Source organism: Arthrobacter sp. Soil736, assembly GCF_001428005.1.
Taxonomy (GTDB): domain Bacteria; phylum Actinomycetota; class Actinomycetes; order Actinomycetales; family Micrococcaceae; genus Arthrobacter.
Genome location: NZ_LMSB01000001.1, coordinates 340444 through 397468 on the forward strand (window position 1 = coordinate 340444; position 57025 = coordinate 397468).

Below are 57025 nucleotides of genomic sequence, written 5' to 3' on the forward strand. Positions count from 1 at the left end.
CGGCAAGTTCGACGAGTTCCCCGACGGCGTCGAGGTCACCGCGGGCGGCTCGGTCCCGTAGGGCGGCGAGGTCAGAATCGGACATCGTGAGGACCTTCCATGGAGCTAAATGGACATTCTGCGTTCATAACGGGAGCGGGCGAGTTCGTATGCCTTGCGGAGCATATTCCGCGTAGCCTGAGTCGTCGATGGACCCGGGTTTACAACAGCCAGCCACCCCAGGGATCCGTAGACAGGATGGGCAAATACCGTGTCGGTCACGCTCGGGTCAATGTCATCCGGCTCGCCTGGCTGGTGGCCGGTCCACTCAACGAAGGCCGGCTTCCCGGCAGCGACATTGACGCGGAAGGATCCCGGCCGATCAAGGCGTGACCGCTCATCGTCGGGATAGTTCTTGGTCACGATGGTCGCAAACGGTTGAGTTGCCTTGGGCATGGCGCCGTCCGGCGCGTAATAGAAGAAGACATCACCCCACGCAATTTCGGGCGAGCCGTCTCCCGGGCCAGGCATGACCGCGAGTGTGCCGTCGAAGCTTTTCACGAATTCAATAACCTTATCCATGGTCATGCCTCAAGCGTTGCAAACCGGGACCAGCTCCACAATGAGGGCCGGCCGTTTGGTGGGACTTGGAACCTTACGTGTGACTGTTACCCGAGCGCGAGACCGTGTTCCTCCAGCGCATCCTCGATGATACGGAGCGCCTTCGGACCGACGCCGTGCAGTTTGGATAGCTCCGCACGGGGGACACCTGCGAGCCACCTGGAATAGTCGGCCGCCTGAAACATGAACCGCATGCGGATGCCTGCGCTTATGCCGTCGGATTAGGAACTTTCTCCGGTTGGCGCGGGACAGCCGATGCTCCGGGCGGGGCCTTGAGTTCCAGCCGCTGCCCCCACATGGTGCCAGCCAGCACGAGCAGCACACCCAGGATGCCGACAGGGCCCAGGACGTCGCCGGCGAGGGTTACGCCGATGACTGCCGCCCAGACCGGCTCCGTTCCGAGCAGGAGGCTCACCCTGGTCGGAGAAGTCCTGCGTACCGCCCACATCTGGATGAAGAACGGGAACACCGTGCACACGATCACGAGATAGGCCATTTGCAGTACCGCGGGCCAGCTCATGCTTCCGGCATAGGCCGCGACGGGTGCGCCCCAGAGACCCGACAGGATGAGGAAAATCAGCCCGCAGGTCGCCATCTGCACGAAGGTCAGATTCAGCGAATCGATGCGGCGTCCTGCCGAGAGCCGGTGCATCCCCGTCACATGGACCGCCCGAGCGGCTGCGGCCAGCAGGATCAGCAAGTCCCCGAAGCCGAAGGACGCAGAGGCGCCGCCCGTGGCGAGGAAGTACACGCCGGCAACCGCGATAACCGCGGCCAGGTAAAACAGCCCGCTCAGCTTCCGCTTGCCCACCACGGTCTCCAGCACGGGAGTCATCACGATGGTCAGGCTGATGATCAGCCCGGCGTTGGTGGTACTGGTAGCTGCAATGCCGAAGGTTTCGAAGGTAAAGACTGTCGACAAGAGCAGGCCAAGAATGCCGCCGATCACGGCCTCCGTCCTTTTCAGCCGCCTTCGCATTGCGACGAGGATCAGGCCAAGGGCAACGGCAGTCAGCAGCATTCGGACGGCAAGAACCGCCAGCACGGTGTCAGGGCTGACCAGTTCCTTGGCGACCCAGTACGTTGAACCCCATGCCACGGCAACAGCGAGCAGCAACACGTCGACGATCGATGTCCGTGTCGTGGCCCGTGCGGCCATGCGGTCAGGCACTCCGAAGCGCCCCTAGCCCTGCAATCAGTGCCTCAAGCCCGAGGCTGAACGCCACGTCCGCCGGCCGTTCATGCCCCTGCGCAGCGAGGCTGCGCACAGCGCCGGTGAAGCTGGGCGTGACGTCGGCCATGGAACCGGAGTCGAAGATGTCCGCCGGCGCCGTGACGTCGTAGGCCGATCCGAAGATGAACGACTCCAGCGCCACGATGGACGAGACAATCCGCTCTTCCGGGAAGCCGGCGTCGCGGAATCCCGCGCTTACGGTCTCATACATGGCGAGCGTCTGCGGGGCGTCCGTCACCGGCAGCACCGCAATGACCGGGATCAGCGGGGTGTGGCGGGAGAACACGTCCCGGTAGCTCCACGCCCACTTCCGGACCGCTTCCTCCCAAGGCTCGGCGCCGAACGCTGACACGTCAACCAGGGCGGCAAGGTGGTCCTCCACCAGCAGCAGCACGTCGCGTTTGGATTCCATGTGGTTGTAGAGGGCCGACGGCGCCACGTTCAGTGAGCGGGCCAGTGCGGCCATGGTGAGGCCGTCGTAGCCCTTCTTTTCAATGAGCGTCAACGCGGCGGCCGTGATGCCGGCCTTGTCCAGAACCCCGCCCACCGGGCGGCCGGCACGGCGCCGACCGGCCTCGGATCTCGGTTCCCCCAGGGCTGTGCTTCCGGGGGCGGCTGGTGATGCCGGCATGGCTGGCCTTTCTGCGGGCGGTGTCCTCAGCATTATTCCATCAGCCTCTTCCCCGGGCAGGCCAAAGGCGCTATAGTCTTCATAAATGAATGGCATTCATTTAGTGGTCCGCATCACTCGGGCGGCCACAGAGAGAGGACATCATGCTGAATTTTGACCGCGACGTCGTCGTCGTAGGCGCCGGCCCCTCCGGGCTCACCGCGGCCCGTGCACTGAAGAAGGCCGGCCTCACCGTCGCCGTACTGGAAGCCCGCGACCGCGTGGGCGGCCGCACCTGGACCGACACCGTGGACGGGGCCGTGCTGGAAATCGGCGGCCAGTGGGTATCACCGGACCAGACGGCCCTCCTGGCACTCCTGGACGAGCTCGGCCTCGAGACCTATTCCCGCTACCGCGAAGGCGAGTCGGTCTACATCGGCGCGGACGGCACCCCCGTCCACTACACCGGGGAGTCTTTCCCGGTCAGTGCCACCACGGCCGCCGAAATGGACAAGCTCACGGGACTGCTCGACGCCCTGGCTGCTGAAATCGGTCCCACCGAGCCCTGGGCCCACCCTAAGTCGCGTGAGCTGGACACCATTTCGTTCCACCACTGGCTCCGCCAGAACTCCGCCGATGAGGAAGCCTGCAACAACATCGGCCTCTTCATCGCCGGTGGAATGCTGACCAAGCCGGCCCACGCCTTCTCCGCGCTGCAAGCCGTGCTGATGGCCGCCTCCGCCGGCTCCTTTAGCCACCTGACGGACGAGGACTTCATCCTGGACAAGCGGGTGATCGGCGGAATGCAGCAGGTATCCCTGCTGCAGGCAGCGGAACTGGGCGCCGACGTCGTGCTTGACAGCCCGGTGCGCACCATCAGCTGGGAACCGATCGCCGACGGCGGAAACAGCGCCGGTTACCGCGTCACCGCCGTTTCCGAGCGCGCCACCGTCAACGCCCGCTTCGTGATCATGGCCGTGCCGCCCAACCTGTACTCGCGCGTCTCCTTTGACCCGCCGCTGCCGCGCCGCCAGCACCAGATGCACCAGCACCAGTCGCTGGGCCTGGTGATCAAGGTGCACGCCGTCTACAGCACGCCGTTCTGGCGCGAGGACGGGCTGTCCGGCACCGGCTTCGGCGCCGGGTCCCTGGTCCAGGAGGTCTATGACAACACCAACCACGGGGATTCGCGCGGAACCCTCGTCGGCTTCATCTCGGACGAAAAGGCCGACGCCGTGTTCGAACTCAGCGCGGAGGACCGCAAGCGCGCCGTCCTGGAATCCATCGCCGGCTTCCTGGGAGAGAAGGCGCTGCAGCCGGAGGTCTACTACGAATCCGACTGGGGCTCGGAGCAGTGGACCCGCGGCGCGTACGCCTCCAGCTACGACCTCGGCGGCCTGCACCGCTACGGCAAGGACCAGCACGCGCCGGTGGGGCCCATCTACTGGTGCTCCTCGGACCTCGCCGCCGAGGGCTACCAGCACGTGGACGGCGCCGTCCGCATGGGCCAGTTCACGGCGGACCGCATCGCGGCGGCAGCCGGGAAGGCCCCGGCAGCCCAGAACACCGCAGCCCACAGCACCGCAGCGTTCGGCGAGGCAGAGCTGGCCGACGCCGCCGCCGTCGTCGGCTGACACCCCGGCCCCCACCCATTCAACGACGAATGAATTTTCCGGAAAGGCAATCCCATGAGCACCGAAGCCGCTGCCACCCAGGGCACGGACGCATCGCACAAGACGCTGAGTGAAAAGGGCCTGAAAGCCGGGTCCGTGGGGCTGATCGGCGCGGTGGTGATCGGGGTGTCGTGCATCGCTCCGGCCTACACGCTCACCGCGGCGCTCGGTCCCACGGTGTCCGAGGTGGGCGTGCACCTGCCGGCTATTTTCCTCGTGGGGTTCATCCCCATGCTGCTCGTTGCGCTCGGGTATCGCGAACTGAACAACGCAATGCCCGACGCCGGGACTTCCTTCACGTGGGCAACGCGGGCCTTTGGCCCGTGGATCGGCTGGATGGGCGGCTGGGGGCTGATCGCCGCCACCATCATCGTGCTGTCCAACCTGGCGGCTGTCGCCGTCGACTTCTTCTATCTCATGCTCTCGCAGCTGTTCGGCAACCCCGAACTCGCGGAGCTGACCGCCAACCTGCCGCTGAACATCGCCACCACCCTGGTGTTCATCGCCCTGGCGTGCTGGATTTCCTACCGGGGCATGGAAACCACCAAGGGCGTCCAGTACGTGCTGGTGGGCTTCCAGCTGCTGGTGCTCGGGTGGTTTGCGGTGTCCGCGTTCGTTCACGTGGCCAACGGCTCCGCCTTTGACGCCACGGCCATTTCGCCCGACTGGTTCAACCCCTTCGCCGTGGACTCCTTCTCCTCGTTTGCGGCCGGCGTTTCGCTCTCGATCTTCATCTACTGGGGCTGGGACGTGACGCTCACCATGAACGAGGAAACCAGGAATCCCGAAAAGACGCCCGGGCGGGCGGCGACCGTGACCGTCGTCGTCATCATGGCCATCTACATGACGGCCGCCCTGGCCACCCTGTCCTTCGCCGGGGTGGGCGAGACCGGGCTGGGCACCGGGAACCCGGACAACCAGTCCAGCATTTTCGCCGTGCTGTCCGGGCCGGTGATGGGCCCGTTCGCCATCCTGATGTCCCTGGCCATCCTCAGCAGCTCGGCGGCGTCGCTGCAGTCCACGTTTGTCTCCCCGGCCCGGACCCTGCTGTCCATGGGCCACTACAAGGCGCTGCCGCGGACCTTCGGCAGGGTCAGCCCGGCGTTCAAGTCCCCGAGTTATGCCACGATCGCCGCCGCCGTCGCGGCGGCAGCGTTCTATGTCATCACCAGGACCACCTCCGAGAACGCCCTGTGGGACACCATCACGGCGCTGGGCATGATGATCTGCTTCTACTACGGCATCACGGCCGTGGCCTGCGTCTGGTTCTTCCGGGCCGTGGCGTTCAGCAGCGCCCGCGCGTTCTTCTTCAAGTTCCTGGCACCCCTGCTGGGCGGCGTGATCCTGCTGGTCATGTTCTTCAAGACGGCCTACGACTCGATGGACCCCGAATACGGATCAGGATCATCCGTGGGCGGGGTGGGCATGGTGTTCATCCTGGGCATGGGCGTGATCCTGCTGGGCGTGGTGATCATGCTGGTGATGGCCAGGACCCGGCCGGAGTTCTTCAGGGGCCAGGTGCTGGCGCGGGGCTTGTAGCGACTGGTCCGCGCGGGTGCGCGGTGGCGCAGCGCGGATCCGCGGGTCAACGTTGCCTTCGGCAAGAGGACGGAATGGGTGTCCGTGGCCGGAACCGCGGAAGTGGTCCGGGACCGGGCGAAGATCCGCGAACTGTGGACCCAAACCGTGGACGCATGGTTCCCGGACGGGCCCGACACCCCCGAGGCGGTCCTGCTGCACGTCGATTCCGACTCCGCTGAACACTGGACGAGGCGGCACTGCAGCGACCGTGCTGCAGTGGGTCAAGTCCAAGGTCACCCACAGCCGCATGAGCGTCGGCGAAAGCCGGACCGTGGAGCTTTAACCGGCTGGAAATCAGAGCGAGCCGCCGGCGGCATCCGGCGTGCCGGAGTCATGTGTCCCGCCGCCGTGACCGCCGCCATGACCGCCGCCGTGGTGTCGGCGGTGACCGACATGGTGGCCACCGGGAGATCCGTGGTCACCGACGCGTTCACGGGCGAGGAAATTTTCGATGTCGAAGAGGTTGTCCGCGCGGCGGGCGATGTTCAGGAGCGTGGACATGGAAGCGACCTCTTCGACCTGCTCCTTGAGGAACCAGAGCATGAACTGTTCGCCCAGGGGATCGTTTTCCTCCCGCGCGGCGGCGAAGAGCTCCTTGATGCGGTCGGTGACCTCAATCTCCTGGGCGAGGGCCAGGACGAGGGGTTCCTCCGCGGTCGTGAAATCGTTCCGGACGGGCTCGATCCCCGGGATGGTGATTTTGATCCCGCGGTCCAGGATGTACCGGACCATCATCATGGCGTGGTTGCGTTCCTCCAAGGACTGGCGGTAGAAGTGCTTGGCCAACTGGCGCAGGTCCTGCCCGTCAAACCATGCGGCAATGGCGATGTACTGGTGGGACGCGGCGAACTCGTTGCCTACTTGGCGGGCTAGCAGTTCGTTGAATGTTGTGGGGCTCATGAGGCTCCTCCTCAAGTTGGTTCAAGGCAGAGCGCTGGATCACAGGGCCTTGACGGCCCGGCCTGACGGAGGGCCTGAACTGAGATTCCTCCGCCGGCGACTGCGGGTCAAGACCCTCCTGCTACCGTTCCGGCAGCGGGTTTATGCGGGGAGGTTTGGGCCGCCCACCGTCGCCAGATGGGGGCAGCGGTTCTGCCGGTAGTGGGCAGCACGACCCCGGCGGTGCTGGTGCCGGCGACTGGACCGGGGGATCCACGGGCGAGACCTCAGTGGTCGAAGGCGCGGTCTGGCCGCGGCTCAACGCCGTCAAGGGTGGCCAGGCAAAGGCCGTCAACGACGACGTTTGGTTCCTCGGTCTTGGCCCGACAGGCGCACAAGCTCATCCTGAAGGACCTGCGGGCCGTGCTAGTCGACAGCTAAGACCAAAACAAGAACGACGGCGCCAGTCACCCCAAAAGGTGGCGGGCGCGCCGTCGGCATTTATTGCTGCTGGTCGGCGGATCTGGCGGGGCCGCCATCCGGAAGCCCCGGATGGCGGCCTTCGCCTTTGGTGCTTCCTAAAGCCCTGGTCCCGAAGAGGGGCCGCTTCAGGCCGCCGGTGCCGGCTCCGTCACCTTCAAGGGTTCGATCTTGCCCATGACGAACAGGTAGTTGGCGGCACCGATGAGCGAGACGGCGCCGATCACGGCGAGCGGCGCCACGAACGATCCGGTCTGGTCAACAAGTACGCCGATCAGGATCGGGGTGAAGATGCCCGCCAGGTTGGAGGCGAAGTTCTGCAGGCCGCCGATGGAGCCCACATGCCGTGAGCTGGGTGCGACGTCGGCCGGCAGCGACCAGATGCCGGTGGCGGCAACGGTGAGGCTGGAGTACGCGACGGACAGCAGCGCGAGGGCCATCCACGCTTCGGGAACCAGTGCCGCGAACATGATGACGGAGCCGCCTGCGAGGCCGCCGGCAATGGCGGTCTTGCGGACCTTGGTGACGGATGCCCCGGCCCGTACTGCGCGGTCGGCCAGATAGCCGCCGAGCCAGCCGCACAGCACGGCGCAGATGCCGGGGATGGCGCCAAAGAAGCCGAGCTTCAGGAGGTCGAAGCCGCGTTCCTTCACGAGGTAGCTCGGGAAGAAGGTGATGAAGAAGTAGATGGCGCTGTTCAGGCAGAAGAAGCCGAACATCATGCTGAGGACGGTGCGGTACTTGAAGAGTGACCGCCACGGCAGCTTGGCGGCTCCGGCATCATCGCTGGCTTCGCCGCGGGCGCCGCCTTCTTCGATGTAGGCCAGCTCGGCCGCATTGGCTCCGGGGTGTTCCTGCGGGCTGCGGTACACCTTCCACCAGACGGCGGCCCAGATGAGTCCGGCGACGCCGATGATGATGAAGACCGCGTGCCAGGAGGTGAGCGCCACGATCAGGGTGACGATGGGCAGCGCGATGACGGCGCCCACCCGCGATCCGGAGTCCCAGATGCTCGTGGCGAAGGCCCGCTCCCGGACCGGGAACCAGGTGGCCACCACCTTGGCGGCAGTGCTGGGGGCCGGGCTTTCGCCGACGCCGAGGAGGAACCTGGCGGCGAAGAGCGACCAGAAGCTCGTCGCGGCGGCGGTCACCATGGTGAAGACGGACCACCACACCGCCGCCAGCGAGAATGACCGGCGCGGTCCCACCTTGTCCACGTACCAGCCGGCGGCGAGCTGGCAGAAGTCGTAGGCCCAGAAGAAGGCGGCGAAGATGAGTCCCTGCTGCGTGGCGGTGAGCTCGAAGTCCTTGCCCATGAACGGCAGGGCGACGCTCAGGCTTGAGCGGTCAAGGTAGTTGATGCTGAGCCCGATGAAGGCGAGCCAGATGATGACCCAGCGTTTCCGGGTCATCAGGCGCGGTGGTGTGGGGGATGACTTGGTGGCGGTCTTGCTTCCGAGCGCAGTCATGCGGTCTCCTTCGACGTGAACATGGCTTCGGGTGCCTGGGCACCGGCGGGAGGGAAGACGCCGAAGATGTCGGCGCCAAAATCATATAGGAATCTGGTTAATCATATAGATAATGTGATCCGGATCAAGTCCTGCCCGAAAAAAGTTCCGCACCCCGTTCGCGGAGCGCCGTGGCTTATGATTCCCCAAGCGAGTCCCGTCAGACCAGAACCAAGAGGTAAGCACGTGCCACCACGTCAATCAACCGATGCTTCACGAGGCAAAGCCGCTGTCAGCGACGTCTATTCGTCCATGCGCGCCGCCATCCTGGAGGGCGAAATTGCGCCGGGCACGCGCATCAACATCGATGCAGTTGCGCGCAGCCTCGGCGTCTCCCAGACGCCGGTGCGCGAAGTGCTGCAGCGCCTCGAGGGCGACAACCTGGTGGTCTACAGCCCCGGGCGCGGCTACAGCACCACCCCGCTGCTGGGGCTGGCCGAGCTGCGGTCGCTGTTTGAATTCCGGCTCCTCGTGGAGCCCTGGGCGGCGCGCTCGGCCGCGGTGGACCGGCTGGCGAATCCTGCGGCGGCCCTGGGGAAGGAGCTCGCCGGGTTCCGGGAAACCATGGCCGCGACGGGAGACCTGCGGCAGGACCTGGTGGCCCATGACACCCGCTTTCACGACACCATCCTCGCGGCCTCGGGCAATCCGGTGGTCCGCCACGCCTTCGCCCAGACGCACTGCCACCTCCACACCTTCCGCCTGTACCCCGCCGACGTCGACGGCGCCATCACCGTGGCCGAGCATTCGGCCGTCCGGGATGCGATCGAGGCGTGCCTGCCGGAGCAGGCCGAGGCCGCGATGGCGGAACACATCCGCAACTCCTTTGACCGCTTCGCCCAGGCCTTCGAGGGCCATGCAGAACTGTCGCCCCTGGAGGACGGCGGACCGCCCCGGAAGCGGATCATCAGGTAGGCGGTACCCTCGCCGCACCTCAGCCCCGGCCTTTGTGGCCGGGGCATTTTTCTGTCCCGTGGCGCCTATAAAGACGGGATCCGGGCCCAGGGCTTGATCTGGGTCACAGTTCCTATATGATTACCGAAATTCATATAGGAAATCATGCAAACCCCTCCAGCACGGCCACGAGAGAAGAGATCCATGCCTTCCATCACCTCCATCACCACCCAGGACGTCCGCTTCCCGACGTCCCTGGAACTCGACGGCTCCGACGCGGTCAACGTCGATCCCGACTACTCCGCCGCCTATGTAGTGATCCGCACCGACGCGGGCGACGAAGGCCACGGCTTTGTGTTCAGCTGCGGCCGCGGCAACGAGATCCTGACAGCCGCCATCGACGCCTACGCCCGCCTGCTCATGGGCCGGGACATCGATGAGCTGATCTACGACCTGGGCGGCGCGTCCAAGCGCCTCATCCACGATTCGCAGCTGCGCTGGCTGGGACCGGAAAAGGGCGTGACGCAGATGGCCTGCGGCGCCCTCGTCAGCGCCCTGTGGGACATCCGCGCCCGCCGCGAGAACAAGCCCCTGTGGCTCCTGCTGAGCGAAATGTCCCCCGAGGAGATCGTGGACGTGGTGGACTTCACCCACATCCGCGACGCCCTCAACCCCCAGCAGGCGCTGGACATCCTGCGCGCCGGCCAGGACGGCAAGGCAGCCCGCATCGCCGCGCTGCAGGCCGACGGCTACCCCGCCTACACCACCTCGCCGGGCTGGCTGGGCTACAGCGACGAAAAACTGGTCCGGCTGAGCAGGGAAGCGGCCGCAGACGGCTTTTCCATGATCAAGCTCAAAGTGGGCGGCGACATCAACGACGACCGCCGCCGCATGGCGATGGCCCGCCAGGCCGTGGGAGACCTCCCGATCGCGATCGACGCCAACCAGCGCTGGGAAGTGTCCGAGGCCATCGAGTGGGTCAACCAGCTGGCCGAGTTCAACCCGTACTGGATCGAAGAACCCACCAGCACCGACGACATCCTGGGCCACGCCGAGATCCGGAAGGGCATTTCGCCCGTGCGCGTTGCCACCGGTGAGGCCGTGGCCAGCCGGATCGTGTTCAAACAGCTCCTGCAGGCCGGCGCCATCGACGTCCTCCAGCTCGACTCCACCCGCGTGGGCGGCGTCAACGAGAACATCGCCAACCTCCTGCTGGCGGCGAAGTTCGGCGTGCCCGTGTGCCCGCATGCCGGCGGCGTGGGACTCTGCGAACTGGTCCAGCACTTCTCCTTCTTCGATTTCGCCGCCGTCAGCGGCAGCCAGGAAGGCCGCATGATCGAATACGTCGACCACCTGCACGAACACTTCGCGGAGCCCGTCCGGATCGTCAACGCACGCTACGCCGCGCCGAAGCTCCCGGGCACCGGCGCCGAAATGTTCAGCGCCGCACGCACCCGCTGGGAGTTCCCCGCCGGCGCAGGCTGGCAGGAAGTGGGCAACCGGGCAGCCGTCACGGGCGCCTCGCTGGCTCCCGCGGGGGCCGGCCGATGAGCGCGGAGACCGCGGTCCGGAAGTCCGCAGCCGGAGCGGCCGCCGGAACCGACCAGCTCAATGCGGCCGTCGAGGCGGCCCAGGCCGCCTTCGAACAGGGTCGGACGGCGGATCCCGCCACCCGGGCGGCGTGGCTGGAAGCCATCGCGGCCGGTCTGGAACAGGACTCGGCGGCGCTCGTGGAGATCGCCGGCCGGGAGACGCACCTCGGCGCACCGCGGCTGGAAGGCGAGCTCAAACGCACCGTGTTCCAGCTCCGGCTCTTCGCGGCGGAAATCCTGCAGGGTGAACACTTCGACGCCACGATCGACCACGCGGACCCCTCCTGGGGCATGGGACCGCGGCCGGACCTGCGCCGCTACAACGTCCCGCTCGGCGTGGTGGGGGTCTTCGGAGCCTCAAACTTCCCCTTCGCATTCAGCGTGATGGGCGGCGACAGCGCCTCGGCCCTCGCCGCCGGCTGCGCCGTCGTGCACAAGGCCCATGACGGGCACCGCGAGCTCGCGGTCCGCACGGCCCAAACGGTGACGGCAGCGCTCGACGCCGCCGGGGCGCCGTCGGGCCTCTTTGCCCTGGTCACCGGACGGCAGGCCGCCGAAGCGCTGGTGGACCACCCGCTGGTGAAGGCCATCGGTTTCACGGGCTCGACGGCGGGCGGCCGGGCGCTGCTCAACCGCGCCGCGGCGCGGCCGGAACCCATTCCGTTCTTCGGGGAGCTGGGAGGCATCAACGCCGTCTTCGTCACCCGGAACGCCTGGACGGCCCGCCGCGAGGAAATCCTCGCCGGATACGCGGGCTCCTTCACCCTGGGCATGGGCCAGTTCTGCACCAAGCCGGGGCTGCTGTTCGTCCCCGCGGGCACGTCGGCGGAGACGTCAGAAGGCACCTCAGCGGGGGAGAACGCTGACGTCCGTGGCATCCTGGGGGCCGCCCTCGCGCACTTCACGCCGGCACAATTGCTCAGCGAACGCCTCCATCAGGGCTATACGGACGCAGTCCGCCGCCTGCAGGACACAACAGGTGTGGAGCTGCTGGTCGAGGGCGACTTCGCTGCGGCGCCGGCGCCCACCGTCCTGCACACGACGGCCGATGCGGTGCGAAAGGATCCGGAAATCTTGCGGCAGGAGATGTTCGGCCCGGCCAGTCTGGTGGTCGAGTACGGCGACGAGTCCGAACTGGCCGGGCTGGCCGGACTCCTGGAGGGCCAGCTGACCACCACGCTGCAGGCCGAAGAGGACGACGACGTCGCCGGGCTCGCCGCCCGCCTGACCGCCATCAGCGGCCGGGTCCTGTGGAACGGCTGGCCTACCGGCGTCACGGTCAGCTATGCCCAGCACCACGGCGGCCCCTACCCGGCGACGACGTCCGCCACGACGTCCGTGGGGACTGCCGCCATCCGCCGCTTCCTGCGCCCGGTGGCGTACCAGTCGTTCCCAGCCGCCCGCCTGCCGGAACCTCTCCGGGACGGCAATCCGTGGAACGTCCCGCAAAGGGTCGACGGCGTCTGGCACCGGCCGGCTTCGGCTCGCCAGGATGCCAACAACCAGGAGGGTCAGCTGTGAGCGACGCGGAGGACATGGCAGCGTCGGTCCTTCCGGAGGATGCGGGGCAGGCCCTGCTGGTGGGCAGGGTCTGGGACATCGGAACCGGCGGCCCCCGGGTGGTGGCGGTCAGCGGCACCGAGGTTTTTGATCTGCACCGCGTGGCCGGCACAGTTTCGGAACTGCTCGAGCTGCCGGACCCCGCGGCCGCAGTCCGCGCTGCGCTGCTGGACCCGGACCTGGCGGAACCCCGGTGGGTGACGTCCGACGTCGTCAGTGCCTCGCTGGAAGGGGACACCACCCGGCCGCACCTGCTGGCACCTGTTGACCTGCAGGTCATCAAGGCCTGCGGCGTGACGTTCGTGGACAGCATGATCGAGCGCGTGATCGAGGAACGCTGCGCGGGCGATGCCGGGCGTGCCGCGGAGATGCGCGAACTGGTGGGCCGGGCCCTTGGCGGAAGCATCGGTGCCGTGCGTCCGGGGTCCCCGGAAGCGGCAGAGGCCAAGCGGGTCCTGATCGCGGAGGGGCTGTGGTCGCAGTACCTGGAAGTGGGCATCGGCCCGGACCCCGAGGTGTTCACCAAGGCGCCGGTGCTGTCCTCCGTGGGCCTCGGCGCGGGCATCGGCATCCCCGCCTTCTCCTCCTGGAACAACCCGGAACCGGAGCTCGTGCTGATTGTCACCTCCCGGGGTGAGATGGTGGGCGCGACGCTCGGCAACGACGTCAACCTCCGCGACGTGGAAGGGCGCAGCGCCCTGCTGCTGGGCAAGGCGAAGGACAACAACGCGTCCAGCGCCCTCGGCCCGCTGATCCGGCTGTTCGACGGTGCGTTCACCCTGGACACCCTGCGCGAGGAGGAGATCCTGCTGGGCGTGGAGGGTCCGGACGGCTACCGGCTCGAGGGCCGCAACACCGTGGCGCGGATCAGCCGGCCCTTCGAGGAGCTGGTGGCGGCCACCCACGGCAGGCACCATCAGTATCCGGACGGCTTCGCCCTGTTAACCGGGACGCTGTTCGCGCCGACCCAGGACCGGGACGAACCCGGGCAGGGCTTCACGCACAAGCTCGGCGACGTGGTCACCATCCGCAGCCGGCACCTCGGAGCCCTCATCAACACCGTAGGCGCTTCGGAGGAACTGCCCGAGTGGACCTTCGGCCTGCGGCAGCTGTTCGGCTACCTGGAGGCCCAGCGGCTCCAGCCGGCGGGAAGAGCCGGCCGGCGCTAGCGTTTGCGCCGATATTCGTGATCCGGCACGTCCGTTGGGGGCGTGCCGGATCACTTCAGACTTTCCTAGGCCTTGGGCGATGCCGCGGCGGCTCCCAGGGAGGCCAGGCCCTTTTCGAAGTCTCCGCCCACCATCTTGTCCATGTTCATGAACAGGCCGAACACCTTGCCGATGCCCTTGTGCTCGCCGGTCATGGTCCAGGTGACGCGGGTGCCGGTGCCTTCGGGAACGAACGTAAAGGTGGTGGGGTTGACTGCCGGGAACGGTTTGGTGAATTCCAGCCGGATGTTGACGTTCTCCGGTTCCTGCGAGCCGATGATCTCCATGTTGCCTGCGCCGGCCTTGCGGTTTCCGTTCCAGGCGTACTTCGCACCCACGCCTGATTCCGGGCCCGAGTAGGTGCGGTTCAGTGCGGGGTCCACGGCTTCCCACGGCGACCATTTGGTCCATTCACGGAAATTGTTGACCAGCGGGAAAACGTCCTTGGCGGGGGCGGGGATGAGGGCGCTGCGCGTTACCGAATAGGTTGACATGGGCCCATCCTATGGCCGGGCCCGGGCAGGCGGGAGGAGGTCTGGCCGCGCCGTTGTCCGGCATTTACAATCGGGGTGGGCGCACCGGGAAATAGTCACCCCGGTTCTGCCCGACGGGGGGACGTCACCACATTGGAGCGTTGCCGAGACAAAGGATGCGGACCATGCCGGATATCCACGGAATGATCAGTTCACTGCTGCCGGAAGACCTTGCCTTGCTACAGGAACGCGGGCCGGATTTCCCGTTGGACAAGGAACTGATCGATGCCATTGACCGCGCCGCCGGCGGGCCCGGTGAAGGCAGGGGCTATTACGTGGTGCGGGGCAGCCTGCAACCGCTGGAACACCGGAGTTACTTCCTTCGGGAGGACGTGGCCGCCGCCTTGTTCGCTCCCTCGACCCTCGAGGACGCGGCAGGCACCTAGGGTGCGTCGCCCCAGGCATACCCAGTGGTTAAGACTGGTCATTCTTGGATCCGCTGTGGCTTTGGTAACCCTGGCCTGTGCGGGTTCATCCTCTCCCCTCCGGATCGTCACATCTGATATACCGCAGCTGAGCGGCATGGAAGCGCTTCTCCGTGGCACGTTGGCAGCCGACGACGACGGCTGTGTTCAGGCGCAGACGGCCGGAGATCCGGTGACTCTCGTATGGCCCCGGGGATACACCGTCAGTGGCGATTCGAAGTCCTTCGAAGTCCTTGACGCGAGCAAGAAGGTTGTGGCGCGTTCGGGGTCGCCCCTTGCCATCGGCGGGGGCGGTGCTGACTCGTTCAGGGGCACGTGGACCGAACGCGGCTGCGCCAAGGGCAGACTTTGGATGGTCGGCGCAACCCTCGGAGCGGACTGACAGCAAGGTCTGCCACGGGCCGAAATCCCCGGGCAGCTCCGACAGGATCCCGCACCGTAGCCGGCGATTCAGGCTTGTGGCGTGGCTTCGGCGCCGCTGTGCCGTACCTCTGAATGACCTCCGTCGCAGTTCGGGACCCCTGCTGCGGTTTCGGCACGGCCCAGGGCGAGTTCCAGCCTGGCAACGGCCGGCCCGTATCCGGGGTCGGACGAGGCCTTCAACAGCTCCGCCTCCCGCATCGCCTTCACGAACGCGGAGGTTTCCGGCCGGGCAACGTCCGCCATGTCCGGGTAGCCGATGGCCAGCGCGGGATCCAGCTCGTAGCGCCGCCAGCGGCTCAAGACCGCATTGTGGACCTCGACGGCGGCCTCGCGCCGGGGGATGTCCAGGCGCCGCCGGCGCCGGGACGCATACCAGGCCAGGATCCGCGGGCTGCTGCGGTAAGCGGCAACGCCGCTCGCGGCGGTGACCGCCGCCAGCGCCAGTCCGGCCAGCGGGGACGCCACCGCGGGAATGAGGAGCGCCGGGACGATCACGGCTGCGCCGCCGAAGAGGTCCCAGAACAGCGGGTCTGAACCGTCGGCGTCGGGCTTCCCGGCATGATGCCGGACGGCGACAACCATGCAGGCCACGGCGGCCGTCAGCACCGCGCCCCAGATGACAAGCTGCAGCGGCCCCAGCGGGACCGCTTCGGATACGGCGGGCACCACAGCACCTCCAAGCGACGGGCCCTGCCCGGTAATTCGGGCTTCACTTAAATTGCAGCCCCTGCGGCGGCGCAGGTCAATGGGTGCGGGAGCGGCCGGTGTGGGCGGTTTGCAGCCGGCGCCGCGCGGCGTAGCGTTGGCCGCATGCGACTCAAAATGTGCAGCATCCACGTCCAGGACCCGGCCGAGGCCCACTCCTTCTATACGGGGACCCTCGGCTTCGAAACGCTCATGGCCATGCCGGAGTACAACCTGTTCATCGTGAAGGATCCCGGTGCCGACGGCGGCGTGGGGCTCCTTCTGGAACCGAGCGACAATCCGATCGCGGCGGCGTACATGAACGGACTTCACGACGCCGGCCTCCCGGCCATCGTTTTCGGCGTTCCTGACGTGCGGGCCGAGCACCAGCGGCTCACCGCCGCCGGCGTCCAATTCCAGGGCGAGCCGTCCGAGGGTGCCGCCGGTGTCTCTGCCGTGTTCGACGACGGCTGCGGCAACTTCGTCCAGCTGCACCAGGACTGACGCCCGCCGCACTGGACGCCGGACCGGGGAGGGGACTGAATGGACGCCGTAGATGCCCTGAATGAGATCGCATTCTGGCTGGAGCGCGGATCCGCGCCAACCTTCAAGGTCCAGGCCTTCCGGAAAGCGGCCGGCATCATCAGCGACGTGGACCCGGACGAACTCGCGGAACGCGCCCGGGACGGCCGGCTGAAGCGGACGAAGGGGATCGGGGACACTACGTTCCAGGTCATCCGGCAGGCGGTGGACGGCGCCGTGCCCGACTATCTGGAGAAACTGAGGCAGAGCGGCGCGGAACCGCTGGCCGTCGGCGGCAACGGGCTGCGCCCGCTGCTCCGGGGCGATCTGCACAGCCACAGCGACTGGTCCGACGGCGGATCGCCGATTCAGCTGATGGCCGACGCCGCCCGGCTCCTGGGCCGCGACTACCTCGCCCTGACGGATCATTCCCCCAATCTCAAGATTGCGAACGGGCTGAGCGTCGAGCGCCTCAGCGAACAGCTCGACGTCGTGGCCGGGATGAATGAGGCCCGGGTGAATGAGGACGGCGCCGGAGACTTCAGGCTGCTGAGCGGCATCGAGGTGGACATTCTGGAGAACGGTGAGCTGGATCAGACTCCGGAGATGCTGGACAGGCTGGACGTGGTGGTGGCCAGCGTGCACTCCAAACTCCGCTCGGACCGCCGCTCCATGACGGACAGGATGCTCGCCGGCATCGGCGACCCGCACACGAACGTGCTGGGCCACTGCACGGGCCGCCTGCTGCAGGGATCGCGGGGTACCCGTCCCGAGTCTGAGTTCGACGCCGAACGGGTGTTCGCCGCGTGCGCGGAGGCCGGCGTCGCCGTCGAAATCAATTCCCGGCCCGAGCGGCAGGACCCTCCGGACAACCTCATGCAGCTGGCGCTCGACGCCGGCTGCCTGTTCAGCGTGGACAGCGATGCGCATGCCCCCGGCCAGCTCGACTTCCTGCAATACGGGGCGGAGCGCGCGGAACTGAACGGGGTGCCGGCGGAGCGGATCATCACCACCTGGCCCCTGGAGCGGCTGCTGGACTGGCTGAAATCCGGGCTCTGAAACGCCGGAACCGGGCCGTAACCGCGCCGGGACGGCATTTGGTAAGCATGATGACTATTAGGTTGCAGAGTGGTAAACCTTAACTGTTCCGCTGAGGAACCCCGGCGGGCCCGTTTCGTAGAGCGAGGTGCACCATGACTTCCATGAATCCCGCGAACCAGCTGGACGAGCTGGGTCAAAGAACCCTGCGAAAAGTGCGCGGACGCCTCATGCCGCTCATCGTGCTGCTCTACTTCGTTGCCTATCTGGACCGGAACAATGTGGGCTTCGCGAAGCTGACCATGAGTGCGGACATCGGGCTCAGCGCCTCGGCGTACGGACTCGGGGCCGGCATCTTCTTCCTGGGTTACGCGTTGCTGGAAATTCCGAGCAACGCCGGCATGTACAAGTTCGGTGCCCGGAAGTGGATCGCGCGCATCCTCATTTCCTGGGGCATCTTCGCCTCGGCCATGGCCCTGGTTAACGGTGAGACAACTTTCTACATCATCCGGTTCCTGCTGGGTGCGGCCGAAGCGGGGTTCTTTCCCGCTATCCTGTTCTTCCTGACGCTGTGGTTCCCGGCTGCGCAGCGCGTCACGGTGCTGGGTATCTTCATCCTGGCCCAGCCGGTTTCCAACGCCCTGGGTGCTCCGGTGTCCGGCCTGCTCCTCCAGATGGACGGGATCATGGGCCTGCAGGGCTGGCAGTGGCTGTACATCATTGAAGGCGTCCCGGCCATTCTCCTCGGCCTGCTCACCCCGCTCCTGATGACCGACCGCCCGAGCCATGCGCACTGGCTGGCCGACGATGAGCGCGAATGGCTGACCAAGACCATGGACGAGGAACTCGCGCACAAGCAGAAGGGCCAGCCGCACCACTTCCTGGCCGGCCTTAAGGATTCGCGCACCATCGCCTACTCAGCGCTGTACTTCGGGCTGGTCTGCGGCATCTACGGCCTGGGCCTGTGGATGCCGACCATTGTTGCCGCCCTGGGCAAGTTCAGCACCACGGAGGTCGGCTTCATCGTGGCAATCCCGTACACCATCGCGGCCGTCTTCGTGTACTTCTGGGGCCGCCGCTCCGACCGCACCGGCAACCGGGTCATGCATGCCAGCATCAGCATGGTGATGGCGGCCATTGGCCTCCTTGCCGCGGGCTACCTCGTGCAGGTCAACGCAATCCTGGCCCTGATCGCCCTGACGCTGGCGGCCATGGGCATCTACTCGGCCATTGCCCCGTTCCTGGCGATGCCGTCGACGGCCCTGGTGGGCGCTGCTGCGGCCGCCGGCCTGGCCATGGTGAACTCGCTGGGCAACCTGGGCGGCTTCGTGGCTCCGTACGCCGTGGGGCTGTTCAACGACGCCACCGGCGACAACCGTTCGGGCCTTGTGTTCCTTGCGGCCTGCCTCGGCATCACAGCCGTGGCCACCTTCCTCTACGCACGCAAGCGCCCCGAGGGCCATGTGAAGCCGGGCACGCCTTCCACGGTCGGTGAAGAAGCAGTCGCTGCCGACGAGTTCGATATCAAGTAAGACTTCCAGGCGACGAAGGGCTGAGGAACATGACTCATCACGAAACGTTCCCGGCCGAGCGGACCGCGGTGCTGACCGGCGCCGCGTCTCCGCGAGGCATTGGCCGCGCTACGGCGGAAATGCTGGCCAGCCAGGGCTGGTCGGTGGGCATTCTGGACATCGACGGCGATGCGGCGCGGAGGGCGGCGGAGGAAATCACGTCCATCTACGGCGTCCAGGCCCTCGGGGTGGGCGCTGACGTCTCCGACCAGGCAACCGTGAACGCGGCCATCGACGAGGTCGAGTCGACGCTGCCTCCGATTGTGGGCCTGGCCAACCTGGCCGGCATCAGTTCCCCCACGGAGTTCATGGACGAGACGCTCGAAGCGTGGGATCGGGTGTTCAGAATCAACATGACCGGCACGTTCCTGGTCACCCAGCGTGTGCTCAGGGGGATGATCGAACGCAAGCTCGGCAGGATCGTCAGTGTCTCCTCGATTTCGGCGCAGCGCGGCGGCGGCACCTACTCCAAGGTGGCGTACAGCGCCTCGAAGGCCGCCATCATCGGGTTCACGCGCGCGCTGGCCCGGGAAATGGGCCAGCACGGCATCACCGTCAACTGCATCGCCCCCGGCCCGGTGGACACGGACATCATGGGCGGCACCCTGACGGAGGAACGCAAGGCCGCGATGTCGGCGGACATCCTGGTAGGCAGGGTCGGCACCGTCCGCGACATCGCTGCGCTCATGGTGTTCCTGATGGGCGAGGACGCCGGCTATATCACGGCCTCGACGTACGACATCAACGGCGGCCTGCAGATTTCCTGACGGTGCGCTTTTCCTGAAGCTGAAAGGCTAGCCGCGCGCAGGCCGGATCGGCGACGCTGCCGGGCTCGGTGACATTTCCGCGGCCTGGCGCAGCGCCTCGATCATGCTCCCCACTTCAACGATGCCCTTGCCGGCGATGTCGAAGGCCGTGCCGTGGTCCACCGACGTGCGGATGACGGGCAGCCCGACCGTGATGTTGACGCCGGCCTCGATGCCGAGCACCTTGACCGGGCCGTGGCCCTGATCGTGGTACATCGCGACGATGAGGTCGTAGTCGCCGCGGCCGGCGAGGAAGAAGGCGGTGTCGGCCGGGAGCGGGCCGCGGGCGTCGACGCCGTCGGCCTGGAGCTTTTCGATGGCGGGGGTGATCTTCTCCGCTTCTTCGCCGTAGCCGAACAGTCCGTTCTCGCCGGCGTGCGGGTTGATGGCGCAGACGCCGATCTTCGGATTGGCGATGCCGGCGCGCTGCATGGCTTCGTAGCCGCGGCGGACCGTCCGCTCCACCAGGCCGGGCTCGATCTTGTTGATGGCATCGATCAGGCCGATGTGCGTGGTGACGTGGATGACTTTGACCTTCGGGGTGGAAAGCATCATGGACACTTCCTCGATGCCCATGAAGTGGGCCAGCAGTTCCGTGTGCCCGGGGTAGATGTGCCCGGCCTTGTGCAGGGCGGCCTTGTTCAGCGGCGCGGTGCAGATGCCCTGCACCTGGCCGCTCATGCCGAGCTCGCACGCGATCCTGATGTAGTGGTAGGCGGCGTTGCCGGCTTCGGCGGATTCCTGGCCCCAGGGCAGGTCCGCCGGCAGCAGCTTCGGATCGATCACGTTGATGCGGCCCGGCTCAAAGACGGCCTCGCCGACGCTCGCCACCTCCACGATGTCCGCTTCCACGCCAAGCGCCTTGGCACCCAGCTGCAAACGGTAGGTGTCACCGATGACCACCGGCCGGCAGTCGCGGTAGGCGTTCTCAGCCACGAGCGCGCCCACGGTCACTTCGGGGCCGACGCCGGCGCCGTCGCCCATGGTCACGGCGATGAACGGCCGGGTGTCCTGATCGATGTTGTTCGCTACTGCGGATGTCATTTCTTCTCCAGATTGATGGGAGGGATTGTCGTGGTGCTCTGTGGCCGGGCCTGCGGGAATGACCGCGGCGCGAATGTCTTTGATGGACTGGTACAGCTCGACGAGCGCGTGATCGTCCCCGAAGCTGCCGGGTTTGGTGCCGACGAGGCGCCCGTCATCGGACACGCTGACCACGGCTCCGTGCTGCGCGGACGCCAGCGGCGTCAGGTGGCGGATGCCAAGGTCATCGAGCACCTCGCGGGCTGTTTCGCCGCCGGTGAGGATGAGATCGGCGGTGCCGGCGGCATCTGCCACCAGGCGTCCGAGGCTGCGGACGATCGCACCGGATTCCTGCGGATTCACGACGTCGGCGCTGACGGTCAGGGCGGTCGGCGTGCCCGCCGCCAGGAGTTGCTTCGCCGACTGCAGCCGCTGCGCGCAGGCGTCCGGCTCGCGGAGCTCGGCGGGAGCTATCCGCAGCGAACTGAATCCGGCGCTTTCCAGCCGCAGCAGCTGAGCGGCCGCCGTCGCGGAGGAGGAGCCGACGGCGGCCAGCACCGGCCGGACCGAACGCGCCGCTGCCTGATCGTGCCGCCGAGGCTGCCGGTTCTGCGTGTTTCGCGCAGGTTGGCCGCCCAGTTTCCGGGCCAGGAGGGCGGCGATGCCGCCTGTTCCGGCCAGCACGATCCGGCGGCCCGCGGCGGTGAACTCCAGGTCCAGCAGCGCGTCCGCGACGGCCTCCAGATCCGCCTCGGTTTCGCCGTCGGCAATCACCGTGACCGGACCCCCGGCTGACAGGGTCTCGGCGAGAAAGGCCGCCAGGCCGCCGGACCTCACGATGCGGAGGCCTGCCAAGGCGAGGGAGGAGCCCCCGCGCCGGTTCAACACCTGTTCTACTGACGACGGCGGCGCGGCGTTCTCCGCCCTCCAGAGTCCGGTGTGGTCGAGGCGGATGCCGCCGGCCATGGGCTGGCCGCCCACCACGGTTCGTCCCAGCTGGGGGAGTGCACCAGCTACCACGACGTGGTGGCCCAGGCCTGTCAGTGCGGCCAGTTCGGGGCCAATGTTGCCGCGCCACAGCGAATCCATCTTCTTGAACAGGACCTGTGCCTGTTCTGCCGCGGCGTCGCCAAACACTCCGGAAACGGCCGCTTCGGCCGCTTCCGGGGCAACGGCCCGGGTATGCGTGTCAACCACGAGGACGTCCGGAGCGTCATTGTCCGCGAAGCCTGAGTCTGCAACGCCTGCCGTGCCGGCCTCGGTGCCTGCCGTGCCGGCCTCAGTGCCGGCCAGGAGGAGGCGCGTTCCCAGGCCCTGGGAAGCAAAGCACTGCCCCACCTCGGCTGCGCCGGAAAAGTCATCCGCCTGAATGAGGACTGCGGTCACGTCGTCCTCCTTTCTTCTGTAGATCCACCCGATTCAGAAGCGGCCGGGATGGGTCCCCGGCGGCGTCGTCGGTAGCACCATCATGGCACGACTGCGCGAAATGCGCTAGATCGCTTGCGCATTTCGCGCAGGGGTGGCAGAGTGATCCATGTAACACGGCGCAGGCCAGCCGGCCACCAGCCGTCCCGTTCAACCGAGAGGTCAACGATGACCGTTCTTCCTCAAGGAAGTGAGATCTCACGGCGCCGCCTCCTGCAGTTCGGCGCAGCCGCCGGATTTCTCCTGGGCACAGGCTCCATCGCCGGGTGTGCCGGCCCCACAGGCCTGCCGGGTCCCAGCACCCTGACCCTGGCCCTCAACAGGTCGCTTGTCAGCCTGGACAACAAACTTAACCAGTTCGACGCCGCCGTCACCGTCCAGCGCGCCGTCCGGCAGGGACTCACGGCCATCGGGCCCGAAACCAAGCCGGTCCTGGTGCTCGCGGAAAGCTTCAAGATGACCAAGCCCACGCAGTGGACCGTCAGGCTCCGCGAGGGCGTCCGCTACTCCGACGGCACGCCGGTGGTGATCGAGGACATCGCCACGGCCCTGAAGATGTACCAGCAGGTGCAGGGATCCTTCGTGGCCGGGTTCTTCCCCGAGTTCCCCACCGTGGTGCCCGTTGACGAGCGGACCTTCCTGATGGAGTCCAAGAACCCCATCCCCATCCTGGATTCGCTCATGAGCATGATCCTGATCAGCCCGGCGGCCAAGAACAAGCCCGAAGAGCTCCAGGAGGGCGTTGGATCCGGCCCTTACGTGGTCACCAAGTACAACCGCGGCGCCGGAACCTACAGCCTCAAGCGCAATGAGAACTACTGGGGCCCCGCGCCCAAGGTGGACAACGTCGAGGTCCGCTTCCTCCCCGAGGAATCCAGCCGCGTGATCGCCCTGCGCAGCGGCGAGGTGGACGTCATCGACTCCATCACCCCCGACTCGCGCGAACAGCTGGCGGGACTTCCCGGCGTCGTCCTTGCCGAAGCCTCCAGCCTTCGGCTGAACCAGATCTTCTACAACTTCCGCAAGCCCGCCGGCCACCCGCTGGCCGACGTCCGGGTCCGCGAGGCCCTCAGCTGGGCGGTCGACGGCGAGGCGCTGGTCAGGGACGTGCTGGTCGATTCGGTCAGCGCGGCCGAAGGCGTGGTGCCGTCCAGCCTCACGGGCTACTCCAAGACCGGCACCTACACCTACGACCCGGAGAAGGCCAAGGCAACGCTGAAGAGCCTGGGCGTCACCGACCTGAACCTGAAGATCATCTGGGAAACCGGCGAATTCGCGTCGGACACCTCCGTGATGGAGGCCCTTGTGGAAATGTTCGGCGCCGTCGGCGTGAAGACCCAGCTCCAGCAGTTCGAGCCCGGCGGCAACATCCTCGCCTGGCGCCAGGGCAAGCAGGGCGACTGGGACCTGCTGGGCAACGGTTTCAGCAGCCCCACCGGCCTGGCCATCACCATGATGCAGGGCATGTACGCCGGCACTCCCGAGAAGGAGAAGACCCGCGACACCTACCAGGGCTATGTCTTCCCGGAGGTGCAGGCCAAGATCCAGGCGGCATCCTCCGAAGTGGACCCCGTCCGCCGGCAGCAGCGGCTCGCCGTGGCGCAGAAGGCCATCTGGGACACCTGGCCGTGCGCCTGGGCCTTCGTGCCCAAGTCCGTGCTGGCCCACCAGAAGCGTGTCAGTGGCCTCGCCTTGGCGCCCACCAACTCCTACCCCCTTGTTGATGTCCGGCTGGAGGCCTGAGTCATGACGAACTACATCCTCAAACGGCTCGGCCAAGGCCTGCTGACAGTGTTCCTCACTGTCTCCACGGTCTTCATCCTGATCCGCCTGGCCCCGGGGGATCCGGCCGTATCCTACGCCGGACCGCTTGCCACCACCGAACAGCTGGCCAAGGTCCGCGAGCAGTTCGGACTGGACCGCCCCGTGCTGGAGCAGTACTGGATCTTCCTGCAGCAGCTGTTCACCGGCAACCTCGGCACCTCCTACTCCTTCCAGGCGCCGGCCATGCAGGTGGTGGCCGAGCGGATGCCCTACACACTGACGCTCGCCACGGCCTCGATCCTCCTCACCGCGGTGGTCGCCATCCCGCTGGGCGTGTGGATGTCCCGCCGCCCGGACACCAACCGCGAACTCGGCGTCAACGTCCTCACCATCGCGGGGCAGTCCATGCCGGACTTCTGGACCGGCATCATGCTCCTGACCGGCTTCGCCGTCCTGATCCCGCTGTTCCCGGCGTCGGGGTTCGCCACCTGGGGCGGGCTGGTGCTCCCCACGGTCACCATCGCCATCCTCCAGATCGCCCTGATTTCGCGGATGGTCCGGCGGGAGATGACCGCCAACTTCGCGGCACCGTTCCTGACCGTGGCACGGTCCCGGGGCGTCCGGAACTCGGTCCTGACCTGGCGCTACGCCATGGGCAACTCCGCCATTCCCGTTTTCACCGCGCTCGGCACGCGGTTCGCCGCCATGCTCAACGGCGTGGTGGTGGTGGAGGTGGTGTTCGCCTGGCCGGGCGTTGGCTCCCTGATCGTCCGTGCACTGGAAACCCGCGACTACCCGCTGATCCAGGCGACCGTCCTGCTGACGGCCCTGCTGGCGGTAGGCGTCCAGCTGGTCATCGACCTCGCCTACCCCCTTCTTGATCCCCGCGTTCGTCTTGGAAAGGCGGCAACAGCATGAGCCTCGACACCGCACCTCCGGCAGAAGTCCCGGCAGGCCTGCCGTCCGGATCTCCGGAGCGGAAACCGTCCCCGAGCGCCGTCACGAAGGAGCTGATCGCGAAGGCGGGCGCCACCCGCCGCCGCAAGGCAGCGCAGTGGAAGATGCGGATCGGCGCGGTCTGCACCCTGATCGTCATCGTCCCCATCCTGCTGGCCCAGCTGCTTCCGCTGCCGGACGCAAACCACCAGGACCTCTCCGCCCGCCGGCTCGCGCCGCTCATGGACGGCCACCTCTTCGGCACCGACCAGCTCGGGCGCGACCTGCTCTCCCGCGTCCTGCACGGCGGCCAGGTCTCGCTGACCATCGGCGTCCTGGCCGTGGTGGTGTCGGGCGCCATCGGCATCATCCTCGGCGCCGCGGCCGGCTATTTCGGCGGCTGGGTGGACACGTTGGTTTCCCGCATCCTTGAAGCCCAGATGTCGCTGCCGCTCCTGATGATGCTGCTGCTGGTCGTGGCCCTGTTCGGCCCGTCCATCCCGGTCATCACGTTTGTGATCGCCATTGCCCAATGGCCGGAAGTGGCGCGGCTGACCCGGTCCATGGTGCTCGTGGAGCGCGAAAAGCCGTACGTGTCCGCGGCCCGGATCCTGGGCCTGCACCGGATCCAGATCCTGATCGAGCACATCATCCCCAACGTCATCAAGCAGGCAACGCTGGTTGTCCTGCTCCTCCTGGCCCAGGCCGTGCTCCTGGAAAGCGCGCTCAGCTTCCTCGGCGCCGGCCCGCAGCGGCCGTTCGCCACCTGGGGACGCATCATCTCCGACGGCCAGGACTACATCACCACCTCATGGTGGATGGTCACCCTGCCCGGCCTGGTGATCGTGCTCATGGTGGTGGGCGTGAACCTGCTGGGCGACGGCCTCCGCGACCGTCCCCGCCGCAAGAAGAAGGGTGCCTGACATGAACGCACACACAGACGCAGGCCATCAGGAGCAGGCCCTGCTGGAGGTCCGCGACTTCCAGGTGGAACTGATCACCGACGCAGGCATCATCCGCGCCGTGGACTCCGTGAGCTTCAGCATCCACCGGGGCGAAACCGTCACCATCATCGGTGAGTCCGGCTCGGGGAAATCGACTACGGCGATGGGCATCCTGCGGCTGCTGCCGGAGGACCTGGCCGTGATCTCGGGCTCCGTGCTGATCGACGGCGTCGACGTGATCGCCGAGCCCAAGGCAATCGACAAGGTCCGCGGCAAGACGCTCGCCCTGATACCCCAGGACCCCATGACCGCCCTGAGCCCGGTGCACTCCATCGGCAGCCAGCTGTCCGAGGCCATCAGGATCGCCGGCGCCGCCTCCAGGGACAAGGACGCCGTCCGGGCCCGCGCCATCCGCCTGCTGGAGCAGGTCCACATCCCGACGCCGGAAAAGCAGCTGAAGAAGTATCCCCACCAGCTGTCCGGCGGCATGCTCCAGCGCGTGCTGATCGCCATCGCCCTGGCCAGCGAACCGCAGCTCCTCGTGGCCGACGAGCCCACCTCGGCCCTGGACGTCACCGTGCAGGGCGGCATCCTGGACCTCCTGCTGGAGCTCCAGGAACAGCGCGGCATCGGCATCCTGATGATCACCCACGACCTCGGCGTGGCCCGGCTCATCTCGGACCGGATCCACGTGATGAAGGACGGCTCCTTCGTGGAGTCCGGCGAGGTCCAGCAGATCGTGGAGCATCCCGCCACGGAGTACACCCGCAGCCTCCTGGCGGCAGTGCCGGTCCTGGGCCCGTGGGACGAAACCCCCGGGCTGCCGGCACACGAAACCCCGGCCGCAAGTGAAGACCCGGCCGCAAACGGCGGCGACGGGACGGCCGGCGGCGACAGCACCGCCGTCGGAAGTCCCGCCGTCGACACCACCACCACGGCGCCCGGCGCCGCCCTGACCAGGACTGGAGTCCGCCATGAGTAAGCCGTTCCTCTCCGTCGAAAACCTCGTGGTGGACTACCACGTGCCGGGCGGCACCTTCCGGGCCGTGGACGACGTCTCCTTCTCGGTGGACAAGGGCAAGACGATCGCCGTCGTCGGTGAATCGGGCTGCGGCAAATCGACCATCGCGAAGGCGCTGATGCGGCTGGTGACGCCGGCCAGCGGCCGGATCGAGCTGGACGGAACGGACCTGGCCACGCTCAGTGAGGCGAAGCTGCGCCCGCTCCGCTCCAAGTTCCAGATGGTCTTCCAGGATCCCTACGGCTCCCTGGACCCGCACCTCACCGCGCAGGAGATCGTGGCCGAGCCGCTGAAGCTGCAGGGCGTGAAGTCCCGGGCCGAGCGGAACAAGGCGGCGGCGAAGCTGATCGACCAGGTGGGCCTGCCCGCCAAATCCCTGGACCGCCATCCGGCGGAATTCTCCGGCGGCCAGCGGCAGCGGATCGGCATCGCCCGCGCCCTGGCCTCGAAGCCGGAGCTGCTGGTCTGCGACGAGGCCACCAGCGCCCTGGACGTCTCCGTGCAGGCACAGGTGCTGCGGCTGCTGAAGTCCATCCAGGAGGAGACCGGCATTACGTACGTCTTCATCTCGCACAACCTTGGCGTCGTGCAGGAGATCAGCGATAGCGTCATGGTCATGCAGCGCGGCCGGCTCGTGGAGTCCGGAACCACCGCGTCAGTCCTGACATCCCCCAAGGAGGACTACACCCGCAGGCTCCGCCGCGCGGCACTGGACCCGTCCACCATGCGCGGGCTCAAGCCGCGGCACCTTGTCTCGTCGCTGGCCCTCGCCAACCAGCCGGGCTGACCTGAATCCAACCTGAACTGAACCAAACACACACTGCAACCATGAGGAACCAACACATGAGCAAGCAGCCAGCAGGCACTCCCGTGGACGGACTGAAGCTACCCATCTCCCGGCTCGTCCTGGGCACCATGACCTTCGGCGACACCGCCGACGAAGCCACCGCCGGCCGCATGGTGGATGAGGCACTCGCCGCCGGCATCACCACGATCGACACCGCCAACGCCTATGTGGGCGGTGCCACCGAGGAAATGCTTGCCCGGCTCCTCAAGGACCGCCGGGAGGACATTGTCCTGGCCTCCAAGGCGGGCATGCCGCACGCCGACCACGGCCAGCACGCGCCCCTGTCACCCCAGGGACTGCGCAACAGTGTCGAGGGCAGCCTGCGCCGCCTCGGAGTGGACAGCATCGACCTGTTCTACCTGCACCAGCCGGACCGCGCCACGCCCCTCCGTGACACCCTGGCCACGGTGGCGGAACTCGCCGCCGAAGGCAAGATCGGCGCCCTGGGCGTGTCCAACTTCGCCGCGTGGCAGATCGCCGACGTCATCCACATGGCCCGCGAAGTCGGGGCTCCGCGGCCGGTGGTGGCGCAGCAGCTCTACAACCTCGTCGCCCGCCGCGTGGAGGAGGAGTACCTCGAATTCGCCGCCACGCACGGCGTCCACACCATGGTCTACAACCCGCTGGGCGGCGGGCTGCTCACCGGAAAGCACAGCTTTGAGTCCAAGCCCTCCGAGGGCCGGTTCGGCGACTCCAAGCTCGCCGCCATGTACACGCAGCGCTACTGGGACAAGCAGCTGTTCGAGGCCGTCACGGGCCTCGCCGGCATCGCCGCAGACGCCGGAATCAGCCTGGTGGAGCTGTCGCTGCGATGGCTCGCCTACCGCGACGGCGTCGGCTCGATGCTGCTGGGCGGCTCCAAGGTGGAGCAGTTGCGCGCCAACATCGTGGCCGTGGCCAAGGGCCCGCTGCCCGCGGACGTCACCGCTGCGTGCGATGCCATCGGAGCCGGGCTCCGTGGTCCCATGCCCGCCTACAACCGCTGACCACGGGCCACAAAGCCCACAACATGACTGAAGGTAGAAAAAGATGACATCGGAACTGGCCCTCGAATTCGCCCGCAAGATCCGCGCCCGCGAGCAGGCCGTCGGATACTGGGCCGTGCTGGATGCTCCCGTGGCAACGGAGCGCATCGGGCGCCTGGGCTACGACTACGTCGCCCTGGACGCCCAGCACGGGCTCCTTGGCTATTCGGGGGTCCTCAACGGCCTGATGGCCATCGACGCCGGGCACACCGCCGTCGGCATGGTGCGCGTTGAGGACAACAACCTCACCGCGATCGGAAAGGCCCTGGACGCCGGCGCCGTCGGCGTCATCGTGCCGCTCGTGAACACGGCCGCGGACGCCGCCGCTGCCGTCGCCGCCGCGAAGTACCCGCCGATAGGCGGCCGCTCCTACGGGCCCATGCGCTCCGCGCTGCGGATCGGCCCGGTTCCCGCCGACGCCAACGCCGCCACCCTGGTGTTCGCAATGATCGAGACGCCGGACGGCCTGAAAAACGTCAAGGAAATCTGCGCGACGCCAGGGCTCGACGGCATCTACGTGGGCCCCTCGGACCTCGCGATCGCCGTCGGCGGCGCCTTCCCGGGCGATCCCGCCATCGAAGCCGAGTTCAACGCCGCGCTCGAGACGGTCGCCGAAGCAGCTGCCTCCGCCGGAATTGGTGCCGGTATCCACACCGCCTCGGGCGACATCGCCGCCCGGCGGCTGCGCCAGGGCTACACGTTCACCACGGTGGCCTCGGACCTGACCCACCTGGAACTGGCCGCCAAAGCCCACCTGGCCGCCGCAACCGCAAAGGACTGATCCGTGCCCACCACCCCCACGCCCACCACGCCTGGCACCGATTACAGCTCCATCACCCCGGACGGCACCGTGAAGCACACCGACGGCGCGGACTTCGCGTACCTCCCGGCGCCCACCGTGCAGAGCCACGCCGCCAACCTCCTGACCCTGCCGGACGGACGCCTCGGCTGCGTCTGGTTCGGCGGCACCCAGGAGGGCGTGCCGGACATCTCCATCTGGTTCTCCACCCTGGAACCGGGCAGCACGCAGTGGTCCCCGGCGGAGCAGCTCTCCGACGACGGCACGCGGTCCGAGCAGAACCCCATCCTGTTCAACGCACCGGACAGCCAACTGTGGCTGCTCTACACCGCGCAGAAGGCGGGCAACCAGGACGCCGCCGAGGTCCGCCGTCGGACTTCAACGGACGGCGGCCGGACCTGGGGCCCGGTGGAGACGCTGTTCCCGGCCAACGAAACCGGCGGCGTGTTCGTCCGGCAGCTGCCGGTGGTGCTGCCGTCCGGCCGGCTGATCATCCCGATCTTCCGCTGCATCACCACACCCGGCGAAAAGTGGGTGGGCAACAGCGACGACAGCGCGGTGATGATTTCCGACGACGCCGGCGCCACCTGGAGCGAGCACGTCCTGCCGGACAGCCTGGGCTGCGTCCACATGAACATCCAGCCGGTGGCCGACGGCTCGCTGCTGGCCCTGTTCCGCAGCCGCTGGGCGGACTCGATCTACGAGTCCCGTTCCACCGACGACGGCACCACCTGGAGCGAGCCGGTCCCCACCGAGCTGCCCAACAACAACTCCTCCATCCAGTTCACGGCGCTGGCGGACGGCCGGCTGGCGCTGGTGTACAACCACAGCCGTGCCGAGGAGAACACCGAACGCCGGCTCTCGCTCTACGACGAGATCGACGACGACGGCCTGGCCGACGAACAGGGGCAACTCGCTGACGCACACGTGGGACCGGCCGCGCCGGCCGGCGGTTCGGTTCCCGGTGACTCAGCTCCCGACGGCGGGGAGCGCCGCGCCTTCTGGGGCACCCCCCGCTCGCCAATGACGCTCGCGATCTCGGAGGACTTGGGCCGCAGCTGGCCCATCCGGCGGAACCTGGATGTGGGCGACGGCTACTGCCTGTCCAACAACTCCCGCGACGGCCTGAACCGCGAGTACTCCTACCCCTCCATCCATCAGGGCCCGGACGGCGCATTGAACATCGCCTACACGTACTTCCGTCAGGCCATCAAGTTCGTGCGCGTGGACCCGCAGTGGGCCTACGACGGCAGGGCCACCCCCGGCGGGGACTCGTGAGCGCACCGTTGGAGACGGCGCGGCACGCGGTCGTCACCGGCTGCAGCTCGGGCATCGGCAAGGCCATCACAGCCCGGCTGCTGGCTGACGGCTGGACGGTCACAGGGCTGAGCCGCAGCGAAACTGCGCTGGGGCCGGGCTTTCAGTGGCGCCGCGCGGACCTGTCCGATCCGGCGTCGCTGGCCGGAACCGTCGCCGACGTCGGCCCTGCCGACGCCCTGGTGCACGCCGCGGGGTTCCAGCGGACCGCCGTCCTGGGCGAACTGGATCCGGAGGCACTCGCCGGGATGTTCACGGTCCATGTCGCCGCTGCCAGCGCCCTGGCCAACGCGCTGGTGCCGAAGATGCCCGACGGCGGCCGGGTCCTCCTCATCGGCAGCCGGACGTCCACCGGGTCCCCGGGCAAGAGCCAGTACGCGGCCACCAAGGCGGCGCTGCTGGGCATGGGCAGGACCTGGGCGCAGGAGCTTGCGCCCCGCGGCATCACCGTCAACATCCTGTCGCCCGGGCCGACGGATACCCCCATGCTGGCCGATCCCGGGAGGTCGGCCACTCCGCCGAAGCTGCCGGCGCTGGGCCGCCTGGTGGACCCCGAGGACGTTGCGGCTCTGGCCGGTTTCCTGCTGGGACCGCACGGGAAATCCATCACCGGGCAGAACTACGTGATCTGCGGCGGCGCGTCCCTGTGAGCGGATACGGTCGCCGGGCAAATACGATGAGGACAGCGTGATGGCCCGCCGGACGCGGACCAGGATGCGGCATCAGCTGCCGAAGGAGAACCAGGGATGACCACCGCCAAGACCAGGCGCGAAGAGATCTACCACCTCGCCGTCACCACGGGGCTGGCGTCGGTGGAGGAACTGTCGCGGCATTTCCAGGTCACGGCGTCCACGATCCGCCGGGACCTCGCCCAGCTGAATGAGGAGGGGAAGCTCGCCAGGACCTACGGTGGCGCGGTGGCGCTCGGCGCCCACCCCGAGCCGTCCCTGCGGCAGCGCACCGGCGAGGCATTCGAACAGAAGCAGGCCATCGCCGCCTGGGCCGCTTCAGAGGTCAAGGACGGCGAGAACATCCTGCTCGACGGCGGTTCCACCGTTGGCGCGCTCGCGCACGCACTGCGCGGGCGGGAGAACCTTTCGGTCACCACACCGGGCATCAACACCCTCCAGGAACTGGCCGACTCCCCGGGCATCCAGGTGGACTGCCTCGGCGGCCGGCTCCGCGTGGTCAGCCAGACGTTCGTGGGCCCGCTCGCCGAAGCCGCCCTGGAACGCATGAGTTTCGACCGGGTGTTCCTGGGTGCGGATGCCGTGACAGCAGATGACGGGCTGTGCGAGGCGGACCATTCCCAAACCAGGCTGAAGGAACTCATGGCACGCCGTGGCGACGCCGTCTACGTCCTCGCGGACTCCAGCAAGCTCGGCAAGCGGCCGTTCCACGCCTGGGCCAGGATTCCGCTGCCGTGGACCCTCGTCACCGACGCCGACGCCGACGCCGGCCAGGTGGCACTCTTCAGGAACGCCGGTGTGCGGGTGGAGCTGGTGCTGATTGAGGGCGAGGCGACGGCGGCTGAAGGAATGGGGAGGTCATCGTGACCATGCGCGAAACCGGCCGCGACATGTCCTCCAAATACAAGGAACCGCCATGCGCGGCCTCGCCGTCAACGTTCCGGAATGGTGCATGGTAGCCGCCGCTCCCTCAGACTGGCGGACAGCTTAGCCCGAGGACCATCTGTGTCCGAGCTGCGAGGGGGCTTGCGTCTGCATGGCTTCGTGGACCTGCAGGGCGAACCATAGCTGCGCAAGGGTGGAGGTTTCGGTCATGTCCAGACCCGTCAGCTCGCTGATCTTTCGCATCCGGTAGATGATTGTCTGGCGGTGGGCAAACAGGGCCGCCGCTGTTTTCTGCCATGAACGCTGTGTGTCCAGGAAGGTCTTCAGGGTGACGATGAGGTCCCCGTGCTCTCCCTGTTCATACTCGAAAATCGGGCCGAGGAACCTCTGGACGAGCGCGTTGCCTTCCTCGAAGCTGGTGAGCCCCATCCACGAGGGGCCGTCTGCGTAGCGGACCAGTCTCTCGCCGGTGCCGGTTGCTGTCCCAAGGGCCCATAGCGATTCCTGCAAGGCACGCTGTATTCCGGCGGCAGTTGACGGTGTACTGATCCCGATTCTGATATTCGACCCCACGGAGTGGATCAACATATCGTCGGTGATGTCCGCAGAGATAGCCAGATGAAGGGTGTTGAAACGGCTAAAACACGCGGCGGGGTAGCCGTGACGCCACAGTTCGACATGGACGTTTGCCAGCCTCTCCCCGTCGTCGGCGGACATCGAGACAAGCAGGAATTCACGGGACGGTACATCACAATCGGCGAGGCGGCTTTCCACTTCTGCAATCCCAAGGCGTCCGTCGATGGCCTGCAGGAGGAATTCTGCCCCAAGCCGGCGCTGGTTCTCCAGGGAAAGCGCCGTTCGCGACAGTTCGAGTCCCAGAACCGTGGCCGCATGGAGCAGCACCACGGCGTCGGGGTGCGGCTCTGCATTCGGCAGGACTATCAGAAGCGCATTGGCGTGTGTGGGAATGTCCGTCATCAGGACATGTCTGTCACGAAGGTGATGCCATTGGAACTTTTTGCTCACAACGGGCCTTTGGCTGGTCAGCGGCGCCAGTTCCTCGTCAAGCCATTCGGGCAGCACTTGTCCGCCAAGGTACCAGGCGTGCAGGCACCGCCGGTCCACAACGAACAGGTCTGAGTGGAGCTCGGTTGCAAGCCCCTGAAGGAGGCTCTGCCAATGGTCCTCAGACGTGCCGGCGGTGCGGAGCAAATCATAAATGCGGGCAGTCTGGCGCAGCCGACGGGATTCCTCCAGCAGCGAGGACTCAGCCACGGAGCGCGCGATCGCAATGAACGGCAGCGGATAGGGGACATTGATCACGGGCAACGGGAGTCGGTCGCAGGCGTCGAAGAATTCCTTCAGCAGCTCAGGGGCGTGCATCTTTTCACCGATCGCCAACGCGCTGGCCCCAGCCTTGAACAGCGCCTCGGCAAGCCCCACCTGCCCCGCAGCATCCTCGGGGATGGACAAGCCGTTGGTCATCATCAGCTCGCCGCCCGTGACCCATTCCCACAGGCGCGGCAGGTCGGAAGTGTGGGCCCAGATGATGCGGTTGGACAAGCCTTCCGACCCTGCCAGTAGAGTCAGCCCAAGCTGTGGTTCGGCCAGCAATTCGGCCACGGCGATCGCCATGCGGAGGTCTCCTGTTTATGAGTCCGGAGGCCATCCCACAGCCGCTTATACAAATGTATAAGCCATCCTGTTGTTTGTAGTCAATCTGCGCATGTACGCAGTGGGGCCGATCACCAACAATTGGGTCACTGAAACTTCCACGCTCAATGATGAGCATTCACGAGAGAGGGTTTGCAATGAGCGCAACGAGCAATCTCATTGATGACGCCCCGCTGACCAAATTCCACAAAAAGCTGACCTTCTTCGCTTCCGGTGGTCCTTTCATCGATGGCTACGCGCTGTCAATCATCGGCATCGCCCTGATCACGATGGTTCCCGGCCTGAACATGACACCGACGGAAATCGGCCTGGTAGGCGCCGCCAGCCTGGTGGGCATCTTCTTCGGTGGTGGCATCTTCGGGTGGCTGACGGACAAGATCGGCCGGCACAAGATGTACATCGCCGACCTCATCGCCCTGGCGCTGTTCTCCCTGCTGAACGGATTCGCCACAGAGATCTGGCAGGTTGTCCTCTGCAGATTCTTCCTCGGCATGGCCATCGGCGCCGACTACCCGATCGCGACCTCCCTGCTGGCCGAGTTCCTCCCCAAGGAGCACCGCGGGCGTCTCCTCGGCGCCACCTTCGTGGTCTGGGCCATCGGGGCAGCCGTTGCCTACGCCGTCGGCTACCTGCTGCGCGACATGGGCCCGGATGCCTGGCGTGTCATGGTTGCCAGCCCCGCGATCTTCGCCGTCATCACGCTTCTCTTCCGTCTCGGAACCCCCGAATCCCCGCGCTGGCTGCTCTCCCGCGGCCGCCGCGACGAGGCCGACGCGGTTATCAAGAAGGTCTACGGCCAGCAGTACGGCCTGGCCGACATCGCCTCGGACAGTGAAGGTCCGGCAAAACAAGGCAAATTCATGGACATCTTCAAGGGCCAGTTCTGGAAGCGCACCCTGTTCGTCTCCATCTTCTGGACGGCCCAGGTCATCCCGCTCTTCGCGGTTTACACCTTCGCGCCGGACCTTCTGCACTCCATGGGCTTGACCGGTGACGCCAACCTCTACGGCGGATCGTTCCTGATCTCCATGCTGTTCGTTGTCGGTGGCATCCCGGGCCTGTGGCTCGTCGAGAAGATCGGCCGCCGCAAGCTGCTCCTGTGGAGCTTTGGAATCATCGTGGTGGCCCTGGCCGTCCCCGCCTTCATCCCGAACGTCCAGGCCGCACCGCTCTTCATCGCCCTGGCCGTCTTTGCCCTGGCATCCGGCGCCTCCAGCTTCCTCGAGGTTGTCTACCCCAACGAACTGTTCCCCACGGAGATCCGCGCCACGGCGGTGGGCTTCGGCACGGCCATCAGCCGCGTTGGCTCCGCAGCGAGCACCTACTTGATGCCGGTCGCCATCCTCAGTCTCGGCGCCGCGGGCTCGCTGCTCATCGGCGCCGTCATCTCCCTGGTCGGCCTGTTGGCCACCTTCCTGCTCGCCCCGGAAACCGCGAACAAGTCGCTCTCGGAACTCACCACAGAAAAAAAGTCGGCTATGCCGATAACCAGCAAAGCAACTGAAGGATCCCTGTCATGACCACGCACAAGCCAATCGGCCCCGTCGACGCAACGAAGGTTCCCCGCTATGCGGGCCTTGGCACCTTCGCCCGGCTTCCCCAAATCGACCGCGTTCCGGACTACGACATTGCGATCGTCGGAGTGCCGTTCGACGGCGGTACCTCCTTCCGCCCGGGCGCCCGTTTCGGTCCGGCTGCTGTCCGTGAAGCATCCCGGCTGCTCCGCCCCGGCTACCACCCGGAACTGGACGTCGAGCCCGTGTACGAAGCCCAAGTTGTAGACGCCGGCGACATCGCGTGCACCCCCTACGACATCACGCGCGCAGTCCGCGAGATCGAGGAGCAGGCCCTCCCGCTCCTCGGCGACGCAGACTCTGGCAAGAAGATCATCTCCATCGGCGGCGACCACACCATCGCATTGCCGATGCTGCGGGCGCTGAACAAGGTGCACGGCCCGGTGGCCCTGCTCCACTTCGACGCGCACCTGGACACCTGGGACACCTACTTCGACCAGCCGATCACCCACGGAACCATCTTCCGCCGGGCATTCGAGGAAGGCCTCCTCGTCGAGGACAAATCGATGCACGTAGGCATCCGCGGCCCGGTTTACGACCGCGACGACTTCCTCCACGACCACGAATTCGGCTTTCAGATCATCCGCTGCTCCGACCTGGACGTCATCGGCGTTCCAGCCGCGATCCAGCGCGTCAAGGACCGTCTGGGCGACACCCCGGTCTACGTCTCCATCGACATCGACGTCCTAGACCCGTCCTACGCCCCGGGCACTGGAACCCCGGAAATGGGCGGCCTGCACTCCCGCGAGCTACTTGCCCTCCTGCGAGGCCTTAACGGCATCAACATCGTCGGTGCCGACGTCGTCGAGGTTGCTCCGGCCTACGACCATGCAGACATCACCACGGTGGCAGCGGCAACGCTCGTCTTCGACCTCCTCGGCCTGATGGTGAACCGCAGCAAGGGTGCCACCATCGCCGGCTCGGAAGACCTGGAGACGGCTACCGTCTAACGCGTCGCGCCTTCCCACCGCTCGCTAGCTCGCGGCGGGACCCTCGGCGCTAGCTAGCTTCCACTGCGGGCCTGGCGGATCATTCGCCGGGCCCGTAGCCGTAGCCGTATCCGGAGCCTGCACTGGGCTCCAATCCTGGCAGTGCCGCGAACGACGGCGCCCATCTGACTGAACGGGCTGAAGCATGACCACTGCACAGACCTTCGACAACCTCCAGCACGGCGATCATGTAGGAGAGGGAGGCGTAGTAGATCTTTTTCAGGAGAGATGGTCTTTGGATTGATGGGGGTGAAGCGCGGAAGCCTTCAGGGACGGGCCCGCGGGTTGGCGGGCCGCGGTTCTTGCACGATGTCAGCGGCGGATGTTGGGTATCAGACCGTCGTCAGCACGGGGGCGGTGAGTTTACCGTCGCGCATGGTGGCGACCGAGTCTGTCAGCGGGACGAATTCGGTGTCGTGGGTGACCATGACGGTGGCGACCATGAAGTCGTCGGTGACGCGGCGCAGGAGCCGGACAATGGAGTCGCTGCGTTCGTGGTCCAGGGCCGCGGTTGGTTCGTCCACGAGCAGGACCTTGGGATCGCCCATCAGGGCGCGGGCGATGTTGACGCGCTGGCGCTGGCCGCCGGAGAGTTGGTGCGGGCGTTTGTCGGCGCTGGAGCTGAGTCCGACAATGTCGAGCAGTTCGACGGCCTTTGACCGGGCAGCCTTGAGGGGTTTTCCGCGCAGGTGGTCGCCGATGATGAGTTGTTCGGCGGCGGTCAGGGACGCGAGCAGGTTCGGCTGCTGGAAGATGATGCCGATCTTCTCCCGCCGCAGCGCGGTGAGGTCCTTGTCGCTGAGTCCAGTGGCGTCGGTGCCGTCGATGATCACCAGTCCATGGGTGGGGTGGACGAGGGTGGCGGCGGCGGCGAGAAGACTGGATTTTCCGGACCCGGAGGGTCCGACGAGGGAGATCATCTGGCCGGCCTGCACGGTGAGATTCACGGCGTCCAGGGCCTTGATGGTTCCGTCTCCGTCCGGGTATTCGAGGGTGACGTTGACGAGGTTCAGGGGGCTGGGGGTGGAGGACATTGGGTTACTTCCTTTCAGAATGTACTCAGCGGAATCTGTGGCGCGGCCGCGGACGGAATCTGTGGCTGCGAAGGGTTTCAGTTCCCGCCGAGGGCGATCAGGGCGTCGACCTTGGTGACGCGGCGGACGGCCAGTGCCGCTCCGGCCAGGCCGAGGGCGATGATTCCGAGGATGGGCAGGAGTGTCGTTGCGGGGTTGACGAGGAAGGGGGCTGCCTGGGCTGCGAAGAAGCCGCCGACGATGCCGATCCCGCCGCCGATTCCGGCCCCGGCCAGCAGGACGATCGCGGCCTGGGTGATGGCGTCGCGCAGGACGTAACTGCCGGATGCTCCCATGGCCTTCAGGACCGCGATGTCGCGGGTCCGCTGGACGGTCCATACGGTCAGGAAGGCCACGATGACCAGGGCGGAGATGCCGTAAAGAAAGGCCTGCATCAGCGTCAGGGAGCCGTTCTCGCTCTTATAGGAGCCCAGGGCCTGGAAGGATCCGGTGCGCGAAGCGCTCACGGTGTGGGCTGCTACGTTGGCGGCGGCCTCGTCAACGGTGGCGCTGTCTTTGTATGTGATGGCGGCGACGGTTCCGAGCTGCTCCGGGTCGGTCAGGTGGGCGAGTTTGGCCCAGGTGGGAAGGGCGGTCCAGACGACACTGGTGTGGGAGTACCACTGGTCCTCGACTACGGCGCTGACGGTCAGTTCGGTTCCTCCGACGCTGGCCTTGTCTCCGGTGTTCAGGGAAAGGGCCTTGGCCACCGTTTTGCCGATCACGACGGTGTCCGCGGTAACCGCTGAGGGCGCCAGCTGGCCGTCTGGTGCCACGCCGAAGACGGCGACATTGGTGGTTCCGGTGGCCGCGGCGGTACCTTCGGCCACGGCCTGGAAGCGGGTCTGGCTGATGCCCAGGGCTTCGGCGGTTTCTACACCGGCCCGGTTCTTCCAGCTGTCGAGCTGCGCGGCGGTGACTTCGCTTTCGGTGAAGGAGGCCTTGGGCTCGTTGGTGCCGGGGGCGCCAAAAACGATGCTGTCCACTGCCTTGGAGTCGAAGCCGCTGCCGTTGACGGCGCCGAGTTTGTCAACGGCCGAGGTCGACTGGTCGCCCAAGCCGGCCGTCAGTCCCGAGAGCATGACGAGCAGCAGGGTGATCAGGGCGACGACGCCGCCCATCAGGGCGAACCTGCCCTTGGCAAAGCGGATATCGCGGATAGCAAGGAACACGTTTTCTCTTCTTTCAGTGGGCGACGCCGAGGCCGAGAGGCTCTGATATCCACTCTCCCGCGGGCCGGCGCAGGCGCCATCGTGCAGTTGATTGATACGCGGCGGAAGAATGGTTGATCCCCGGGTCAACCATTTGGTTGATCCGTCCCGGGCCCGGCGCGCATAAGCTGATCCAATGCCCTCCACAGAATCACTACCTCCCTTGGACGGGACCGGTCCCATAGGACCCGACGACGCCCTGCTCAGCGGCCTGGACGCTGCACCCTCCGTTGCGATCCTGGGCGCCCTGAGAGTGACGCTGCACGTCGGCTTCGCCGCCCTGCTGGGCGTGGCTGTCCTGAGGCTGCTGGTATCCGGTGGCGGGGACCCCCTACGGTATGTCTGGGCCGGGACCGCGCTTGTTCTGGCCGGAATGTACCTGACCGGCACCATCCTGGAAAAGCGTTTCGCCGCACGCGGCACGGGATTCGACCCGCGCCGCTACGCTGTCCTCTGGCTGGGACTCGTCACGGCCGTGTGGGCCATCCTGCTCGCCGGGAGCGCCGATTTCGCCTGGCTGGCATTCCCCCTCTTCTTCCTGCACCTGCACCTGCTGCCACGACGGATGGCACTGCTGACCATCGTGTTGATGACGGCGGCGGTGATTGCCGCCCAGTGGGCTGCCAGCGGACTGACCGTCCCGCCGCTGGCGGTGGTCCTGGGTCCCCTGTTCGGCGCTGCATTCTCCGTCGTTACCGGGCTGGCCTACCTCGCGCTCTACCGCGAGGCGGAGAACCAGCGCCGTGCAGCCGATGAACTCCGGCGGACCCGTGCGGAGCTGGCAGCGTCCCAGCACGACGCCGGCGTCCTGGCCGAGCGTGAGCGGCTGGCCCGGGAAATCCACGACACGCTCGCCCAGGGGTTCTCGAGCATCGTACTGGTGGCCCGCGCGGCGGAAAAATCGCTCAAGGCCGGAGATACCGCCACCGCAGCCGCACGCTTCGCCCTGGTGCAGCGGACCGCCTCGGAGAACCTGGCTGAGGCCCGGAACTTTGTCCGCGGACTCTCCTCGCCGAAGCTGCAGGGAACCTCCCTGGAGGAGACCCTGCGCCGGCTTTGCGAGAGTACGGAATCCAGCGCGGCGGCCCGGGGCTTAGGGTTGCGGTGCAGGTTCGAACTCGACGGCGACCCCGTTGAACTGCCGCAACCGTACCGGGTGACCCTGCTCCGCGCGGCCCAGGCCAGCCTCGCAAACGTCAGAGACCACGCTAGAGCCAGCAACGCTGTCGTGACCGTCGCATTTCTGGGCAGCGAAGTCACCATGGACATCTATGATGACGGTGTCGGCTTCGACACGTCCGGTTTGAAGGACAGCACTGATGCCCGCACGGACGGGAGCGGTTTCGGGATCCCGTCCCTGCAGGAACGGGTGACCGCGCTGAACGGCTCTCTCGAACTCGAATCAGCACCGGGGGAGGGGACCGTGGTGGCTATCCGCCTGCCCCTGGACGACGTGCCTGCGAGGGAAGAACAATGAACGACATCCGAGTCCTGCTGGTCGATGACCATCCCGTGGTCAGGGCCGGGCTGCGGGCCATGCTCACCGAATTCGAGGGCATCTCGGTAGCAGCCGAAGCAGCCGACGGCGACGCCGCGCTCAGGGAACTGAAACGGTTACAAACCCTGGGAGACCCGGTCGCTGTCGTGCTCATGGACCTGCAAATGGGTGCCGGCATGGACGGAGTCACCGCGACCTCGCAGATCAAGCTGCTGGACGCGGCTCCGCCGGTCCTGATTCTGACCACGTACGATACGGATGCGGATATCCTGGCCGCCGTGGAGGCAGGGGCCAGCGGCTACATGCTCAAGGACGCACCTCCCGAACAGATCCGGCAAGCCGTGCTCGCGGCCGCCGCCGGCCAGACGGCCCTGGCCCCCAAAATAGCGGCTCTGCTCATGAACAGAATCAGCAACCCCGCCCCCGCACTCACCCCGCGGGAAGTCCAGTTGCTCGGGCTGCTGGCGACCGGGCTCTCCAACCGGGCCATCGCAAAACAGATCTTCATCTCCGAGGCAACCGTGAAAACCCACTTGGTGCACATCTACGGGAAACTCGGCGTGGACAATCGCACCGCCGCCATCGCTGCGGCAACCCAGCGACGCATCATCCGAGCCCCCGGGCACTAGGCATGAGACGCCCCTGCTGCGAGAGTTCACGTCTTGAGATTGGTCGTCCCGGACCATACCAGGGTCGGCAGCGGCACGCCTGTCTCTTCGACTCCGGCCTTCCACCTGACGTACGCCACCACGATAGGAATGGCGTTTGTCATGCCCTTGCCTGAGGAGGGGTGGCCGGAAGGGCCGATCGTGCTCGGCGTCAGCTGGGGGTTCCCTGAGCTTCTCGTCCGGACGGCCGCTGACCTAGCCGCTGATCTTGGCCTGCATTTAGTGTGCGCTTTTGTCGATCCGGCCAGCTACCTGACCGAATGGGAGGCTGAGGAGCTGCGGACCGCCCATTCCATGGACCCTGCCGCCAATGAGGAGGCCGACTTTCCGGCCGGGCAGCTGCTGTCGAGACTTGAAGCCATTCTCGGGCAGCCGGGGGAGACCTGGTCTTTCCGGGTGCTGAACGGTGACGTTGCGCAGGCTCTCGGCCGCTTGGCCCAGAGCGCGGGCGCATCCCTGTTCATCGTGGGCTGCCGCCGGTCAGGTGTTCTCGTCTGGATGGACCGGCTCATCGAGGGATCGGTCTACGCAGCCCTCGTCCGTCAGCAGCAGCTGCCCGTTCTCATCGTCCCGGACGCCGGCTGACCGCGAACCTAGGGTGCCGGCCGGCCGGCGGGAATCTTGCGACTGCCTGGCCGGGTTACCGCTTTTTCCTGCCCACGCGCCAGCCGGGAAGGGCGGCATCGAGTGCTTCGGCCTTCTTGGGACTGAGTTTGCCGCGGCGCTCCTTGAACCTCTGGGTGCGCAGCCAGACACCGAGCTCATGTTCCTCACCGCTGATGGAGGCCTTGCTGCGGGGCCAGTCGTGCCCCGAAGCCCGGTACGTGACCAGGGCCGCCAGCCGTTCCCGCCACTTGGCCTCGTGGGCGACATCCCGGGGTCTCCGCTGCCAGTCCGGAAGCAAGGCCAGGCCGTCCCGGATGGCCGGGTCCAGAATTCCGGCGTCGGCGTCACGGCGTCGGCGTCTCAGCCACGCCGCCAGCTTTCGTTCGGACTCGTCGTCAGCGTTCCGGGACGGATACCGCCCGGTTGCCTCCACCATCGCGAGCACCGCACGCAGGCGCTTCATGCCGGGTGTAGCCGCTGATTCGCCGGCTGCTTCGTGCTCGGACCGCAGATCCGGGTCAAGGGCCTTTGCCAGGGCGATGTGGTCCTCGACTGTTGATGACGGGGCGCCGGTCAGTCCGGCGATTTTCTTTCGGGAAAGACCCCGCCGGTACATCAGCACCCACTCAGGATTCGGTGCCGCGTCCCCTCGCCACTTAGCCACAAAGGCAATCCTGCCACCCGAAGGGCCTCCCAAGGGTTGGCCGTCCCGGAATTTAGCAAAACTGAACTTCCGCGCGTCCGGTGGTGCGGACTAATTTACGCATTACTCTGCTGCCATGGATGAATATTCCGAGGAACTCGTCAACCTTGCGTTTATGGCTTTGGATCATGCGATTGATTCCGTGGTTTCATCGGGCGCCGATTTGGTGCCCTTTGTTATCCGAGAAACCGACAATCAACGGAATCTGCAGCGGTACATCACCGGGGACAGGCTTGAGGAAAGCGTCGCAACTGCCAGGCAGGCCGTCAGGGACGAACCGCTTCCCGATCGCGTGGCGCTGGCATGGGACGGGTATCTCACCACTGCCGACGGGCGTCTCGAAGCCGTTTTCGTCGAATCCTACGAGCAGGGCGCACCGACTGGATTCATCATGGCTCAGCGTTACCAGAAAACCGGATTCCTGAAGAAGAAACGCGAATCCGTAGGAAATCCGGCTCTGGTGCAGAAGGACTCAAAGCCGCTTTTCTAGTCGCTATTCAAAGGTGATGGCACAACGAAGTCCGGTGGCTGCCTGCGTGGTGCCGGCAGCCACCGGACTGGTGGCGGAACTGCCTGGAATTATGCAGCGTCACCGTGATCGTTGAGGCCGCGGTTTACTATTTGTTCGCTACGGTGGCGGGTCCCGCGGTACCGCCCACACTGGACTCAATCCAGACGGTGCCGGGGTTGCTGGTTCCGGCGGCGGCATTGCGCAGCCGGAGGATGTAATCGCCGCCGGTTGCCGGTGCCACGGCTGCGGTGACGGTAACGCGTCCCAGGACGGGGCCGGCCAGGCTGCCCGAGTGGACGGTGATGACGCCGCCAACCACGCTGCTGGTGCCGATGATCCGGAGATCGCCGGTCTTCCACTGTGCCGAGCTGATGGTCACACGGTCCGGCACTGGCGTCACTTTGACCTCGTCGGTCCGGACGTCGGTGCCGGCGGTGACCGTCAGCCTGAAGGTGAGCGGGCTGTTAGTCATCGGGTACTGGTAGACCGGAAGGCTGAACGTGGGCTTCAGTGTGGTGGCGCCGGTCAGCGTGACCCTGTTGGGATCGGTGGGCGAGGCCAGGACCTGCTCCCACCGGTAGGTGGCGCCGGTGGTGGAACCGGTGCCGTCCAAGGTGACCGTGGTGGCGGTGGTACGGCGTGCGACGGTCTGATCCGGACCGGCAATGGCTACCAATGCACCCTGGACGGTCACGGGAGCCGTCTTGGCGGATTCGGGCCCGGTGCCGTTGATGTTGCTGGCCCTGACCGTGAACGTGTAGGCGGTGTCACCGCTGAGTCCGTCATAGACCAGGGTGGTGACGTTGCCGGCGACCGTCTTGGGGGCGCCGAACGCCGCGCCGTCAGCGGTGTAGGCCTGGACCGTGTAGCCGGTGATGGTCAGCCCTGCGGCGCCCGGGTCCGGTGCGGTCCAGGTCAGGCTGGCCGTCCCCTGACCTACAGTGGCTGCGGTGATGACCGGCGCTGCCGGCACGGGATCGTTGGTGATGGTGAACGTGGCCAGTCCGGTCTGGGACACGTTGCCGGACGGATCAATGGCCACGAATGTCAGCGTGCTGGTCTGGGCGACGTCCATCGGCCCCGTGTAGAGCACTGCCGCGTCGGAAAGGACGCCGCCCGAAAGCAGGACCGGGGACCCGTCCAGGGTGTAGTAGATCTGGGCGCCAGGTTCGCTGACGGTGAGCGTCACCTTCTGGGCGGTGGGGGATGTTGAGCCGTTGGGCGAGGCGGTCACCGTAGGTGCGGTGGTGTCCGTCACCGGAACCGCGTGGGCGGCCGGGAAGGTCTCGCCGGAGCTGCTCATGCCGACCACGTAGACGTCGTACTCTTCAGTGGCGGAAAGGCCGGTGATGGTGGTGCCGGTGGCGCCCTGGCCGGAGATCCGCTTGCCGATTTCCACCTGCTCCCCGCTGTTGACGGTCTGGCCGACGGCCACGGCGCGGTAGCCGGTGATGGCCGGAGTGCCGGGGACGGCCTCGGCAGGCGTCCAGGTCAGCTTCAGTCCGCCGGATACCTTGGCGGCGGCGATGTTGGTGGGGGCCACAGGGCCGGACTGGCGGGGGCCGTTGGGGCAGCCGCCCATGCCGGGGCCGCCGGGCTCGCCGTACTCTGCAATTGTCAGGCCCTGGCGGTTGGCGTCTGCGTCCTCAAGTTCCCAGGCCATGGCGCGTTCGCCGAGACCGGCGTTGGCAGCAATTTCAGCAGTGGCGGCGTCGTCGAAGACATAGGTGGCGGTGAAAGTATCGCCTGCGTACTCCAGGCTCGAGGAGTAGCCGCCCTTGGGCGCAGGCGTCAGGGGGCCGGGGACTGCGCGGATGTCGCGGCGTGCCACGGTGGTGTCCCGGAGGGCGGGCTCAATGATGCGCTGCTCCATCTGGGCCGGATTGACTCCGGCTCCGATGTGCCCCTTGACGGTGACGGTGCTGCCACTGAGTTCGGCGTCCCCCGTCACGTAGGTATCCTGGACCGTTGTTTCGCCGGCGGCAGTGGTGCCGAATTTGATGGAGACGACGTCACCGGGAAGGATATCGGGAGTGACGTTAAGTCCGGTACCGGCACCCCAGCAGGCGCCGCCCGGGTGGTTGATTTCGAACGCCACGTCGCCCGCCGCGACCACGGACTGTGCGGAGCCGACGACTCCCACGCCCGGCCGGGTGACGTCAACCGTTGCTGTCTCACCGAGGTGGTCCTGGTAGCCCTCGATCGTCACAAAGTCCCGGTCGGGAAAGACCACGATGTTGTCCGGGAAAGCAGGGACGGCCGCATTGGCGGCTGGAATGACGAGCATGGACGTTGAGCAGATGACGGCGGCCGAAACGGTGGCAATGATTCCGGCCCTGCGGGTACCGGGAGGGCGAGAAGTGTGCGCTCCCGGCTCGTACTGTGCTGATTTCATGATGACCTCATCGATCCGAGGTGCGCGATACCTTCACGCACAATCACAGAATCAATAAGGCCCCTTGGGGAAACGCTGTACGCCCCGGAGAGCCCAAGCGCTACAAGCCACCAAATTGGCAGCACCCCTGGTCCCCCCACTTAGAGGGGCAACGGGCGCGATGGCCTGGCCTCCCAATCGCCGTACGGCAGGCAAGGGAGGCTCTGATAAGTCTCTGCAGGAAGGCATCCGAGTGCGGGGACATGACCCCCATGGGGGATGGCTGTCCCCTCAGGCGGGGGGATCAGGAATCCGGGTTTCTCCAAGGGCAGGACAGGTTCCGTCCTGCCCTTGTGACGGCTTAGCCGGGCAAACCTAGCCCTGGCGGGCCTTTTTCGCGTCCTTCTTGGCAGCCTCGTCCTTGACGCGCTGCGCTTCGGCGCGAACTGCTGCGTGCGTGGAGCGCTCGGCGACCAGCCAGGCCGGGGGAGCCTGCAGCAGGGCGGTGATTTCCGCCGTCGTCAGTGCCTCTTCGACGCCGCCGCGGGCCAGGCCGCTGATGGAGACGTTGAGCTTCTGCGCCACCACCGGGCGGGGGTGCGGGCCGTTGCGGCGCAGCTCGGCCAGCCACTCCGGCGGATTGGCCTGGAGTTCGGCGAACTCGGCGCGGGTGATGGTTGAATCCTGGAACTCCTGCGGTGTTGCGGGCAGGTAGATGCCAAGTTTCTTGGCAACGGTGGCCGGCTTCATGGACTGGGAGTTAGCAGAGGTCATGCTCCAAGGGTATCTGGCCGGCCGCGCACAGCGCACCAACATCAGGCATCAGCGGGCGGTGCTGGCGGTACTGTGAAGGTGTGCCCGCTGAAGATGAACCCACGCTTGCCCCCGCCCCTCCGGAACCTCAGCCGCGGGAGCTCCGCTTTGCGTACGTCGCCGGGGTGACTCCGGGCAAGTGGATCAGGCGCTGGGAAGAACGGATGCCGCATGTTCCGTTGCGCTCGTTCATGTCCGACGGCGGCACCCAACTTTCGGTGCTGCGCGACGGTTCGGCGGACCTTAGTTTCGTCCGGCTGCCCGTGGACCGCGAGGGCCTGAACGTCATTCCCCTGTATGAGGAACAGCCCGTGGTGGTGGCGCCCAAGGGCCACGAGATCTCCGTGTTCGAGGACGTGGCGCTTGAGGACCTGGCGGCCGAGACCTTCCTTGACGCCGACGAACTCGGCGGGCCCGAAACCGCCCTCCAGGTGGTGGCTTCCGGAGCGGGCCTGCTGATCCTGCCCATGTCCGTGGCCCGGCATTTCAACGTCAAGGACACCGTGGCGCGCCGCCTCACCGGAGCGCCCGGCACCGAGATCGCCCTGGCGTGGCCCAGCGATTCCACGGACGAGGTGATCGAGGAGTTCATCGGCATTGTCCGCGGCCGGACCGCGCAGAGCTCGCGGCAGCCGTCGGCGCAGCAGGAGAAGCCGAAGAAGGAGCCCAAGCCGGACCGCCGCGGCACCGGCGTCAAGAAGCCCAAGGTGGCTCAGCGCTACGCCCCCAACCCGGACAAGGGCCGCGGCAAGGGCTCCCGGAAAAAGGGCAAGCGCTAGATAAGCCCTTTCCCGATGGCGCTGACTTCGATGGCATGGCGGACTGTATATACGTAGACGTCGCCTCATAGACGTCGCCGGAAAGCGCCCTGCTCCTGCCTCCGAATTCGCCTGCCTCCTAAATCGTTGAATTGCTGGATTGTTGAACAATCCTGAAAAGTGTTGCATCCTTGAAGCAGGCACTTCAATGAGACAGGGGTCACAATGCCAACCATGGACCTGAACAGTGACGTCGGAGAATCCTTCGGACGATGGACCCTGGGCGACGACCAGGCGATGTTCCGCTCGGTCACCAGCGCCAACGTCGCGTGCGGATTCCACGCGGGTGACCCCAGCGTCATCCGCAGCACCTGCCGGAAAGCCGCGGAGGCCGGCGTCGTGATCGGAGCGCACGTGGGCTACCGCGATCTCGCGGGCTTTGGCCGCCGCTTCCTGGACATCGACCCCAACGAGTTGGCGGATGACGTGGTCTACCAGATCGGCGCGCTGCAGGCACTGGCCGCAGCGGAGGGGGCGCGCGTCAGATACGTCAAGCCGCACGGCGGCCTCTACAACGCCATCGTCCGCCACACTGCGCAGGCACGGGCCGTCGTCGACGCCGTCAAGTCCGTGGATCCCGGACTGCCCATCATGGGCCTCCCGGGCTCCGAGGTGCTGCGCCTGGCCGAGGCCGCTGGGTTGCGGGCCGTTCCGGAGGCATTCGCCGACCGGGCCTACACCCCGGAGGGCACGCTCGTCTCCCGCTCGCTGCCGGGATCCGTCCTTGAAGATCCGGCCGAGGTGGCGGAGCACGTCCTTCGGATGGCGACCGAGTCTGCCGTCCGCGCTGTGGACGGCTCCATCCTCAAGATCCGGGCCGAGAGCATCTGTGTCCATGGCGACTCTCCCGGGGCTGTTGCCATGGCCGCCGCGGTGAAGTCGGCCCTCAGCGGGGCGGGCGTCAGCCTCGCCGCGTTTGCCTGATCCCCGCAGTCTGATCCCGCGGGCAGCCTGCCGCGTTTGCCTGATTGCCGCGCCAGCCACCCGAGTCCGTCCCCGCAGGACACCGCAACCTCTCCAACACCCAACCCGGAGTAACCAATGACCGTACTAAGTGAAACCGCTCATCGGGTGAAAACCGTGCGGCCCGTGGGCACTCGGGCGGTTCTCGCCGAGCTGAGCGGGCTGCAGGATGTGCTCGCGCTGCAGGCGCTCCTGCTGGAGGCTCCGCTGCCCGGACAGCTCGACGTCCTGGCGGCGGCGGAAACCGTGATGATCAAGGCGGAGTCGCCGTCGGCCGCGCGCCGCATGGCCGCCCTCCTGATGGACATGGACCTTACGGCGCCGGCCCATGCCGACGGCAGCCTGGTGGTCATTGACACCGTGTACGACGGCGACGACCTCGCCGAAGTGGCGGCGCTGACCGGCCTGGGCACGGACGGCGTGATCGCCGCCCACTCCGATCAGGTCTGGACCGTGGCCTTCGGCGGGTTCGCCCCCGGGTTCGGCTACATGGTGGGCGAAAACCAGGTCCTGGAAGTCCCCCGCAGGAACTCCCCGCGCACCGCCGTCCCCGCCGGCTCGGTGGCCCTGGCCGGGAACTACTCAGCTGTGTATCCGCGCAGTTCGCCCGGCGGCTGGCAGCTGATCGGCCGGACCGGAGCGAGCATGTGGGACCTCAGCCGGCCCCAGCCCGCGTTGGCCAGGCCCGGCGACCGCGTGCGGTTCCGACCGGTGCGGGAGGCGGTCGCCATGGCACCGCCAGCAGCACCGGAAACAGCACGGCAGGCATTACCCGAAGCAGCACGGCAGCCAGCGACGGTGACAGCAGATGCCGCCGCAGGCGCAGGCCCGCTCGTGGCCGGTCTCCGCATCCTGTCCCCGGGGCTCCAGAGCCTGATCCAGGACCTTGGCCGGCAGGGCCACGCCGCCCTAGGCGTTTCCGCCGCCGGTGCGCTCGACCGTGCCTCCCTGCGCCGCGCCAACCGCCTTGTGGGCAACGGTTCTTCCGCGGCCGCCGTCGAAACCGTCGCCGGCGGGCTCCGCGTTGAAGCCGTGGGGGACCAGGTCCTGGCCGTCACGGGTGCGCCCGCCGCGCTGACCATTGAATCGCCGTCGGACACCGGAAAACCGGGCCGGCAGCGGACGGTTCCCGCCGCCACGGCGTTTGCCCTGCTCGACGGCGAAGTCCTGAGCATGGGTGCGCCGGAGAGCGGATTCCGCACCTACCTGGCCATCCGCGGCGGGGCCGATGTTGCCCCGGTGCTGGGCAGCCGGTCCACCGACACGATGTCCGGCATCGGCCCCGCGCCGCTGGCCGCAGGCCAACTGCTCCCGGCCGGCCACGTCACCGACTCCGGAGTGGTGGGAAGCCCCGAGCTCCAGCCGGAGTTCCCAAGGGAGGGCGTCACCGAACTGGATATCGTTCCCGGCCCGCGGGATGACTGGTTCGACGACGCGGCACTTGCCTCGCTCTGCGGCCAGTCCTGGCAGGTCACCCCGCAGTCCAACCGCGTGGGCATGCGCCTGAAGGGCGAGCCGCTGCGGCGCAGCCGCGACGGCGAGCTTCCCAGCGAGGGGACCGTGGCCGGTGCCATCCAGATCCCGCCGGAAGGACTTCCCGTCCTGTTCCTGGCCGACCACCCGATCACCGGCGGCTACCCGGTGATCGGCGTCGTGGCCGACGAGCACCTGGACCGGGCAGCCCAGGTGCCGATCGGCGGGAGCATCCGTTTCCGGATCGCCCCGCATGCCCCAAACGCAAACAACAACACAAGAAGCGAGTAACTGATGCGCAAGGTCCTGATCGCCAACCGCGGTGAAATCGCCGTCCGCATTGCCCGTGCCTGCGATGACGCGGGGCTCGGCTCGGTGGCCGTGTACGCCGACGTCGACGCCGACGCGCTGCACGTTTCCGCCGCGGACGAGGCGTACAGCCTCGCCGGCAACGCGCCGTCGGAAACCTACCTGGACATCGCGAAGCTGCTCCGCGTCGCGGCCGACTCCGGCGCGGACGCGGTCCACCCCGGGTACGGCTTCCTGTCCGAGAACGCTGACTTCGCGCAGGCCGTACTGGACGCCGGACTGGTGTGGATCGGCCCGACGCCGGAGGCGATCCGGCTGCTGGGCAACAAGATCACGGCGCGGGAGATCGCGGTGCGCGCAGGCGCCCCGCTGGTGGCCGGCAGCGACGGCCCGGTGGCGACGGCCGCTGACGCCCGGGCCTTCGCCGAAGCGCACGGACTGCCCATCGCCATCAAGGCGGCGTTCGGCGGAGGCGGGCGCGGGCTGAAGGTGGTCCGCGAGATGGACCAGATCGAGGAGTCGTTCGACTCCGCCGTCCGGGAAGCCGTGGCCGCATTCGGCCGGGGCGAATGCTTCGTGGAGCGCTACCTGGACAGGCCCCGGCACGTCGAGGCCCAGGTCCTGGCGGACATGCACGGCAACGTGGTGGTGGTCGGAACGCGCGACTGTTCCCTTCAGCGCCGCCACCAGAAGCTCGTGGAGGAGGCCCCGGCGCCTTTCCTGAGCGACCAGCAGACCCGGGAAATCTACTCCGCAGCCAAGGCGGTGTGCCGCGAGGCCGGCTACTCCGGTGCCGGCACCGTCGAGTTCCTCGTCGCCGCGGACGGCACCGTGGCGTTCCTGGAAGTGAACACGCGCCTGCAGGTGGAGCACCCCGTCACCGAGGAGACCACGGGAATCGACCTGGTGCAGGAACAGTTCCGGATCGCCGCGGGGGAGCAGCTGCGGTTCACCGAGGACCCGGCTCCACGGGGCCACTCCTTCGAGTTCCGGATCAACGCCGAGGACGTGGGACGCGGCTTCCTGCCGTCCCCCGGCACGGTCGGGGAGTTCACCGGTCCCACCGGCCCCGGCGTCCGGATCGATGCGGGATTCGGCGCCGGCTCCTTGGTTCCGCCGCAGTTCGACTCCCTGCTCGCCAAGCTGATCGTGACCGGCGCGGACCGCCAGCAGGCCCTGCGCCGGTCCCGCCGTGCGCTGGCCGAAATGCGCATCACCGGCGTTCCCACGGTCCTGCCGTTCCACCGCGCCGTCGTCGAGGCCCCGGACTTCACGGCAACGGACCGCCTGGGCGTCCACACCCGGTGGATCGAGACGGACTTCGCCGGACAGATTCCGGCCGACGAGCAGTTCAGCACGGCTGCCCCCGTCGGCGAACGCCGCACCATCACCGTTGACGTGGACGGCAAGCGGCTGGCCGTCGGGCTTCCGGCCGCGCTGCTGGACGGCTGGGCCCGCTCCGGGCAGGGACTCCCGGACGGGTTCGACGGCGGAGCTTCCGCCGCCGGCGGCAACTCCGGCAGCGCCGCCGGAAGCGCCGGGACGAACGGCAGCGTCGCCCACCCGGCGGAACTCCGCTCGCAGATGGCCGGCACCGTGGTGAAATGGCTGGTCGAAGCCGGGGCACAGGTGACTGCCGGGGATCCGCTGCTGGTGCTGGAGGCCATGAAGATGGAAACCCAGGTGACAGCACACCGCTCGGGAACGCTCTCGGAACTCGTGGCCGTACAGGGCGGGGTGGTCAGCGCCGGCTCCGTGGTGGGACGGATCGAGTAGCGGTGTCATTTTCCGAAGTCGTCTGCACCACTCCCGGCTGCCGCCCCGGTCAGCCAGGAGCTGATCAGAGCCACGACCGTCCCAGTTCTAAGCTGCTGGAACATATGTTGACCTCAACTTCCAAACCGTTGCTACCGCAGCGGGGGAGTTCTTAGTCACAGACGCTATTTCCGCGGGTTAGCCTAAGAGCATCTTATGCTTGACCGTTTTTGGGGCAAGGACCCCTTTGCGTTCACTAGTGTTATGCGCGTCACAGAGAAGGAAGGACGCCGTAGCAATGTCTGCAACAACCGCTCAAATAGAACTTCAGTCCCCAACGGGGCACGTGCTGGCCTCAAGTAACGCGTGGATCGCACTGAAGCGAGCCGCCGGGGATCTGCAGCAGATCCAGGTCCAGGACGGCTCCATACCCGATCCGGCGGACCACGACCGCGCACAGCTCGCCGTCGACTCGATCACGGCTTCGATCCGGGAACTGGCCCCCTCATTCCCGCACGATGCGGAGTATCTGGCCTTGCTTGAAGCGGACTTCGAGCAGTGGGCTGGTTCCTCCTTTGGGGTACCCGACTTCCTGGATTCGCTGCTCGCTTTCCAGCCGCAGCAGCACCGCATCGACGGGCTGCAGCACCTTGTGGTTTTCCCGATGTACACGCAGAACGGCAGTGCAAACCGCTTCGTGGAGGCCGTTCTGTTCGAAGTGGCCTGGCCGGAGTTTGTTGCGGAACTCGAAAGCGGAGAATACTCGAACCAGCTTTTCGTGCCCATCCGCTTCATCGACTTCACGCCGGGCTATGACACGAATTCGGCCGTGTTGTTTCCCGAAAGTGTGGCCGTTCGGGAAACCCCGGCGTTCACATGGGGCGGCATTTTCGCCGACCGCGAGGCTGAGAGGTTCCGGAGGGTGGTGGCTGCGGCCAGCCAGACCACCTCCCTCACGCTTCCGGACGACGCGCGACGGCTCCTCGAAGACCCTCAGCTTGCCCTGGAAACCTTTGTGATGTGGGATCTGATCCACGACAGGACGCACATGCGCGGCGACCTGCCGTTTGATCCGTTCATGATCAAGCAGCGGATGCCGTACTTCCTCTACACCCTGGAAGAGCTGCGGTGCGATCTGACGGCATTCCGCGAATCCGTACGCATCGAGCGGGACGAAAGTGCCTCGCCGGAGGCGCGCAGCCACGCCAAACTCGTCCAGTACGCCGTCATCTTCGACAGGATCTTCCGGTTTGCGATGACCGGGACTCGGGTCCGCAACTACGACGGCCTGGGCGGGCAGCTCCTCTTCGCCTGGATGCACCAGCACAAGGTGCTTCACTGGACGGACTCGACACTTTCAATCGACTGGGCGGACGTGCCCGAGGTCGTCATCGAACTGGGCAAGCGGATCGAGGAGCTGTACTGGCGTTCCATCGACCGCCCGAAAACCGCCCACTGGCTTGCCGCCTATGAACTCATCAGCGGGACAGTCACCCCGAACCCCGCATCCGTCTGGGCCAAAGGGCCGGACGCGCTGCCCCTTGACGGCCCTCCACGGGGCCTGACCGATCAGGTGCTCGATGACGAGTTCCCGCTCTCGATGTTCTACGAAGCACTCGAGAAGAAGATGAGGACCGTCATCGACTCAACGGCCGGAATCACTGGCGGGTCCATCGGCGCCGACGCCCACAAGGACGCGGCATGATGGCGCCGGGCGGACCCCGGACGGTCATGGTGGCAGGTTCCACCAGCGAAGCCGGGACGGCCGTCGTGTCTGCCCTCAGCGATGCCGGCTTCCGCGTCGCAGCCGTTGATCTGGACACCGAACGCGTGCAAAACCTCGCGCAATCCCGTCCGAACGTCACCGGCTACACCTGCAACCTCGCAGAGCCGGCGGCCGTCCGGGAGCTGGCGTCCTCCGTCCGCAGCGACCTTGGACCCCTCGACGGCCTGATCCATCTGGTGGGCGGCTGGCGCGGCGGCGACGGCATAGCGGGCCAGAGCGACGAGGATTGGGACTTTCTGCAGACGAGCGTCCTGACGACGCTGCGAAACACCAGCCGCGCCTTCTATCATGACCTTGAAAAATCCCCGACTGGCCGGCTGGCCATAGTCTCAGCCCAGGCGGCCGCCAATCCGTCAGCGGGTGGTGCCGCCTATGCAGCGATCAAGGCCGCTTCCGAGGCCTGGACCCTGGCGATTGCCGACGGCTTCCGCAGCTCGCAATCGGCCAGCAACGGCGACCCGCAGCCGCAGCGATCGGCCGCCGTCGTATTCGTAGTCAAGGCGCTCGTCGATGACAGGATGAGGGCCTCCCATCCCGAGCGGAAATTCCCGGGATTCACCGATGTGAAGGATCTAGGGGCTGCGTCGGCCGCACTGTTCAGCGGGTCCGCCGCCGAACTCAACGGTTCCCGTTTGCCCCTGGGCTGATTTGCCGGCTGTCCGGAAAGTGATATCTGCGCGGCACGCTGCTACAAGAGCCAGCGTGGCCGCCGCGCAGGCAGTTGACCAATAGAAAAATAATGTGTTTCGCCACGCATATATTGTGTGGCAGCGAATCTGGATCCCCTTTCGTGGGACCACCCCGAGCAAAAGGTAATCAATGATGATTTCTTCGTCCAAGAGGTCAATGGCGCTGGCAATTCTCGCCGTCGGCCTTCTCGCACTGACAGGCTGCACCAATGCGTCCCAGACCGCCGGTGGAACCGCCTCCGATTCCACCGGCTTCGATCCTGCATCCGTGGCCAGGGATGATGCCCTGGCCGCGAGCGTCCCTGACGCCATCAGGAGCAAGGGCACCATCACCGTGGGCGCCGACACCTCGTATGCGCCTGCCGAATCCCTTGGCGGCTCCGATGGCCAGACGCCGGTGGGCTACAACGTGGATTTCGCCAAGGCCATCGGCGCGACCCTAGGCCTCAAAGTGAAGGTCCAGACCTCGGAATTCACCGGGATCCTGCCCGCGCTCGGCTCCAAGTACGATCTGGGAATCTCCTCCTTCACGATCAACTCGGAGCGCCTGAAGGCCGTCAATATGGTCAGCTACTTCAACGCCGGCACCTTGTGGGCCGTCCAGAAGGGCAACCCCAAGAATTTCAGCGTCGATGACATCTGCGGCAAGACCGTGGGCGTGCAGACCGGCACCACCCAGGAGGCCCCTGACGTGTCCGGCCGCTCCAAGGCGTGCACGGATGCGGGCAAGTCAGCCATCAACATTGTCACCCTGAAGACCCAGACGGACGTGACCACCCGGCTGGTGAACGGCAGCATCGACGCCATGTCCGCCGATTCGCCCATCATCGGCTACGCCCTCTCCCAGACCGGCGGAAAGCTGGAAGTCCTGGGCGATGTTTACGACGCCGCACCGCAAGGCATCGCCGTGGCCAAGGGCGACCCAGCCCTGGCCGAAGTCATGAGCAAAGTCATGAACAAGCTGATCAGCGACGGCACCTACAAGAAGATCCTTGATGCATGGAACAACTCCACCGGAGCCGTCACCAAGTCTGAAGTGAACCCGGCGGTAACAAGTTGAGCATCCAGGCACCTGACCTCCCCGCCACGGACCGGAGCGGGCATGCCGCCCCCGCGCCGGAACTGATCAACGCCGTTCCGGTCCGGCACCCTGGCCGCTGGGTGGGCGCCGCCATCATCTTTCTGTTTCTTGCCCAGCTGTGCCAGAGCCTGGTGACCAATCCCAATTTCCGCTGGGATATTGTGGGCACGTACATCATGGACGTGCTGGTGATCCAGGGCATCGGATGGACCCTGCTGCTGACGGTCCTCTCCATGGTCCTTGCCGTTTCATTGGCAATTCTGCTGGCCTTCATGCGGCAATCGGACAACCCCCTGTTCCGCTGTGTCAGCTGGTTCTGGGTCTGGTTCTTCCGCGGGACCCCCGTCTATACGCAGTTGGTGTTGTGGGGCCTCGTCTCGGTCCTCTACCCCAAGGTTTCCGTGGGCGTGCCTTTCGGTCCGGAACTGTTTCACTTCAGCACGCAGGACCTGGTCACCGCCGGGGTCGCCGCCGTCCTTGGCCTGGGGCTGAATGAGTCCGCTTACCTGGCCGAAATCTTCCGGGCCGGCCTGAAGTCCGTGGACGGGGGTCAGATGGAAGCCGCCGAGGCGCTGGGCATGCGCAAATCCAAGATCATGTGGCGGATCATTCTTCCGCAGGCCATGCGCGTGATCGTGCCGCCGACCGGAAATGAGACCATCGGCATGCTGAAGACCACCTCGCTGGTCCTGGCGGTGCCCTTCACCCTGGACCTGACTTTCGCGACGAATGGAATCGCGAACCGCACCTACTTGCCGATTCCGCTGCTGATCGTGGCAGCCTTCTGGTACCTGGTGATCACCAGCCTGCTGATGGTGGGCCAGTTCTACATTGAGAGGCACTTCGGCAAGGGAGTGGACAACCTGGTCCAAGCCCCGGTGAAGGCCAGCCAGACCGCGGCCCGCGCAGCCAAGGGAGCCCACGCACGCAAGGAAGAAGGTGAGGGACTGTGACACTTACCCACGACGTGAGGACGAAGGAAACCTTGGTCCGCATTGAAGGCGTCCACAAGTATTTTGGCGAACACCATGTGCTCCGCGGGATCGACATGAATGTCAAGGAGGGCGAGGTCTCCGTGATCATCGGTCCCTCCGGCTCCGGAAAGTCCACGCTGCTGCGCTGTGTGAACCTCATGGAATCCATCAGTGCTGGCAGGATCTACGTCCGCGACGAGCTCATCGGCTACCGGGAAGCCGGCGGCAGGTTGCACGACCTGAGCAGCAGGGAGATTGCCGCCCAGCGCCGTGAAATCGGCATAGTCTTCCAACGCTTCAACCTGTTCCCGCACAAAACTGCCGTGCAGAACATCATCGAGGCCCCCACTCAGGTCAAGAAGCAGTCCAAGCCCGCCGCCCGCGCGAAAGCCCTGGAGCTGCTGGACCGCGTCGGCCTTGCCGACCGGGCCGGGCACTATCCGGCCCAGCTCTCCGGTGGGCAGCAGCAGCGCGTGGCCATCGCCCGGGCTCTGGCGATGGAGCCGGAGCTGATGCTCTTTGACGAGCCGACCTCGGCCCTGGACCCGGAACTGGTGGGCGACGTGCTCAGCGTGATGAAGGACCTGGCCAAGTCCGGCATGACCATGATCGTGGTGACCCACGAGATCGGCTTTGCCCGCGAGGTAGGCGACACGCTGACCTTCATGGACGGCGGCGTCGTCGTGGAAAGCGGTAACCCGCGCGAAATCATCGGCAACCCGCAGCACGCCCGCACCCAGGAGTTCCTCTCCAAGGTTCTCTAACGGATCCGCCTCGGACGGTCAGTTGGTGCGGCAGTCTTCCCACGGCCCCGCACCAACTGGCCCGCAAGGAAAATGACAAGTGGCCTCAGCGGACGAACGTGCGGAATCCGCCCCAGCCCTTCCCGATGGTCGAGGGTATGCCCCACCCTCCCTGGGCAAGCGGGAAGTACCGCACGGCGCCGTCATTGAAAAGGACAGTCAGCCCCCGTGTTCCTGCGCCCTG

At 66.7% G+C, this 57025-nt stretch carries 54 protein-coding genes and 1 pseudogene (2 of these 55 running past the window's edge); 38 read left to right on the plus strand and 17 right to left on the minus strand.

Going from position 1 to position 57025, the window contains the following annotated elements:
- The 5 genes from ASG92_RS01600 to ASG92_RS01615 form a co-directional block, all read right to left on the minus strand.
- A protein-coding gene (locus tag ASG92_RS01600; RefSeq protein ID WP_056623419.1) for a hypothetical protein crosses the window boundary here: on the minus strand, positions 1-85 show its start. The gene continues 188 nt to the left of window position 1, outside the view; 85 of the gene's 273 nt are visible here — the first part of the coding sequence; its start codon is at positions 83-85; the stop codon falls past the left edge of the window.
- Positions 86-105: 20 nt separating this feature from the next.
- Positions 106-567: a DUF6194 family protein gene (locus ASG92_RS01605; protein WP_056623422.1), complete on the minus strand. Its 462-nt coding sequence runs from the start codon at positions 565-567 to the stop codon at positions 106-108.
- A gap of 80 nt (positions 568-647) precedes the next feature.
- Complete coding sequence (locus ASG92_RS29120; RefSeq protein WP_200951852.1) at positions 648-794, minus strand: hypothetical protein; 147 nt, start codon at positions 792-794, stop codon at positions 648-650.
- A 14-nt stretch (positions 795-808) separates the two neighbouring features.
- The gene (locus ASG92_RS01610; RefSeq protein WP_200951853.1) at positions 809-1771 is read right to left on the minus strand and encodes a DMT family transporter; all 963 of its coding nucleotides are present in this window, start codon (positions 1769-1771) and stop codon (positions 809-811) included.
- Positions 1764-2498 carry a TetR/AcrR family transcriptional regulator C-terminal domain-containing protein gene (locus ASG92_RS01615; protein WP_056623428.1) on the minus strand — a complete coding sequence of 245 codons (735 nt, stop codon included), beginning with the start codon at positions 2496-2498 and terminating at the stop codon, positions 1764-1766. Before ASG92_RS01615 ends, ASG92_RS01610 begins: the two co-directional genes overlap by 8 nt.
- 110 nt (positions 2499-2608) lie before the next feature.
- Here ASG92_RS01615 and ASG92_RS01620 point away from each other — a divergent pair, with 110 nt between their 5' ends.
- The 3 genes and pseudogenes from ASG92_RS01620 to ASG92_RS30385 all read left to right on the plus strand — a co-directional run.
- On the plus strand, positions 2609-4078 hold the full coding sequence (locus tag ASG92_RS01620) for an NAD(P)/FAD-dependent oxidoreductase (protein ID WP_056623431.1): 1470 nt from the start codon (positions 2609-2611) through the stop codon (positions 4076-4078).
- 54 nt (positions 4079-4132) lie between these two features.
- The gene (locus ASG92_RS01625; RefSeq protein ID WP_056623434.1) at positions 4133-5656 is read left to right on the plus strand and encodes an APC family permease; all 1524 of its coding nucleotides are present in this window, start codon (positions 4133-4135) and stop codon (positions 5654-5656) included.
- A 33-nt stretch (positions 5657-5689) separates the two neighbouring features.
- Positions 5690-5981 (plus strand): annotated as a pseudogene (locus ASG92_RS30385) (pyridoxamine 5'-phosphate oxidase family protein); the annotation flags it as partial.
- 11 nt (positions 5982-5992) lie between these two features.
- Here the strand turns inward: ASG92_RS30385 and ASG92_RS01630 are convergent.
- Complete coding sequence (locus tag ASG92_RS01630; RefSeq protein ID WP_056623437.1) at positions 5993-6598, minus strand: ferritin; 606 nt, start codon at positions 6596-6598, stop codon at positions 5993-5995.
- 587 nt (positions 6599-7185) lie between these two features.
- Positions 7186-8526, minus strand: a complete 1341-nt coding sequence (locus tag ASG92_RS01640) for an MFS transporter (RefSeq protein ID WP_056623444.1) — start codon at positions 8524-8526, stop codon at positions 7186-7188.
- A gap of 225 nt (positions 8527-8751) precedes the next feature.
- Here ASG92_RS01640 and ASG92_RS01645 point away from each other — a divergent pair, with 225 nt between their 5' ends.
- The 4 genes from ASG92_RS01645 (at position 8752) to ASG92_RS01660 (ending at position 13780) form a co-directional block, all read left to right on the plus strand.
- On the plus strand, positions 8752-9480 hold the full coding sequence (locus ASG92_RS01645) for a GntR family transcriptional regulator (RefSeq protein WP_082579236.1): 729 nt from the start codon (positions 8752-8754) through the stop codon (positions 9478-9480).
- A gap of 183 nt (positions 9481-9663) precedes the next feature.
- On the plus strand, positions 9664-11010 hold the full coding sequence (locus tag ASG92_RS01650) for an L-fuconate dehydratase (protein ID WP_056623452.1): 1347 nt from the start codon (positions 9664-9666) through the stop codon (positions 11008-11010).
- The gene (locus tag ASG92_RS01655) at positions 11007-12572 is read left to right on the plus strand and encodes an aldehyde dehydrogenase (NADP(+)) (RefSeq protein WP_056623456.1); all 1566 of its coding nucleotides are present in this window, start codon (positions 11007-11009) and stop codon (positions 12570-12572) included. The genes ASG92_RS01650 and ASG92_RS01655 overlap by 4 nt, the downstream gene beginning before the upstream one ends.
- A 14-nt stretch (positions 12573-12586) precedes the next feature.
- The gene (locus ASG92_RS01660; protein ID WP_056623900.1) at positions 12587-13780 is read left to right on the plus strand and encodes a fumarylacetoacetate hydrolase family protein; all 1194 of its coding nucleotides are present in this window, start codon (positions 12587-12589) and stop codon (positions 13778-13780) included.
- Between the two features lie 65 nt (positions 13781-13845).
- On the opposite strand, the gene ASG92_RS01665 is transcribed toward ASG92_RS01660, so the two are convergent.
- Complete coding sequence (locus ASG92_RS01665; protein ID WP_056623459.1) at positions 13846-14313, minus strand: SRPBCC family protein; 468 nt, start codon at positions 14311-14313, stop codon at positions 13846-13848.
- Between the two features lie 164 nt (positions 14314-14477).
- On the opposite strand from ASG92_RS01665, the gene ASG92_RS01670 reads away from it, so the two are divergent.
- Together ASG92_RS01670 and ASG92_RS01675 are read left to right on the plus strand one after the other, a co-directional pair.
- A complete protein-coding gene (locus ASG92_RS01670; RefSeq protein ID WP_056623462.1) occupies positions 14478-14738 on the plus strand; it encodes a hypothetical protein in 261 nt (86 codons plus the stop codon).
- A gap of 136 nt (positions 14739-14874) precedes the next feature.
- The gene (locus tag ASG92_RS01675) at positions 14875-15159 is read left to right on the plus strand and encodes a hypothetical protein (RefSeq protein ID WP_056623465.1); all 285 of its coding nucleotides are present in this window, start codon (positions 14875-14877) and stop codon (positions 15157-15159) included.
- A 68-nt stretch (positions 15160-15227) separates the two neighbouring features.
- Here ASG92_RS01675 and ASG92_RS01680 read toward each other — a convergent pair whose 3' ends face one another.
- Positions 15228-15866, minus strand: coding sequence for a hypothetical protein (locus ASG92_RS01680; protein ID WP_157372018.1), 639 nt, complete (start codon positions 15864-15866; stop codon positions 15228-15230).
- Positions 15867-16010: 144 nt separating this feature from the next.
- Here ASG92_RS01680 and ASG92_RS01685 point away from each other — a divergent pair, with 144 nt between their 5' ends.
- From ASG92_RS01685 to ASG92_RS01700, 4 genes are all read left to right on the plus strand, one after another.
- Positions 16011-16388: a VOC family protein gene (locus tag ASG92_RS01685; RefSeq protein WP_056623466.1), complete on the plus strand. Its 378-nt coding sequence runs from the start codon at positions 16011-16013 to the stop codon at positions 16386-16388.
- 39 nt (positions 16389-16427) lie between these two features.
- Positions 16428-17465, plus strand: coding sequence for a PHP domain-containing protein (locus ASG92_RS01690; RefSeq protein ID WP_056623469.1), 1038 nt, complete (start codon positions 16428-16430; stop codon positions 17463-17465).
- A gap of 134 nt (positions 17466-17599) precedes the next feature.
- Positions 17600-18976: an MFS transporter gene (locus ASG92_RS01695; RefSeq protein ID WP_056623472.1), complete on the plus strand. Its 1377-nt coding sequence runs from the start codon at positions 17600-17602 to the stop codon at positions 18974-18976.
- Positions 18977-19005: 29 nt separating this feature from the next.
- Positions 19006-19782, plus strand: coding sequence for an SDR family NAD(P)-dependent oxidoreductase (locus ASG92_RS01700; RefSeq protein WP_056623475.1), 777 nt, complete (start codon positions 19006-19008; stop codon positions 19780-19782).
- A gap of 27 nt (positions 19783-19809) precedes the next feature.
- Here ASG92_RS01700 and pdxA read toward each other — a convergent pair whose 3' ends face one another.
- Positions 19810-22230 carry a 4-hydroxythreonine-4-phosphate dehydrogenase PdxA gene (pdxA, locus tag ASG92_RS01705; protein ID WP_056623476.1) on the minus strand — a complete coding sequence of 807 codons (2421 nt, stop codon included), beginning with the start codon at positions 22228-22230 and terminating at the stop codon, positions 19810-19812.
- Between the two features lie 207 nt (positions 22231-22437).
- Here pdxA and ASG92_RS01710 point away from each other — a divergent pair, with 207 nt between their 5' ends.
- The 10 genes from ASG92_RS01710 (at position 22438) to ASG92_RS01755 (ending at position 32478) form a co-directional block, all read left to right on the plus strand.
- Positions 22438-24012 (plus strand): ABC transporter substrate-binding protein, encoded by a 1575-nt coding sequence (locus ASG92_RS01710; RefSeq protein WP_056623479.1) that lies wholly within the window; start codon positions 22438-22440, stop codon positions 24010-24012.
- A 3-nt stretch (positions 24013-24015) separates the two neighbouring features.
- Entirely contained in the window at positions 24016-24951 is a 936-nt protein-coding gene (locus ASG92_RS01715) for an ABC transporter permease (protein WP_056623482.1), read from the plus strand.
- The gene (locus ASG92_RS01720; protein ID WP_056623486.1) at positions 24948-25892 is read left to right on the plus strand and encodes an ABC transporter permease; all 945 of its coding nucleotides are present in this window, start codon (positions 24948-24950) and stop codon (positions 25890-25892) included. Before ASG92_RS01715 ends, ASG92_RS01720 begins: the two co-directional genes overlap by 4 nt.
- A gap of 1 nt (position 25893) precedes the next feature.
- Positions 25894-26895 (plus strand): ABC transporter ATP-binding protein, encoded by a 1002-nt coding sequence (locus ASG92_RS01725; RefSeq protein WP_056623490.1) that lies wholly within the window; start codon positions 25894-25896, stop codon positions 26893-26895.
- Complete coding sequence (locus ASG92_RS01730) at positions 26888-27721, plus strand: ATP-binding cassette domain-containing protein (RefSeq protein WP_056623493.1); 834 nt, start codon at positions 26888-26890, stop codon at positions 27719-27721. Before ASG92_RS01725 ends, ASG92_RS01730 begins: the two co-directional genes overlap by 8 nt.
- Positions 27722-27777: 56 nt before the next feature.
- Complete coding sequence (locus ASG92_RS01735) at positions 27778-28767, plus strand: aldo/keto reductase (RefSeq protein ID WP_056623496.1); 990 nt, start codon at positions 27778-27780, stop codon at positions 28765-28767.
- Positions 28768-28810: 43 nt separating this feature from the next.
- A complete protein-coding gene (locus ASG92_RS01740; protein WP_056623498.1) occupies positions 28811-29587 on the plus strand; it encodes an aldolase/citrate lyase family protein in 777 nt (258 codons plus the stop codon).
- 3 nt (positions 29588-29590) lie between these two features.
- A complete protein-coding gene (locus ASG92_RS01745; RefSeq protein ID WP_056623501.1) occupies positions 29591-30883 on the plus strand; it encodes an exo-alpha-sialidase in 1293 nt (430 codons plus the stop codon).
- An 8-nt stretch (positions 30884-30891) separates the two neighbouring features.
- Entirely contained in the window at positions 30892-31572 is a 681-nt protein-coding gene (locus tag ASG92_RS01750; RefSeq protein WP_056623503.1) for an SDR family oxidoreductase, read from the plus strand.
- A 96-nt stretch (positions 31573-31668) separates the two neighbouring features.
- Positions 31669-32478, plus strand: a complete 810-nt coding sequence (locus tag ASG92_RS01755; RefSeq protein WP_056623506.1) for a DeoR/GlpR family DNA-binding transcription regulator — start codon at positions 31669-31671, stop codon at positions 32476-32478.
- A gap of 120 nt (positions 32479-32598) precedes the next feature.
- On the opposite strand, the gene ASG92_RS01760 is transcribed toward ASG92_RS01755, so the two are convergent.
- On the minus strand, positions 32599-34131 hold the full coding sequence (locus ASG92_RS01760; RefSeq protein ID WP_056623509.1) for a PucR family transcriptional regulator: 1533 nt from the start codon (positions 34129-34131) through the stop codon (positions 32599-32601).
- A 176-nt stretch (positions 34132-34307) separates the two neighbouring features.
- Between ASG92_RS01760 and ASG92_RS01765 the strand changes: the two genes are divergently transcribed.
- Positions 34308-35690 carry an MFS transporter gene (locus ASG92_RS01765; protein WP_082579237.1) on the plus strand — a complete coding sequence of 461 codons (1383 nt, stop codon included), beginning with the start codon at positions 34308-34310 and terminating at the stop codon, positions 35688-35690.
- Positions 35687-36694 (plus strand): agmatinase, encoded by a 1008-nt coding sequence (gene speB / locus ASG92_RS01770; RefSeq protein ID WP_056623512.1) that lies wholly within the window; start codon positions 35687-35689, stop codon positions 36692-36694. Before ASG92_RS01765 ends, speB begins: the two co-directional genes overlap by 4 nt.
- 371 nt (positions 36695-37065) lie before the next feature.
- Here the strand turns inward: speB and ASG92_RS01775 are convergent, their stop codons facing one another.
- Both ASG92_RS01775 and ASG92_RS01780 read right to left on the minus strand, forming a co-directional pair.
- A complete protein-coding gene (locus ASG92_RS01775; protein ID WP_056623515.1) occupies positions 37066-37767 on the minus strand; it encodes an ABC transporter ATP-binding protein in 702 nt (233 codons plus the stop codon).
- Between the two features lie 77 nt (positions 37768-37844).
- Positions 37845-38978, minus strand: a complete 1134-nt coding sequence (locus tag ASG92_RS01780; RefSeq protein WP_056623517.1) for an FtsX-like permease family protein — start codon at positions 38976-38978, stop codon at positions 37845-37847.
- Positions 38979-39153: 175 nt separating this feature from the next.
- Here ASG92_RS01780 and ASG92_RS01785 point away from each other — a divergent pair, with 175 nt between their 5' ends.
- The 3 genes from ASG92_RS01785 to ASG92_RS01795 are packed head-to-tail and all read left to right on the plus strand — an operon-like array spanning position 39154 to position 41768.
- A complete protein-coding gene (locus ASG92_RS01785; protein WP_082579238.1) occupies positions 39154-40494 on the plus strand; it encodes a sensor histidine kinase in 1341 nt (446 codons plus the stop codon).
- Positions 40491-41144, plus strand: coding sequence for a response regulator transcription factor (locus ASG92_RS01790; RefSeq protein ID WP_056623520.1), 654 nt, complete (start codon positions 40491-40493; stop codon positions 41142-41144). The genes ASG92_RS01785 and ASG92_RS01790 overlap by 4 nt, the downstream gene beginning before the upstream one ends.
- Before the next feature lie 33 nt (positions 41145-41177).
- Entirely contained in the window at positions 41178-41768 is a 591-nt protein-coding gene (locus ASG92_RS01795; protein ID WP_240986956.1) for a universal stress protein, read from the plus strand.
- Between the two features lie 55 nt (positions 41769-41823).
- Here the strand turns inward: ASG92_RS01795 and ASG92_RS01800 are convergent, their stop codons facing one another.
- Positions 41824-42453, minus strand: coding sequence for a helicase associated domain-containing protein (locus ASG92_RS01800; protein WP_157372020.1), 630 nt, complete (start codon positions 42451-42453; stop codon positions 41824-41826).
- A 115-nt stretch (positions 42454-42568) separates the two neighbouring features.
- Here ASG92_RS01800 and ASG92_RS01805 point away from each other — a divergent pair, with 115 nt between their 5' ends.
- A complete protein-coding gene (locus tag ASG92_RS01805) occupies positions 42569-42982 on the plus strand; it encodes a hypothetical protein (protein WP_056623529.1) in 414 nt (137 codons plus the stop codon).
- A gap of 127 nt (positions 42983-43109) precedes the next feature.
- Here ASG92_RS01805 and ASG92_RS01810 read toward each other — a convergent pair whose 3' ends face one another.
- Complete coding sequence (locus tag ASG92_RS01810; protein ID WP_056623532.1) at positions 43110-45398, minus strand: fibronectin type III domain-containing protein; 2289 nt, start codon at positions 45396-45398, stop codon at positions 43110-43112.
- Positions 45399-45752: 354 nt separating this feature from the next.
- Positions 45753-46151: a DUF5997 family protein gene (locus tag ASG92_RS01815; protein WP_056623534.1), complete on the minus strand. Its 399-nt coding sequence runs from the start codon at positions 46149-46151 to the stop codon at positions 45753-45755.
- An 80-nt stretch (positions 46152-46231) separates the two neighbouring features.
- On the opposite strand from ASG92_RS01815, the gene ASG92_RS01820 reads away from it, so the two are divergent.
- From ASG92_RS01820 to ASG92_RS01860, 9 genes are all read left to right on the plus strand, one after another.
- Entirely contained in the window at positions 46232-46969 is a 738-nt protein-coding gene (locus tag ASG92_RS01820) for a LysR family substrate-binding domain-containing protein (protein WP_056623538.1), read from the plus strand.
- A gap of 204 nt (positions 46970-47173) precedes the next feature.
- Positions 47174-47932 (plus strand): 5-oxoprolinase subunit PxpA, encoded by a 759-nt coding sequence (locus ASG92_RS01825; RefSeq protein ID WP_056623543.1) that lies wholly within the window; start codon positions 47174-47176, stop codon positions 47930-47932.
- 117 nt (positions 47933-48049) lie between these two features.
- Positions 48050-49735, plus strand: a complete 1686-nt coding sequence (locus ASG92_RS01830; RefSeq protein WP_056623547.1) for a 5-oxoprolinase/urea amidolyase family protein — start codon at positions 48050-48052, stop codon at positions 49733-49735.
- 3 nt (positions 49736-49738) lie between these two features.
- On the plus strand, positions 49739-51529 hold the full coding sequence (locus ASG92_RS01835; RefSeq protein WP_056623550.1) for a biotin carboxylase N-terminal domain-containing protein: 1791 nt from the start codon (positions 49739-49741) through the stop codon (positions 51527-51529).
- A gap of 277 nt (positions 51530-51806) precedes the next feature.
- A complete protein-coding gene (locus tag ASG92_RS01840; protein ID WP_056623553.1) occupies positions 51807-53213 on the plus strand; it encodes a DUF6421 family protein in 1407 nt (468 codons plus the stop codon).
- The gene (locus tag ASG92_RS01845) at positions 53213-53941 is read left to right on the plus strand and encodes an SDR family oxidoreductase (RefSeq protein WP_056623909.1); all 729 of its coding nucleotides are present in this window, start codon (positions 53213-53215) and stop codon (positions 53939-53941) included. The genes ASG92_RS01840 and ASG92_RS01845 overlap by 1 nt, the downstream gene beginning before the upstream one ends.
- Before the next feature lie 172 nt (positions 53942-54113).
- Positions 54114-55043, plus strand: coding sequence for an ABC transporter substrate-binding protein (locus ASG92_RS01850; protein WP_056623556.1), 930 nt, complete (start codon positions 54114-54116; stop codon positions 55041-55043).
- Between the two features lie 2 nt (positions 55044-55045).
- Positions 55046-56017 carry an amino acid ABC transporter permease gene (locus tag ASG92_RS01855; RefSeq protein WP_082579247.1) on the plus strand — a complete coding sequence of 324 codons (972 nt, stop codon included), beginning with the start codon at positions 55046-55048 and terminating at the stop codon, positions 56015-56017.
- Complete coding sequence (locus ASG92_RS01860; RefSeq protein ID WP_277307621.1) at positions 56014-56802, plus strand: amino acid ABC transporter ATP-binding protein; 789 nt, start codon at positions 56014-56016, stop codon at positions 56800-56802. The genes ASG92_RS01855 and ASG92_RS01860 overlap by 4 nt, the downstream gene beginning before the upstream one ends.
- Before the next feature lie 85 nt (positions 56803-56887).
- Here the strand turns inward: ASG92_RS01860 and ASG92_RS29450 are convergent, their stop codons facing one another.
- Positions 56888-57025 carry the final stretch of a hypothetical protein gene (locus ASG92_RS29450; protein ID WP_056623559.1) on the minus strand. 1359 nt of this gene lie beyond the right edge of the window, so only the last 138 of its 1497 coding nucleotides appear in the window; its start codon lies off the right edge, out of view; the stop codon is at positions 56888-56890.

Bases quoted from the DNA above. Each gene is read 5' to 3' on its own strand.
- ASG92_RS01605 (WP_056623422.1), bottom strand. From the start codon at position 567: ATGACCATGGATAAGGTTATTGAATTCGTGAAAAGCTTCGACGGCACA.
- ASG92_RS29120 (WP_200951852.1), bottom strand. From the start codon at position 794: ATGCGGTTCATGTTTCAGGCGGCCGACTATTCCAGGTGGCTCGCAGGT.
- ASG92_RS01615 (WP_056623428.1), bottom strand. From the start codon at position 2,498: ATGCTGAGGACACCGCCCGCAGAAAGGCCAGCCATGCCGGCATCACCA.
- ASG92_RS01620 (WP_056623431.1), top strand. From the start codon at position 2,609: ATGCTGAATTTTGACCGCGACGTCGTCGTCGTAGGCGCCGGCCCCTCC.
- ASG92_RS01625 (WP_056623434.1), top strand. From the start codon at position 4,133: ATGAGCACCGAAGCCGCTGCCACCCAGGGCACGGACGCATCGCACAAG.
- ASG92_RS01630 (WP_056623437.1), bottom strand. From the start codon at position 6,598: ATGAGCCCCACAACATTCAACGAACTGCTAGCCCGCCAAGTAGGCAAC.
- ASG92_RS01640 (WP_056623444.1), bottom strand. From the start codon at position 8,526: ATGACTGCGCTCGGAAGCAAGACCGCCACCAAGTCATCCCCCACACCA.
- ASG92_RS01650 (WP_056623452.1), top strand. From the start codon at position 9,664: ATGCCTTCCATCACCTCCATCACCACCCAGGACGTCCGCTTCCCGACG.
- ASG92_RS01655 (WP_056623456.1), top strand. From the start codon at position 11,007: ATGAGCGCGGAGACCGCGGTCCGGAAGTCCGCAGCCGGAGCGGCCGCC.
- ASG92_RS01660 (WP_056623900.1), top strand. From the start codon at position 12,587: ATGGCAGCGTCGGTCCTTCCGGAGGATGCGGGGCAGGCCCTGCTGGTG.
- ASG92_RS01665 (WP_056623459.1), bottom strand. From the start codon at position 14,313: ATGTCAACCTATTCGGTAACGCGCAGCGCCCTCATCCCCGCCCCCGCC.
- ASG92_RS01670 (WP_056623462.1), top strand. From the start codon at position 14,478: ATGCCGGATATCCACGGAATGATCAGTTCACTGCTGCCGGAAGACCTT.
- ASG92_RS01675 (WP_056623465.1), top strand. From the start codon at position 14,875: ATGGAAGCGCTTCTCCGTGGCACGTTGGCAGCCGACGACGACGGCTGT.
- ASG92_RS01685 (WP_056623466.1), top strand. From the start codon at position 16,011: ATGCGACTCAAAATGTGCAGCATCCACGTCCAGGACCCGGCCGAGGCC.
- ASG92_RS01690 (WP_056623469.1), top strand. From the start codon at position 16,428: ATGGACGCCGTAGATGCCCTGAATGAGATCGCATTCTGGCTGGAGCGC.
- ASG92_RS01695 (WP_056623472.1), top strand. From the start codon at position 17,600: ATGACTTCCATGAATCCCGCGAACCAGCTGGACGAGCTGGGTCAAAGA.
- ASG92_RS01700 (WP_056623475.1), top strand. From the start codon at position 19,006: ATGACTCATCACGAAACGTTCCCGGCCGAGCGGACCGCGGTGCTGACC.
- ASG92_RS01710 (WP_056623479.1), top strand. From the start codon at position 22,438: ATGACCGTTCTTCCTCAAGGAAGTGAGATCTCACGGCGCCGCCTCCTG.
- ASG92_RS01715 (WP_056623482.1), top strand. From the start codon at position 24,016: ATGACGAACTACATCCTCAAACGGCTCGGCCAAGGCCTGCTGACAGTG.
- ASG92_RS01720 (WP_056623486.1), top strand. From the start codon at position 24,948: ATGAGCCTCGACACCGCACCTCCGGCAGAAGTCCCGGCAGGCCTGCCG.
- ASG92_RS01725 (WP_056623490.1), top strand. From the start codon at position 25,894: ATGAACGCACACACAGACGCAGGCCATCAGGAGCAGGCCCTGCTGGAG.
- ASG92_RS01730 (WP_056623493.1), top strand. From the start codon at position 26,888: ATGAGTAAGCCGTTCCTCTCCGTCGAAAACCTCGTGGTGGACTACCAC.
- ASG92_RS01735 (WP_056623496.1), top strand. From the start codon at position 27,778: ATGAGCAAGCAGCCAGCAGGCACTCCCGTGGACGGACTGAAGCTACCC.
- ASG92_RS01740 (WP_056623498.1), top strand. From the start codon at position 28,811: ATGACATCGGAACTGGCCCTCGAATTCGCCCGCAAGATCCGCGCCCGC.
- ASG92_RS01755 (WP_056623506.1), top strand. From the start codon at position 31,669: ATGACCACCGCCAAGACCAGGCGCGAAGAGATCTACCACCTCGCCGTC.
- ASG92_RS01760 (WP_056623509.1), bottom strand. From the start codon at position 34,131: ATGGCGATCGCCGTGGCCGAATTGCTGGCCGAACCACAGCTTGGGCTG.
- ASG92_RS01765 (WP_082579237.1), top strand. From the start codon at position 34,308: ATGAGCGCAACGAGCAATCTCATTGATGACGCCCCGCTGACCAAATTC.
- speB (WP_056623512.1), top strand. From the start codon at position 35,687: ATGACCACGCACAAGCCAATCGGCCCCGTCGACGCAACGAAGGTTCCC.
- ASG92_RS01775 (WP_056623515.1), bottom strand. From the start codon at position 37,767: ATGTCCTCCACCCCCAGCCCCCTGAACCTCGTCAACGTCACCCTCGAA.
- ASG92_RS01785 (WP_082579238.1), top strand. From the start codon at position 39,154: ATGCCCTCCACAGAATCACTACCTCCCTTGGACGGGACCGGTCCCATA.
- ASG92_RS01790 (WP_056623520.1), top strand. From the start codon at position 40,491: ATGAACGACATCCGAGTCCTGCTGGTCGATGACCATCCCGTGGTCAGG.
- ASG92_RS01805 (WP_056623529.1), top strand. From the start codon at position 42,569: ATGGATGAATATTCCGAGGAACTCGTCAACCTTGCGTTTATGGCTTTG.
- ASG92_RS01810 (WP_056623532.1), bottom strand. From the start codon at position 45,398: ATGAAATCAGCACAGTACGAGCCGGGAGCGCACACTTCTCGCCCTCCC.
- ASG92_RS01815 (WP_056623534.1), bottom strand. From the start codon at position 46,151: ATGACCTCTGCTAACTCCCAGTCCATGAAGCCGGCCACCGTTGCCAAG.
- ASG92_RS01825 (WP_056623543.1), top strand. From the start codon at position 47,174: ATGCCAACCATGGACCTGAACAGTGACGTCGGAGAATCCTTCGGACGA.
- ASG92_RS01830 (WP_056623547.1), top strand. From the start codon at position 48,050: ATGACCGTACTAAGTGAAACCGCTCATCGGGTGAAAACCGTGCGGCCC.
- ASG92_RS01835 (WP_056623550.1), top strand. From the start codon at position 49,739: ATGCGCAAGGTCCTGATCGCCAACCGCGGTGAAATCGCCGTCCGCATT.
- ASG92_RS01840 (WP_056623553.1), top strand. From the start codon at position 51,807: ATGTCTGCAACAACCGCTCAAATAGAACTTCAGTCCCCAACGGGGCAC.
- ASG92_RS01845 (WP_056623909.1), top strand. From the start codon at position 53,213: ATGGCGCCGGGCGGACCCCGGACGGTCATGGTGGCAGGTTCCACCAGC.
- ASG92_RS01850 (WP_056623556.1), top strand. From the start codon at position 54,114: ATGATGATTTCTTCGTCCAAGAGGTCAATGGCGCTGGCAATTCTCGCC.